Annotated in this window: 53 protein-coding genes and 1 pseudogene (2 of these 54 running past the window's edge); 27 read left to right on the top strand and 27 right to left on the bottom strand. The window is 73.2% G+C overall.

The genetic code is table 11. The annotated features are described in order from the left end of the window. On the top strand, positions 1 to 517 hold the 3' portion of the coding sequence (locus tag ABZ621_RS30525; RefSeq protein WP_360609693.1) for a DUF1295 domain-containing protein. It extends 236 nt beyond the left edge of the window; only the last 517 of its 753 coding nucleotides appear in the window; its start codon lies off the left edge, out of view; it ends in the stop codon at positions 515 to 517. A gap of 23 nt (positions 518 to 540) precedes the next feature. On the opposite strand, the gene ABZ621_RS30520 is transcribed toward ABZ621_RS30525, so the two are convergent. From ABZ621_RS30520 to ABZ621_RS30500, 5 genes are all read right to left on the bottom strand, one after another. Beyond that, complete coding sequence (locus ABZ621_RS30520; protein ID WP_360609661.1) at positions 541 to 1,605, bottom strand: MerR family transcriptional regulator; 1,065 nt, start codon at positions 1,603 to 1,605, stop codon at positions 541 to 543. Positions 1,606 to 1,694: 89 nt separating this feature from the next. After that, positions 1,695 to 2,069 carry a class I SAM-dependent methyltransferase gene (locus ABZ621_RS30515; protein WP_360609692.1) on the bottom strand — a complete coding sequence of 125 codons (375 nt, stop codon included), beginning with the start codon at positions 2,067 to 2,069 and terminating at the stop codon, positions 1,695 to 1,697. 47 nt (positions 2,070 to 2,116) lie between these two features. Further along, positions 2,117 to 2,335 carry a sulfurtransferase TusA family protein gene (locus ABZ621_RS30510; protein WP_360609660.1) on the bottom strand — a complete coding sequence of 73 codons (219 nt, stop codon included), beginning with the start codon at positions 2,333 to 2,335 and terminating at the stop codon, positions 2,117 to 2,119. Next, on the bottom strand, positions 2,332 to 2,469 hold the full coding sequence (locus tag ABZ621_RS30505; RefSeq protein WP_360609659.1) for a hypothetical protein: 138 nt from the start codon (positions 2,467 to 2,469) through the stop codon (positions 2,332 to 2,334). Before ABZ621_RS30505 ends, ABZ621_RS30510 begins: the two co-directional genes overlap by 4 nt. After that, positions 2,466 to 3,143 (bottom strand): metalloregulator ArsR/SmtB family transcription factor, encoded by a 678-nt coding sequence (locus tag ABZ621_RS30500; RefSeq protein WP_360609658.1) that lies wholly within the window; start codon positions 3,141 to 3,143, stop codon positions 2,466 to 2,468. The genes ABZ621_RS30505 and ABZ621_RS30500 overlap by 4 nt, the downstream gene beginning before the upstream one ends. Positions 3,144 to 3,230: 87 nt before the next feature. On the opposite strand from ABZ621_RS30500, the gene ABZ621_RS30495 reads away from it, so the two are divergent. Further along, positions 3,231 to 4,610 carry an MBL fold metallo-hydrolase gene (locus tag ABZ621_RS30495; RefSeq protein ID WP_360609657.1) on the top strand — a complete coding sequence of 460 codons (1,380 nt, stop codon included), beginning with the start codon at positions 3,231 to 3,233 and terminating at the stop codon, positions 4,608 to 4,610. Then, complete coding sequence (locus ABZ621_RS30490; RefSeq protein ID WP_360609656.1) at positions 4,607 to 5,992, top strand: MFS transporter; 1,386 nt, start codon at positions 4,607 to 4,609, stop codon at positions 5,990 to 5,992. Before ABZ621_RS30495 ends, ABZ621_RS30490 begins: the two co-directional genes overlap by 4 nt. A gap of 109 nt (positions 5,993 to 6,101) precedes the next feature. Here the strand turns inward: ABZ621_RS30490 and ABZ621_RS30485 are convergent, their stop codons facing one another. After that, on the bottom strand, positions 6,102 to 6,725 hold the full coding sequence (locus ABZ621_RS30485; protein ID WP_360609655.1) for a hypothetical protein: 624 nt from the start codon (positions 6,723 to 6,725) through the stop codon (positions 6,102 to 6,104). Positions 6,726 to 7,200: 475 nt separating this feature from the next. On the opposite strand from ABZ621_RS30485, the gene ABZ621_RS30480 reads away from it, so the two are divergent. Beyond that, positions 7,201 to 7,425 carry a hypothetical protein gene (locus ABZ621_RS30480; RefSeq protein ID WP_360609654.1) on the top strand — a complete coding sequence of 75 codons (225 nt, stop codon included), beginning with the start codon at positions 7,201 to 7,203 and terminating at the stop codon, positions 7,423 to 7,425. A 28-nt stretch (positions 7,426 to 7,453) separates the two neighbouring features. Then, the gene (locus ABZ621_RS30475; RefSeq protein ID WP_360609653.1) at positions 7,454 to 7,948 is read left to right on the top strand and encodes a hypothetical protein; all 495 of its coding nucleotides are present in this window, start codon (positions 7,454 to 7,456) and stop codon (positions 7,946 to 7,948) included. 303 nt (positions 7,949 to 8,251) lie between these two features. Here the strand turns inward: ABZ621_RS30475 and ABZ621_RS30470 are convergent, their stop codons facing one another. Next, the gene (locus ABZ621_RS30470; protein WP_360609652.1) at positions 8,252 to 8,680 is read right to left on the bottom strand and encodes a hypothetical protein; all 429 of its coding nucleotides are present in this window, start codon (positions 8,678 to 8,680) and stop codon (positions 8,252 to 8,254) included. 616 nt (positions 8,681 to 9,296) lie between these two features. Here ABZ621_RS30470 and ABZ621_RS30465 point away from each other — a divergent pair. After that, positions 9,297 to 9,839 carry a hypothetical protein gene (locus ABZ621_RS30465; protein ID WP_360609651.1) on the top strand — a complete coding sequence of 181 codons (543 nt, stop codon included), beginning with the start codon at positions 9,297 to 9,299 and terminating at the stop codon, positions 9,837 to 9,839. A 659-nt stretch (positions 9,840 to 10,498) separates the two neighbouring features. Here the strand turns inward: ABZ621_RS30465 and ABZ621_RS30460 are convergent. The 4 genes from ABZ621_RS30460 to ABZ621_RS30445 all read right to left on the bottom strand — a co-directional run bounded on the left by ABZ621_RS30460 (position 10,499) and on the right by ABZ621_RS30445 (position 16,554). Beyond that, the gene (locus ABZ621_RS30460) at positions 10,499 to 10,846 is read right to left on the bottom strand and encodes a DUF190 domain-containing protein (protein ID WP_360609650.1); all 348 of its coding nucleotides are present in this window, start codon (positions 10,844 to 10,846) and stop codon (positions 10,499 to 10,501) included. Positions 10,847 to 11,622: 776 nt separating this feature from the next. Further along, positions 11,623 to 14,559 carry an FtsX-like permease family protein gene (locus tag ABZ621_RS30455; protein ID WP_360609649.1) on the bottom strand — a complete coding sequence of 979 codons (2,937 nt, stop codon included), beginning with the start codon at positions 14,557 to 14,559 and terminating at the stop codon, positions 11,623 to 11,625. Positions 14,560 to 14,561: 2 nt separating this feature from the next. Beyond that, on the bottom strand, positions 14,562 to 15,299 hold the full coding sequence (locus ABZ621_RS30450; protein ID WP_360609648.1) for an ABC transporter ATP-binding protein: 738 nt from the start codon (positions 15,297 to 15,299) through the stop codon (positions 14,562 to 14,564). A gap of 88 nt (positions 15,300 to 15,387) precedes the next feature. Further along, on the bottom strand, positions 15,388 to 16,554 hold the full coding sequence (locus tag ABZ621_RS30445) for an MFS transporter (RefSeq protein ID WP_360609691.1): 1,167 nt from the start codon (positions 16,552 to 16,554) through the stop codon (positions 15,388 to 15,390). A 297-nt stretch (positions 16,555 to 16,851) separates the two neighbouring features. Between ABZ621_RS30445 and ABZ621_RS30440 the strand changes: the two genes are divergently transcribed. From ABZ621_RS30440 to fdhF, 3 genes are read left to right on the top strand one after another with little or no spacing between them, the layout of a single operon-like run. After that, complete coding sequence (locus ABZ621_RS30440) at positions 16,852 to 17,109, top strand: SHOCT domain-containing protein (protein ID WP_360609690.1); 258 nt, start codon at positions 16,852 to 16,854, stop codon at positions 17,107 to 17,109. Positions 17,110 to 17,168: 59 nt separating this feature from the next. Then, positions 17,169 to 18,866, top strand: a complete 1,698-nt coding sequence (locus ABZ621_RS30435; protein WP_360609647.1) for an NAD(P)H-dependent oxidoreductase subunit E — start codon at positions 17,169 to 17,171, stop codon at positions 18,864 to 18,866. Next, complete coding sequence (gene fdhF, locus ABZ621_RS30430) at positions 18,863 to 21,559, top strand: formate dehydrogenase subunit alpha (RefSeq protein ID WP_360609646.1); 2,697 nt, start codon at positions 18,863 to 18,865, stop codon at positions 21,557 to 21,559. Before ABZ621_RS30435 ends, fdhF begins: the two co-directional genes overlap by 4 nt. A 42-nt stretch (positions 21,560 to 21,601) precedes the next feature. Here fdhF and ABZ621_RS30425 read toward each other — a convergent pair whose 3' ends face one another. The 8 genes from ABZ621_RS30425 to ABZ621_RS30390 all read right to left on the bottom strand — a co-directional run bounded on the left by ABZ621_RS30425 (position 21,602) and on the right by ABZ621_RS30390 (position 29,348). Beyond that, entirely contained in the window at positions 21,602 to 22,456 is an 855-nt protein-coding gene (locus tag ABZ621_RS30425; protein ID WP_360609645.1) for a universal stress protein, read from the bottom strand. Next, a complete protein-coding gene (locus ABZ621_RS30420) occupies positions 22,453 to 23,139 on the bottom strand; it encodes a CBS domain-containing protein (protein WP_360609644.1) in 687 nt (228 codons plus the stop codon). Before ABZ621_RS30420 ends, ABZ621_RS30425 begins: the two co-directional genes overlap by 4 nt. Next, on the bottom strand, positions 23,139 to 23,405 hold the full coding sequence (locus ABZ621_RS30415) for a phosphopantetheine-binding protein (RefSeq protein WP_360609643.1): 267 nt from the start codon (positions 23,403 to 23,405) through the stop codon (positions 23,139 to 23,141). Before ABZ621_RS30415 ends, ABZ621_RS30420 begins: the two co-directional genes overlap by 1 nt. Next, complete coding sequence (locus ABZ621_RS30410; protein ID WP_360609642.1) at positions 23,402 to 24,802, bottom strand: dihydrolipoamide acetyltransferase family protein; 1,401 nt, start codon at positions 24,800 to 24,802, stop codon at positions 23,402 to 23,404. The genes ABZ621_RS30415 and ABZ621_RS30410 overlap by 4 nt, the downstream gene beginning before the upstream one ends. 1 nt (position 24,803) lies before the next feature. Further along, positions 24,804 to 25,811 carry an alpha-ketoacid dehydrogenase subunit beta gene (locus tag ABZ621_RS30405; protein ID WP_360609641.1) on the bottom strand — a complete coding sequence of 336 codons (1,008 nt, stop codon included), beginning with the start codon at positions 25,809 to 25,811 and terminating at the stop codon, positions 24,804 to 24,806. Further along, positions 25,808 to 26,746, bottom strand: a complete 939-nt coding sequence (gene pdhA / locus ABZ621_RS30400) for a pyruvate dehydrogenase (acetyl-transferring) E1 component subunit alpha (protein WP_360609689.1) — start codon at positions 26,744 to 26,746, stop codon at positions 25,808 to 25,810. Before pdhA ends, ABZ621_RS30405 begins: the two co-directional genes overlap by 4 nt. Positions 26,747 to 26,874: 128 nt before the next feature. Next, positions 26,875 to 28,674, bottom strand: coding sequence for an acetate--CoA ligase (gene acsA, locus ABZ621_RS30395; RefSeq protein ID WP_360609640.1), 1,800 nt, complete (start codon positions 28,672 to 28,674; stop codon positions 26,875 to 26,877). After that, positions 28,671 to 29,348, bottom strand: a complete 678-nt coding sequence (locus tag ABZ621_RS30390; RefSeq protein WP_360609639.1) for a CBS domain-containing protein — start codon at positions 29,346 to 29,348, stop codon at positions 28,671 to 28,673. The genes acsA and ABZ621_RS30390 overlap by 4 nt, the downstream gene beginning before the upstream one ends. A gap of 241 nt (positions 29,349 to 29,589) precedes the next feature. Between ABZ621_RS30390 and ABZ621_RS30385 the strand changes: the two are divergent. After that, positions 29,590 to 29,769: pseudogene (locus tag ABZ621_RS30385) on the top strand (DUF1918 domain-containing protein); the annotation flags it as partial. A 22-nt stretch (positions 29,770 to 29,791) separates the two neighbouring features. On the opposite strand, the gene ABZ621_RS30380 reads toward ABZ621_RS30385, so the two are convergent. Then, positions 29,792 to 30,397: a CBS domain-containing protein gene (locus tag ABZ621_RS30380; protein WP_360609638.1), complete on the bottom strand. Its 606-nt coding sequence runs from the start codon at positions 30,395 to 30,397 to the stop codon at positions 29,792 to 29,794. A gap of 243 nt (positions 30,398 to 30,640) precedes the next feature. On the opposite strand from ABZ621_RS30380, the gene ABZ621_RS30375 reads away from it, so the two are divergent. Further along, positions 30,641 to 31,543, top strand: a complete 903-nt coding sequence (locus ABZ621_RS30375; RefSeq protein ID WP_360609637.1) for a universal stress protein — start codon at positions 30,641 to 30,643, stop codon at positions 31,541 to 31,543. Next, positions 31,540 to 32,238 (top strand): pyridoxamine 5'-phosphate oxidase family protein, encoded by a 699-nt coding sequence (locus ABZ621_RS30370; protein ID WP_360609636.1) that lies wholly within the window; start codon positions 31,540 to 31,542, stop codon positions 32,236 to 32,238. Before ABZ621_RS30375 ends, ABZ621_RS30370 begins: the two co-directional genes overlap by 4 nt. Positions 32,239 to 32,317: 79 nt before the next feature. Here the strand turns inward: ABZ621_RS30370 and ABZ621_RS30365 are convergent, their stop codons facing one another. Next, complete coding sequence (locus tag ABZ621_RS30365) at positions 32,318 to 33,178, bottom strand: universal stress protein (RefSeq protein ID WP_360609635.1); 861 nt, start codon at positions 33,176 to 33,178, stop codon at positions 32,318 to 32,320. A gap of 188 nt (positions 33,179 to 33,366) precedes the next feature. Between ABZ621_RS30365 and ABZ621_RS30360 the strand changes: the two genes are divergently transcribed. From ABZ621_RS30360 to ABZ621_RS30315, 10 genes are all read left to right on the top strand, one after another. Continuing rightward, complete coding sequence (locus tag ABZ621_RS30360; RefSeq protein ID WP_360609634.1) at positions 33,367 to 34,275, top strand: universal stress protein; 909 nt, start codon at positions 33,367 to 33,369, stop codon at positions 34,273 to 34,275. Further along, complete coding sequence (locus ABZ621_RS30355; RefSeq protein WP_360609633.1) at positions 34,272 to 35,195, top strand: universal stress protein; 924 nt, start codon at positions 34,272 to 34,274, stop codon at positions 35,193 to 35,195. Before ABZ621_RS30360 ends, ABZ621_RS30355 begins: the two co-directional genes overlap by 4 nt. 234 nt (positions 35,196 to 35,429) lie before the next feature. Beyond that, positions 35,430 to 37,832, top strand: a complete 2,403-nt coding sequence (gene ppsA / locus ABZ621_RS30350; protein WP_360609632.1) for a phosphoenolpyruvate synthase — start codon at positions 35,430 to 35,432, stop codon at positions 37,830 to 37,832. A 211-nt stretch (positions 37,833 to 38,043) separates the two neighbouring features. Further along, the gene (locus tag ABZ621_RS30345; protein WP_360609631.1) at positions 38,044 to 38,457 is read left to right on the top strand and encodes a CBS domain-containing protein; all 414 of its coding nucleotides are present in this window, start codon (positions 38,044 to 38,046) and stop codon (positions 38,455 to 38,457) included. Positions 38,458 to 38,494: 37 nt separating this feature from the next. After that, entirely contained in the window at positions 38,495 to 39,472 is a 978-nt protein-coding gene (locus tag ABZ621_RS30340; RefSeq protein WP_360609630.1) for an ABC transporter ATP-binding protein, read from the top strand. Beyond that, positions 39,469 to 40,290 carry an ABC transporter permease subunit gene (locus tag ABZ621_RS30335; RefSeq protein ID WP_360609629.1) on the top strand — a complete coding sequence of 274 codons (822 nt, stop codon included), beginning with the start codon at positions 39,469 to 39,471 and terminating at the stop codon, positions 40,288 to 40,290. Before ABZ621_RS30340 ends, ABZ621_RS30335 begins: the two co-directional genes overlap by 4 nt. Before the next feature lie 191 nt (positions 40,291 to 40,481). After that, positions 40,482 to 40,934 carry an Hsp20/alpha crystallin family protein gene (locus tag ABZ621_RS30330; RefSeq protein WP_360609628.1) on the top strand — a complete coding sequence of 151 codons (453 nt, stop codon included), beginning with the start codon at positions 40,482 to 40,484 and terminating at the stop codon, positions 40,932 to 40,934. Then, positions 40,931 to 41,434: a flavodoxin domain-containing protein gene (locus ABZ621_RS30325; protein WP_360609627.1), complete on the top strand. Its 504-nt coding sequence runs from the start codon at positions 40,931 to 40,933 to the stop codon at positions 41,432 to 41,434. The genes ABZ621_RS30330 and ABZ621_RS30325 overlap by 4 nt, the downstream gene beginning before the upstream one ends. Positions 41,435 to 41,480: 46 nt before the next feature. Beyond that, a complete protein-coding gene (locus tag ABZ621_RS30320) occupies positions 41,481 to 42,083 on the top strand; it encodes a hypothetical protein (RefSeq protein ID WP_360609626.1) in 603 nt (200 codons plus the stop codon). Continuing rightward, positions 42,076 to 44,814, top strand: a complete 2,739-nt coding sequence (locus tag ABZ621_RS30315) for a cation-transporting P-type ATPase (protein WP_360609625.1) — start codon at positions 42,076 to 42,078, stop codon at positions 44,812 to 44,814. Before ABZ621_RS30320 ends, ABZ621_RS30315 begins: the two co-directional genes overlap by 8 nt. A 91-nt stretch (positions 44,815 to 44,905) precedes the next feature. Here the strand turns inward: ABZ621_RS30315 and ABZ621_RS30310 are convergent, their stop codons facing one another. The 4 genes from ABZ621_RS30310 to ABZ621_RS30295 form a co-directional block, all read right to left on the bottom strand. Then, a complete protein-coding gene (locus ABZ621_RS30310; RefSeq protein WP_360609624.1) occupies positions 44,906 to 45,514 on the bottom strand; it encodes a CBS domain-containing protein in 609 nt (202 codons plus the stop codon). A gap of 94 nt (positions 45,515 to 45,608) precedes the next feature. Next, entirely contained in the window at positions 45,609 to 46,262 is a 654-nt protein-coding gene (locus tag ABZ621_RS30305) for a CBS domain-containing protein (protein WP_360609623.1), read from the bottom strand. Between the two features lie 11 nt (positions 46,263 to 46,273). After that, entirely contained in the window at positions 46,274 to 46,744 is a 471-nt protein-coding gene (locus tag ABZ621_RS30300; protein ID WP_360609622.1) for a cyclic nucleotide-binding domain-containing protein, read from the bottom strand. Between the two features lie 93 nt (positions 46,745 to 46,837). Next, positions 46,838 to 48,265 carry an MBL fold metallo-hydrolase gene (locus tag ABZ621_RS30295; RefSeq protein ID WP_360609621.1) on the bottom strand — a complete coding sequence of 476 codons (1,428 nt, stop codon included), beginning with the start codon at positions 48,263 to 48,265 and terminating at the stop codon, positions 46,838 to 46,840. 197 nt (positions 48,266 to 48,462) lie between these two features. Here ABZ621_RS30295 and ABZ621_RS30290 point away from each other — a divergent pair, with 197 nt between their 5' ends. From ABZ621_RS30290 to ABZ621_RS30280, 3 genes are read left to right on the top strand one after another with little or no spacing between them, the layout of a single operon-like run. Beyond that, entirely contained in the window at positions 48,463 to 49,545 is a 1,083-nt protein-coding gene (locus ABZ621_RS30290; RefSeq protein WP_360609620.1) for a zinc-dependent alcohol dehydrogenase family protein, read from the top strand. Then, positions 49,542 to 50,315 (top strand): HAD-IA family hydrolase, encoded by a 774-nt coding sequence (locus ABZ621_RS30285; protein WP_360609619.1) that lies wholly within the window; start codon positions 49,542 to 49,544, stop codon positions 50,313 to 50,315. Before ABZ621_RS30290 ends, ABZ621_RS30285 begins: the two co-directional genes overlap by 4 nt. Next, positions 50,312 to 52,708 (top strand): glycoside hydrolase family 65 protein, encoded by a 2,397-nt coding sequence (locus ABZ621_RS30280; RefSeq protein WP_360609618.1) that lies wholly within the window; start codon positions 50,312 to 50,314, stop codon positions 52,706 to 52,708. The genes ABZ621_RS30285 and ABZ621_RS30280 overlap by 4 nt, the downstream gene beginning before the upstream one ends. 35 nt (positions 52,709 to 52,743) lie before the next feature. Here ABZ621_RS30280 and ABZ621_RS30275 read toward each other — a convergent pair whose 3' ends face one another. Both ABZ621_RS30275 and ABZ621_RS30270 read right to left on the bottom strand, forming a co-directional pair. Next, positions 52,744 to 53,733 (bottom strand): nitroreductase family protein, encoded by a 990-nt coding sequence (locus ABZ621_RS30275; protein ID WP_360609617.1) that lies wholly within the window; start codon positions 53,731 to 53,733, stop codon positions 52,744 to 52,746. A gap of 48 nt (positions 53,734 to 53,781) precedes the next feature. Next, a complete protein-coding gene (locus ABZ621_RS30270; protein WP_360609616.1) occupies positions 53,782 to 54,408 on the bottom strand; it encodes a CBS domain-containing protein in 627 nt (208 codons plus the stop codon). Positions 54,409 to 54,649: 241 nt separating this feature from the next. On the opposite strand from ABZ621_RS30270, the gene ABZ621_RS30265 reads away from it, so the two are divergent. Together ABZ621_RS30265 and ABZ621_RS30260 are read left to right on the top strand one after the other, a co-directional pair. Continuing rightward, positions 54,650 to 55,552 (top strand): universal stress protein, encoded by a 903-nt coding sequence (locus tag ABZ621_RS30265; protein ID WP_360609615.1) that lies wholly within the window; start codon positions 54,650 to 54,652, stop codon positions 55,550 to 55,552. Continuing rightward, positions 55,549 to 55,635, top strand: the beginning of a protein-coding gene (locus tag ABZ621_RS30260) for a universal stress protein (protein WP_360609614.1). The gene runs 774 nt beyond the window's last position; 87 of the gene's 861 nt are visible here — the first part of the coding sequence; its start codon is at positions 55,549 to 55,551; its stop codon lies off the right edge, out of view. Before ABZ621_RS30265 ends, ABZ621_RS30260 begins: the two co-directional genes overlap by 4 nt.

Genomic DNA, 55,635 nt, shown 5'->3' with positions numbered 1-55,635 from the left:
GCTCGCCCGTGCCCGCGGCAACCCCGTCCTCTACGCCCTGTGGAAGGTCTACCTCCTCCAGGGCGCCCTCGTCTGGCTCGTCTCCCTCCCCGTCCAGACCGCCGTCCTCCTGCCCGTGCCCCTGGAGGCGACCGCGTACCTCGGCCTCGTCGTGTGGGCGGTGGGCCTCGCCTTCGAGGCCGTGGGGGACCGCCAGCTCGCCCGGTTCAAGGAGGATCCGGCGAACCGGGGCCGTGTCATGGACCGGGGGCTGTGGAGCTGGACCCGTCACCCCAACTACTTCGGCGACTTCCTCGTCTGGTGGGGCCTGTACCTGACGGCCTGCGCCACCTGGCAGACCGCCCTGCTCACCCTGATCTCCCCGCTCGTCATGAGCGCCCTGCTCATCTGGGGCAGCGGCAAACGGCTCCTGGAGGCCCACATGGCCGACCGGCCCGGGTACGCCGCGTACCGGGCGCGCACGAGCGGCTTCGTCCCGCGGCCTCCCCGACGCCGACCGGGGACGGAGACCCCGTAGGCGACTCACGGGCGAGGGGCGGATCAGGCTCCGGTGCTTCCGGCCCGCTCCTCGCGCCCGGCCGCCTCCCCGTACAGCCGGGAGATCACGCCGAGCGCCTCGCGCAGACCGGCGGGACGCGCCGTGCCGGGGGCGGGCGTCCTGCCGAGCCAGCCGGGGCCCGCGAGGAGGACCAGCGGAGCGGTCCGTGCTCCTTGTACCCCGAACGCCGTCCCCGCCACGTGCCGGGCCAGCGCGTGGTTCGCGGTGGAGCGTGCCTGGGACCAGAGGACGACGGCGGCGGGCCCCGACCGGCGCACCGCCGCGTCGAGGGCCTCGGCGGGCACGGCCGCCCCGAACATCCTGGTCGGCAGCCCCCGTTCGGTGAGACCGGCGGCGAGCGCCTCCAGGGGCAGCGTGTGCTGCTCCGAGGGGACGCAGGCCAGCGCCACCGGCGGCGCCGCCGGTGGCGGGGAGGAGGACGGCGGCCCGGCGACGGCGGCCCGCCGCAGCGCGGTGGAGACGTGCCAGGAGAGCAGGTGCTCCACCTCGACGTAACGGTCGCCGGACGATTCCCACTTCCGGCCCACCGCGTGCAGAGTCGGGGCCATGATCTCCTCCCAGGCGGTGACCAGTCCGTGTTCCACCAGCGCCGCCTGGAGGAGCTCTTCCAAGGCCGGACCGTCGAGGCGCACGGCGGCACGGGCGAGCCCGCGGCACTCCTTCCGCACGTCGCCCAGCGGCAGACCGCTGCCGGCCGTCGCACGCCCGGCCCGCCCCGGGGACGGCTTCGCGACGGACACGACCGGCCCGGCGACGAGCCCGGACGGAGGGTCGCCGACGGACACCTCGCCTCCGTCCGCCACCACCGAGGCCCGCGCTTCCCGCGCAGCCCGCGCCGCCTCGGCCGGCGGGACGCCCGACGCCGTGAGGCGGCACATCTCCTCCAGCATCGCGACGTCCTCCGGCCCCCACCGCCGGTGCTGCCCGTCCGCGCGAACGGCGGGCCCGATCCCGTAGCGCCGGTCCCAGGACCGCACGGTGGTGGGGGACACCCCCAGCCGCCGGGCCATGGCACCCGTGGTGATCCCGTGGACGATGTCGTGCATGCCCACACCGTACGATGCGGAAGCGATGCGAGCAGGTGCGTCCGGGTGAGGGAACAAGGTCGGGAACGCCACGCCTCCGCGCCTCGGGATCACGTCCCGTGGCCGTTGCGGCAGTCGCTCATCAGGCGGGGCCAGATGGTGGCGTCGAGTACCCGCTGGACGCGCCGCACCGCAGGTGAGTGGGCCTGAACGTGCTCGAAGAACCGGAGTTGTCCGCCGGGCCGGAGCCCCCGGCGGAGTTCGGGGACTGCTGTGCCCGGGTCGGCGATGGAGCACAGGGGCAGGCACACCACGGCCGCGTCGGACGACGCGTCGGGGAAGGGGAGTCGTTCGGCTCGCGCGGGCTCGATCACCACGGGGACGGGTGTGCGGCGGGCTTCGGTTCGGGCGTGGGCGCGGAGGTTCGGTTCCGGTTCGACGGCGACGAGGCGGGTCGCCTCGCGATATGGCCGGGGGCGGGGCACCGCCAGGGCATCGCCGGACGGGCGCCTGGGGGCCACCCCTCGCAACGTCACCGGCCTCCTCGGCGCCACGTTCGCCCGGGCTTCGGCGGCGAGCTATGGCACCAGGCGGGCAGGTCGAGCGGGGCGGCGGGGTCGGTGGCGATGACGTGGATGACGGTGCCCGGCCGCGCGCCGTCGATCCGCTTGCGCAGGAGCAGCAGGAGGGTGACGCAGAGCAGGCCGGTGCCGTCGACGGTGATGCCGGGAGCGGGGTTCTCGGGGTTCATGGGCGGTAGGCGGTGGCGGCGATGGAGGGAAGGAGGGCGAGGGCGGGGTAGCTGGTGGCGGCGACCATGATGCCGGAGGCCATGCCGCCGGCGGCGCCGGCGATGGCGATGGAGACGTCGACGGGGCCGGTCACGCCGGGTCTGCGGCATCGATGGGTAGCTCCGACAGGCGCCACTCCAGCATGCCGTCGTTGAGGCGGATGGCGCGGCGCCCGCGGCCGGTCAGCAGCCGTACCGCGTCGTGGGCCAGCACGCAGTACTCGCCGCGGCAGTAGACGACGATCTCCAGGTCCTCGGGCAGCTCGCCGATCCGCTCGTCGAGCTCGTCGACGGGGATGGACAGGGCGCCCGGGATGTGTCCGGCCCGGTACTCCTCGACCGGCCGGACGTCGAGGACGACCACGTCCCCGGCGGCGATCCGGGCCTGCAGCTCCTCGCGGTCGAGCTCGGCGGTGGTGTCCTCGCCGAGGTAGGCGTCGCGGGCGGCGGGGACGGCGGCCTGGTGGTGGTCGGCGACCTTGCGCAGCAGGGCGAGCAGCCGGGCGACGTCGTCGCCGGCGAGGCGGTAGTGGATGCGCACACCCTCGCGTCGGGTGGCGACGAAGCCGGCCTGCTTGAGGGTCTGCAGATGTGCCGAGGCGGTGGTCAGGTTCAGCCCGGCCGTCTTCGCCAGCGCGTCGACGGTGCGCTCGCCCTGAGCCAGCAGATCCAGCAGCTCCAGGCGCTTTCCGCTGGCCAGCGCCTTGCCGCTGGCCGCGAACGCGTCATAGAGACGGGCCTTCGTCGCGCTCTTCGTGTTCTCCGACATGGCATCCTCCATAAATCCATGGATTATTGTAGTTGAGTCCGATGGGTGTGACCACACACCTGCGCTCCCGAGATCTTGGAGGACGCCGTGGGCTTCGCGGACGATCACCTCATCCCGCTGGTCGACGAAGGGCTGGGCAACAGCGCCTACCTGCTCGACCTCGGCGACGGACGCGCCCTGGCCATCGACGCCGGCCGCGACCTGCGCGCGCTGCGGACAGCCGCCGGGCGGCGCGGGCTCACCGTCGCGTTCGCAGCGGACACGCACCTGCACGCCGACTTCCTCTCCGGCGCCGTCCAGCTCGCCCACGAGGACGGCGCCACCGTCCTGGCCTCCGCCGCCGGACACCGGGCTTTCCCCCACCAGGCCCTGGCCGACCGCGACGAGGTCGATCTCGGCGGCCTGGTCCTGCGCGCGCTCTCCACCCCCGGCCACACCGACGAGCACCTGTCCTTCCTGCTGCTCGACGGTGCCCGGGAGCTCGGGATCTTCACCGGCGGATCGCTGATCGTGAACTCCGCCGCCCGCACCGACCTCCTCGGGCCGGAGCGCACCGGGGAACTCGCCCGCGCCCAGTACCGCTCCCTGCGCCGGCTGGCCGAGCTGCCGGACCAGACCGCGGTATGGCCCACCCACGGCGCCGGCTCGTTCTGCTCCGCCCCGCCCGGCACCGAGCGGACCTCCACCATCGGCGCCGAGAAACGGGCCAACCCGCTGCTCGCGGTCCCCGACGAGGACGCCTTCGTGGAGGCCCTGCTCGCGAGCCTGGGCACCTACCCGGCGTACTTCGACCGCCTCGGCGAACTCAACCGCCGCGGCCCGGCCCCGCTGACCGCACAGCCGCTCCTGCCCGCCCTGGCCGCGGCCGAGGTCCGGACCCTGATGGCCGACGGAGGCCGTGCCGTCGACGTGCGCCCGGCCGCCGACTACGCTGCCGGCCACGTCCCCGGCTCCCTGTCCATCCCGCTGCGCGGCCGGTTCGCCACCTGGCTCGGCTGGCTCCTGCCCGACACCGCCCCGCTCGTCTTCGTCATGGGGGAGGACCAGGACCCGAGCGAGATCGTCCGGCAGGCGTACAAGATCGGCTACGAGCGTCTCGCCGGTCGCCTCACCGGCGGCATGAACGCCTGGCTCGCCGACGGCAACCCCCAGGCCACCACGGCGTTCGTCACCGCCGACCGCGCCGCCGGCCGTCCCTACCTCGACGTCCGGCAGGAAGCCGAGTTCGCCGCCGGGCACGTCCCCGGCTCCGTGCACATCGAGCTCGGCGTCCTCGAGGCCGCCGCCGCCGACGTCCCGGCCGGCCCGGTCGTGGCCTGCGGCCATGGCGAGCGGGCCATGACCGCCGCCAGCCTTCTGGAGCGCGCGGGCCGCACCGACATCGCCGTCCTCGACGGCGGACCGGCCGACTACGCCGCAGCCCACGGCCGGCGGCTCGTCCAGGGCGCGGGGGGCCGCCGCCCGTGAACACCGCACCCACCACCACGACCCCGGCAGACGCCGTCGGGCGGCCCGTGCGACTCGGGCTGCGCGAGAACGGGCCGCAGTTCACCCTGCTGGTCATCGTCAACATCTGCGTCGGCGGCCTGGTCGGCCTGGAACGCACGACCGTTCCGCTGATCGGCTCCGAGACCTTCGGCCTCACCAGCGATCTGGCGGTCTTCTCCTTCATCATCGCCTTCGGCCTCACCAAGGCGTTCACCAACCTCGCCGCCGGCGCGCTCACCGCCCGCTTCCGCCGCAAGCAACTGCTGGTGACCGGCTGGCTGATCGGCATACCCGTCCCCTTCGTCCTCGCCTGGGCGCCCTCCTGGGGATGGATCGTCGCCGCCAACGTCCTGCTCGGCCTCAACCAGGGCCTGACCTGGTCGATGACCGTCAACATGAAGATCGACCTCGTCGGCCCCGCCCGCCGCGGGCTGGCCACCGGCCTCAACGAGGCCGCCGGCTACACCGCCGTCGGCGTCACCGCCCTGCTCACCGGCTACCTCGCCACCAGCCACGGCCTGCGCCCCGTCCCCGAGCTCATCGGCGTCGTCTTCGTCATCGCGGGCCTCGCCCTGGCCCTCGTCGTCCGCGACACCGCCGCCCACGTCGCCCTGGAACTGGCCCACCACACCGAGCCGCTGCCGACCGACGAGGACACCGGCCTGAAGGCCACCTTCACCCGTACCTCCTGGCACAACCGCTCCCTGCGCGGCGCGAGCCAGGCAGGGCTGATCAACAACCTCAACGACGGCCTGACCTGGGGCGTCTTCCCGCTCCTGTTCACCGACCACGGCCTCGGACTCGCCGCCGTCGGCCTGATCAAGGGCCTGTACCCCATCCTGTGGGGCCTCGGCCAGATCCCCGCCGGCCACCTCGCCGACCGCATCGGCCGCAAACCCCTCATCGTCACCGGCATGCTCGTCCAGGCCGGCGGCTTCGTCCTTGCCCTCGCCCTGTTGGACACCCCGTTCCTCGCCGGCGTCCTGTCCGCCGTCGCCCTCGGCCTCGGCACGGCCATGGTCTACCCCGCGCTCATCGCGTCCATCTCCGACCACGCCCACCCCGCCTGGCGCGCCAACGCCCTGGGCACCTACCGCTTCTGGCGCGACATCGGCTACGCGGCGGGAGCTCTCCTCGCCGGTGTGCTCGCCGACTGGCTCGGCCTGAACGCCACCGTCATCGCCGCCGCAGTCCTCACCGCGGCCTCCGGCCTCCTCGCCGCTCGCTGGATCACCGAGCACAGGACGGGGAGACCGGGGACACGAACGTCGCGGTGCGACGGGTCCTCGACCACTACCTGCACGCCGCCACCGGTGCCGACCGGCACCCGGCCCGGCTCGCGGCGAAGCGGCGGATCGTGACGCGCACGTCGCTGTGGAGAGCGGCGGAGAGCCCAACCCGCTTCTGCCGGTTCGAGGGCGAACGAGAACCGCTGGATGCCATGGGGGCCGTAGAGTCCCGTCACGCCTTTCAGCACGTCGGCGACACCACTCCTATGAGGAAGTGACCCTCTTCCGGGCCGGCCGGGGCCCCGCGCAGGCCCGGCGCCCGGGCCGCGAGCGCAGGTGGGCCGGTGATCGGGGGCACTGCCGCGTCACCACCGCGGCTGACCGGGCCATACGGCCCCTCAGCGGCGGGACGGAACAGGGTCGGTGAGGTCGTCCTTGACGCGCGCCGGGGACGACGTGTCGTTCTGGTCGGGCGTACTCGCGGCGCTGTAGCCGTGTCGGAGCACGGCGGCTCCACGAATTGCTTGCCGATCTCCGTCCTCCAGTGCGCGGCGAGGGCGTCGGTCGTTTTTTCGGCCGGGACCGGGCGGGTGAAGCGGGCGATCCACGTACCGTCTTCGGGCCCGAGGACGGACACCTCGTAGCGGCCGCCGGGCCGCAGCTTGGCAGCCGATGCCTCCGGGAGACCGACCTCCGCCTCGGCGGGCAGGGTGCCCTTGTAGACGGCGAGAGTGCGGACCTTGAAGGTCTGCATGCCGGCGTCGGTGCCCATGGAGACGAGCCGGCCGCGCTCGACGACGTCGACCAGGGCGAGGTTCTGCGCGCGGGCGGCCTCGGCCGCGTCTGTCCGCGTCGGATTGCACAACGCCTCGACGCGTACCTCCTCGTCCTGCTGGACTTAGGCGTATCCGCCGATGCCCACCTCGGCCACCAAGGCGAGGCCGGTGGCCCCGATGACGATCTTGTTCGCGGTCAGCCCCACAGTTGTCGACGCCGGGGATCCACGTGATCTCGTAGCCGGGCGACGGCGTGTTCTTCCGCATCAGGGAGACGACGTTGTCGGCCTTGTGGCACAGGCCGAGCGCGTGCCCGAGCTCGTGGAGGGCGACGTACCGGATCCGTTCCTTCGACGCGCCACGGAGCATCTGCTTGTTGAAGACGATGCGGGTGGAAGTCGCTCTCCGGTCAAGGCAATGTCCCGGAAGGCAACCCCGGGGCCGCGATGTACGACATCCGGTGGGTCGCTCTGCGAGCCGCTGGGCCCCGACCATCCTCCGGCCCGGCGGGCCGCTCGACTGCTTCCGCCTCCGTATGTGTAGCGTCGGTGCCAGGGGGGTGAGATGAACTTCGACGAGAACGAACCGCCATCTGTCCGCGAGGAGCGTTTCGTCGCCGAACGAGTCGCAAGGAGAGCGGCACGCAAATCCGCGCCGCTCGACTCGCGGGGAGCCCACCTCGGCGCGGTCATCGTGACCGTCGCCCTGGTCCTCCTCGGCGGGCACGGGGGCCGGCACGCGGTCCGGCGCGCGTGCAACGTCACCTTCGGATGGGGCGACGGGTTCTGATCATCAAGGCCATGGCAGAGGGGGCGGTTTGACGGGCGAAACAGACCCGGTGGGGCCAGGTCCGCAGTACGCCGACGAGCTGACGACCGACGTCGTGTGGGAGATCGGCGACTTCCTGCTTCCTCGACTGGAGCGAGCGGCCCATGCTCACCCGTCGGACAGTGAGGAGGGCATCACGGCCTCGGCACTCGCGGAGGCAGTGGCCACGTTGGTTCTCACCTTGGAGTGGACCATTACCGGCGGAACGCCAGGCCGCGTCCGAATTCCCGTCGGGATTCCGCTGCCCCCGCTGCCCACCGAGGAGGAACGCCGCGTACGGACGGAGATGCGCCTGGATCGTCTCCGGGACGATTGGAACACTCTCTGTCTCCTCGCCGGCTACTGGCGCTCCGCACCCGGCTATCAGGACTCCCGCTGGCGCAAGCTGGAGTTCCGCGACGCAGAGCATGAGCGTTGGTATCAGCAGCAGTTGTCCGACCGTCATGTGGAGAGCCGCGTGATCCGAGCGCCGAGACAGGACTGACGCCGGGTTTCCTGGACGACCCGGAAGATGTGGTTGGCGCGGCCTCTTGCCGATGACGGTCGTTCGGGCTGACGGTGCGGCGAAGCCCCTGGTAGAGGGTTCTCGACCGAGGGAACCATCTCCATCCGAGGCTTCGCAAGCTCGTGCATCCCTCCGGAATCGACGTGCCCAGCTCGGGCCCGGCTCGTTGTCGGCACCACCACCGCCTACCGGTACGTGGGCAAGGCCGTCGACGTTCCGGCCGCGCTCGCCCGGACCTGACGCAGAGGGGGCAGGGCCCGGGAGCTGAGCTGCGGCCTGCCGTCATGCGTCGGGTCCCAGGGGGGGCGGGGCTGAACGCCGGTCTTCGTCGACCACCCCCAGGCCGTGTGGATCTGGGGAACGCTGCGGACTCCTCTCAGATCGCGGAGGGAATCCGATGCGGTGGACGGCCAGGTACCGCTCCACCCGGGCCCTGAGTCCCTGTCGGTGCCTGATCTCCGCCGCCATGACGTACGCCGACTTCCCGAAGGCTCCGGTCGTCAGCAGGTCGAGATCGCCTCGTGCGAACAGCACGTCGTAGAACGGCGCGAGCGTCTCGTCCGTGTACGCGAACGGGCTCATGAGCAGCTGCAACGGCGTACCGGAGTCCTCCGCCACGGCGCCGTCTTCGAGCAGACGGTTCGCGATCGCGCTGCGCGCACCAGGACCCACGTTCGTCAGCGCGCCCATCAGGACGCTGCGACCGCTCACCTCGGCGTTCGCCTGTGAAGGGTCGTACGCGTCGAGGAACTCGCCGAAGGAGGCTCCGTCTGTGCGGCGTACACGATGTCCACTCCACTCCTTCTCGGTCCGGGGCAGATCTGCAAGCCCCTGTACACCAGTCTCACTTGCTGAGGGATTCCGTGTTTCCGTTGCCCACCTACGACGTGATCGAGGCCAAGGCCGAACCCCGCGAGCCTCGCCGGTGGAGGGTGGGGCGGAGCCAGCCGGACAGGTGCTCGCCTTGACGGCCGGACGGGAGACACGGTCGTCGAAGCACGCGAGCGCGGTGGTCTGCGGAGAGGGCCTCAGACCGAAACGACACCGCCAAGCCGTTCGTCGCGGCTGGCACTTCCCTCGGACACCTCTGGTCACCGCCGGCTCACACAACTAGCCTCGGCCTCTCATCCACATCTGTCCGGGGGGACTCGTGCAACCGCGCACCACAAGGCTGGGAAGAACAGCCGCAGTAGCGACCATCGGACTGATCCTCGCCCCGGGGTGCGCCCCGGCGAAGGAGCCGGCAACCACACCGGGAGCATCGTCTACGACTCCTTCGGCCGCGAGCCCGGTGGCGCCCCTGACGACGGCCCAGCTCAAGGAGCTCGTGTTCAAGGACGGAGAAGTCCCGCAGGCGCACGAGCCCATGGGGGTACAGGAACCCGCACCGAGAGGAAGCGGGCGCTCCTTCCCTCCCATATCGGTACCTGCCTGCCAGCCACTGCGTGATGCCCGTAACGGCGCAGGATCGATCGCTCATGTCTTCCAGATCTTCAACTGGAAGAAGAACATCATGGGCGGAAGCTCGATACTCACCTCCTACGAGGAGGGCGAGGCCACACGGCGCTTCGCGGAGCTCAAGCAGGCCCTCACCACTTGCCGGGCGTACGAAGGCGAGGGCTACGTCGGTCGATTCGAGGTGACGGTGAGAACGGAGGCAGCACCACAGGTCGGCGACGAAGCGGTGGCCTTCCGCGAGATCATCCCCATGAAACCGGAGTGGGTCGACCGTAACGAGCAGTTCGTCGTCGTCCGTACCGGGAACACCATCGCCACGTTCACCGAGCTCAGCACGGGCAAGGGCCTCTCGTTCCCCACCGAGCTGATCCGCAGGCAGGTCGAACGGCTGCGAGACGCCCAGCGGCCCTGATCGCAGGTGCGGGGCGTGTGACCGTGTCGGGTGGCGGGGTCGGTGGCGAGGAGGCTACTGGGCGTGCCGGAGGGCGTCGAGTGCTTGGCGGGCGGTGCCGAGGCGTGGGTCGTTCTCGTGAGGGTGTGTTGTGTGCGGGTGTCCTGGGGTTCGCCGGCGCGACGTCGCACGGGTGTGCTCGGACGCGCAACCGGTCGAGCTCGCCCTCGCCGGCTTCCTGGTGCGCCACCGATTCGGTCACGCCCGACGAGTTCGGCGACCCGTACCGGCTCCGGAGGGGCGCCCGCGTCAACGGCGAGGTCGTGCAGTCCGCCCGGATCTCCGAACTGCTCTTCCCTCAGGCGGTACGCGGCGATGACGAGGAAACCGTGACGGATTGCGGCGTCGCATGGGCATGGGCGTAGTCGCCCCATCCGGTGAACACGGCGTGCACGCCGCCGAAGCCGAGGCCGGAGGGCTCGGTGACCAGAGCGTCTCGGCCGGTGCCTCGACGCCGGCGGTCACGTCGAGGGCGGCGTAGGACTTCGTGCCGTTCTCGGCCGGTCGCGGCATTGAGCAGGAGAACGTCTGGTGCGTCGTCAGCGCCCCGCCCGGTTCCGACCGGCAACTGTCCCTGGGTGAGGCGCCGATCGCTCCACCGTGGATCACCAGCGGCCGGTTCACTCGGTCTTCCCGCGTCCGGCGTACCGGATGACCTCGCAGTCGTCGAGGATCACCAGCCCTTCCTTCACCAGGACATCGAGCTCCGGAAGGAAGGCACGGATCTTGTCCTCGACGTCCACGATGACGACGGCCACCGGCAGGTCCTCGCTCAGCGACAGCAGCCGGTGGGTGTGGATCAGGGAGGAGGCGCCGAAGCCCTCGATCCCGCGGAACACACTCGCCCCGGCCAGTCCCGCCTTGTGGGCCCGGTGGACGATCTCGGTGTAGACGGGTCTGTGGTGCCAGAGGTCGGTCTCGCCGATGAAGATCGTCACCCGCAGGGCCCTGCCCGTCAGCCTGGTCACCGCTGCCTCCACGCCGGTAAGCGGTGGGTCGCCCACACCGCACTCCACACTCCACATCGCCGCCAGGGCGGCCGCCACCGTCACTGCCGGGTGGGCGGGCCCCGTCCGGGCCCGTCCGCGGGCCAGGAGTTCCCGGATGTCCACCACAACGCCGAGAAGGCGATGAACCCGCACGGCACGCCGCTGCCGAGGAATGGCCGCACCGGTCGGGCGCAAACAGGCCAGCGTCGGGGTGGGGGGCTTGGCCACCCGGGACGAGAGGGCTTCCCCGGACACACGTCTCCTACCAGCAAGGCACCCCGGACCTGGGCACACGCCGATCGAAAGCAGGGACCGCCGACGGCGCTGACGCCGCGGTTCGGGTACGGCGGGCCCGACGGTCGCACGGCAGTCACCAAGGGCACCCGCAGCAGTGAGCCTACCGACCACCACCAGCGGGTCACGGTCAGGCGCGCCGCCGTGTCCGGGGACCTGGGCAGGGTGATCGACCGGACGCAGGCGCGCTGGGGCGGACGCTCTCTGGGAAGGGTGCGGGGGCTTGACGCCGTCGAACGGGATGGCGTCGTGGAGGCTGAGCCGGGGACGTCCCGCAGAATCACCTTGAGTTCGCTGGCCTCCGGGAGGCGAGTGATCAGGTGGTCGCCGTCGTCGCTGAGAGGCGTGGATCGCCGCCGCGGGCGTATGCGCCCGCACCCGTCCGGCCGGCGGGGAAGGGGCCGGCAGGTCGGTGAACGGGTTTCCGTGGAGACCACGGTTCCGCCTGCCCGTCCACAGGCTCAGTCCGTCACGCGGACCGCGCGCGCCGGGCGGATGGCGGCTGCTCGGCGGGCCGGGCCCCAGGTGGCCAGGAGGGAGGCGGCGAAGGTGGCCGCGGCCAGGGTGCCGATGCTCGTCCACTCGACGGGGAAGCCTCCTTCGAGGCCTTCGAAAGCGGCGCTGTTCCGGTACATCAGCCACGTCGTCAGCACGCCCAGCAGGCAGCCCAGGGTGATTCCCTCCACCGTGACGAAGGCGCTCTCCCAGAGGAAGGACCGCTGGACGGTGCGGGCCCGGAAGCCGAGGGCGCGCAGGATGCCGATGGTGCGCCGTCGTTCGCGTACCGCGCGGACCATGACGACGCCGAGCCCGGTGATGCCCACGCCCAGCCCCAGGGCGAGGAAGCCCTGCATGAGGCGGAAGAAGGCCGTGCTGGAGTCGAACTGCTCGCGGATCTCCGACTCGATGGGCGTGGCGACCAGGCTGGACGAGAGCTGCTCGCCCTGCAGCCGGGTCGCCAGGGCGTCGGGGGAGGTTCCGGGAGCGGTCCTCACCAGTGCGGAGGCGTTCTGTGCCTGCGCGCCGAAGAGCTCGCGCGCCGCGCCCTCGTTCATCACCACGGGGTACGTGGTGGAGCTCGCGCCGGTGCCGGGGTAGAAGACCATGCCGTTGCTGAGCACGCCGGCGATGACCTTCTGTTCGCTGCGCCCGGTGCGCGGGTCGGTGACGACGAGGGTGTCGCCGGGGTCGTAGTAGTCGCCGGCCGGGCCGCCCGTGCTGCCGAAGAACCCGTCGAGGACGACGTAGCGGGGATCGGTGGCGAGTGCCTGCCAGACCGCGGGGTCGGTCGCGAGCCCGGGCAGCCGTTCCCGGAAGGTGATGCCCGTGATCGCGCCGTCGGGCACGCCGACGACCGCGACGTCCAGAGGCCGGGGATCGCGGTGCCCGGGGTCGGTGGCCCGGCCGGCGGCGTTCAGCAGGGGAGTGACGGCCGAGATCCCGTACGGGGGAGGACTGTTCCGCAGCTCGTCGACCAGGTCGTCGCCCGCCACCTGGGGGTTGTAGTCGAGCCGGAGCGAGTATCCGGACGTGGCGTCGTCGACGACTCCGTCGACACCCGCGCGCAGGATCCCGGAGATCTCCGTCAGCAGGACGAGCACGAACACGATCAGGGTGTACATCACGAGCGTCGCCCCCGTCCGGAACCGTTTCGCCAGTGGGTAGGCGACGGCGAGCCGTGCGGCCAGGCCCGACTCGGACGGCCGCTCAAGGAGCCGCCGTACGGGGCGGAGCACCCATTTCTGGTTGTCGCTGACGAGGATCACCGCGGAGAAGGCCGCGAGCGCGCCCTGGATGACGTAGACGGACATGGAAGGCGTGTCGAAGATCCGGGGGCGTACGACGGGAGCCAGGAGAGTCCAGGCCAGAACCGCGCCCGCGACGAGGGTGGTGACGGCGTGCCGAGGCAGGACGAGCAGGAGGACCGGGGCGGACAAGGCGAGGGCGAGCGCCGGCAGGAGGTAGGTCGCGTCCGGTTGGCTGCGCGCCACCGCCGGGACGGCCGCGACCGCGCACAGGACGGCCAGGGAGGCCGCGACCGCCACCCGCCCGCGCCGCCGTCCCCGGCCGGGGGAGGCGGGGAGGTCGCGGATGGCGGCGATGATGTTGAACCTGCTGATGCGGACGCTGGTCGCCAGGATCGCGGCGAAGGCGATGAGCAGTCCCATCGCGAGCCCGTTGAGGACGCTCGTGGGAGTGACGTCGAAGGTGATGCGGAGGCTGCTGCCGCCGACCGACCAGCCCTGGAAGATCTCCGCGGCCACCACGGCGACGCCCCAGCCGACGGCGATCCCGATGCCGACGCCGGGAAGTGCGGACATCAGGGCGTAGGCGGCCCCTTCGAGGGTGAAGGACCCGACGAGCCGCGAGCGTTTCATGCCGATCGCCCGCACCATGCCCATCTGGGCCTTCCGCTCCTCGCCGAGCATCACGAAGATGTTCACAAGCAGCAGGGCGCCCGCGATGATGCTGAAGCTCCCGATCATCAGGAACAGCGCACCGAGCGAGTCCCCTGCCTGCTTCGCGTCCCGCAGCACCGTCTGTTTCGGCGTGTCGATCGCCGCCTGCTCGGCCAGAGGCCCCAGGGCGCCACGGATGTCGTCCGTGACCTGCGGAGTCAGGGCGTTTCCGCCTTCGACACCGCCCCGATTGGACACGAACGTGATCGAGCGTGCTTCCGTGCCCGCCGCGCGGGCTGCGGCGTCCAGGGTTCCCGGAGCCAGGAACGCGTTGCGGTTCAGGCGCCCTCCGATTCCCACACCGGCGAGGCCCTGCTCCGGCAGCACGCGCTCGACCCGGTAGGTCCCGGGCGTCCCGAACAGGTACAGCGTCAGCGAGTCCCCGGTGCGCACGTTCAGGGAGCGGGCCAGCGGTTCGTTGACCACGACCTGTCCGGGCTCGGGGTTCGGCCCGTCGAGACCGGAGTCGCCGCCCGCCGCACCGAAGCGGGAGGCGTCGGCGAAGTCCATCTGCCAGGCCAGGACCCGCGGTTCTGCGACCGGATGGCCCGCGGTGGAGCCGAGGGCGGACGCCTGCGCGGCCCGGACGGTCAGCACTCCGTCGACGTCGGGATCACCGGTCAGGGCCGCCAGCCGTTCCGCGACGGCGCGTCCGGCCGGGCCGGGCGGGGCGACGACGCGTTCGTCCACCGGGCCCAGGGTCCGGTACGCCTCCTGCCGCACGGAGAAGTTCAGGGTGTCGCCGACGACCAGGGCTCCGATCACGATGGCCGTGCCGAGCATCGATCCGCCGATCACCAGAGCGGCCTCGGTACGTCGACGGGCGACCTGCCGGAAGGCCAGCCGGCGTGACACCGGCTGTCGGACGGCGATCAGGACGAGGGCCGCGAAGGCGAGCGCCAGCGCCACGAGCAGGGGGACGAGCAGGTTCGGGTACATGATCAGCCCGGAGTGACGTCGTGTTCCACGGCCCGGCCGGCCACGGCCTGACGGACGTCGTCGACCAACCGCCCGTCACGCATCCGGATCAGGCGGGGGACACGCGCCCCGATGGCGCTGTCATGGGTGACCAGGACGATCGTCTGACCCTCGTCGCGGTTGAGGTCGCACAGCAGGTCCATCACCTGGCCGGCCATCGCGCTGTCGAGGTTGCCGGTCGGTTCGTCCGCCCACACGATCGCCGGCCGTCCGACGAGGGCACGTGCGATGGTCACGCGCTGCTGTTCGCCGCCGGACAGTTCGCTGGGCCGGTGCCCGACCCGATGGGCGAGGCCGACGCGGTCGAGTGTGGCCAGCGCCCGTCGCCGCGCCTCGCGCGGTCGGGTGCCCACGAGGAGCAGGGGCAGTTCGACGTTCTCCGCCGCGGAGAAGACCGGGATGAGGTTGAACGACTGGAAGACGAAGCCCATGGTGCGGGCCCGGTGCTCCGTGCGCGCGGCGTCCGGCATCGCGAAGAGGTCGTGACCGTCGATCTCGACCCGGCCGCCGTCGATGTCGTCGAGTCCGGAGAGACAGTTCAGCAGGGTGGTCTTGCCGGAGCCGGACGGACCCATGACCGCCACGAGTTCCCCGTGCCCCACGACGAGGTCCAGATCGTCCAGGGCGGTGACCGCCACCGAGCCCGTCCGGTAGATCTTGCGGACTCCTGTGGCGACCAGGAGGGGTCGGTCGCTGTTCATACCTTCCATACGAGACCCCGGAGGCGATCGGCCGCCACGGCCATCCGGTCCCGTACCGGGGCCAACCGGCCCCGTGAGGAGCGGCTGGTCAGGGCCGTGCCTCATCGGCCGCGTGGGCACGTCGGCGGACGACCGTGGAGGTCACCGCGCCGGCGGCCGCCGCGGTGACGGCGAGGAGGACGAACCCCCGCGTGTAGTCGTGCGTGACGCTCTCGATCGCGCCCATCACCAGCGGGGGGAAGAACCCGCCGAGGCCGCCCGCCGCTCCGACCACGCCCGTCACCGAGCCGACGCGTTCCGCCGGCACGAGACGTGCGACGAGGGCGAAGACGGCCCCCGAACCCGCGCCCAGGCCGGCGGCCGTGCCGAGGAAGGCCGCGGTCCCCACCGGGACCAGCTCCGTCTCGAAGGAGGCGAGGAACGCGCACGCGGCGACGAGCCCGTAGGACGCCGTCAGGACGGGCACGGGACGGACACGGTCGGAGAGCCAGCCGCCCAGGGGGCGCATGGCGACCGCGAGGACGACGAACCCGGCGGTCCGCAGCGCCGCGTCGGAGCGGGTGAGGTCGTAGGCCCGGGTCAGATACGTCGGCAGGTAGACGCTGAAGGCGACGAAGCCGCCGAACGACACGGCGTACAGGAAGGCGAGGTGCCAGGTCGCAGGCGTGCGCAGGGCCAGAGAGGTGCGTGACCACAGCGACCCGGTCGCCGTCGTGCGTCCCGGGCGGTCCCGCAGGAGGAACCAGGCCGTGACGGCGTAGACGGCGAGGCAGCCGGCCACGAGATCGAACGGGAAGGCCCGCCCGACGGCATCGGCCAGTTGCACGGTGGTGAACGACGACAGCGCGGTGCCTCCGGTTCCCAGGCCGAAGACGCCGAGGGCGAACCCCCTGCGTACCGGCGGATACCAGGCGTTGACGAACGGGACGCCGACGGCGAAGGCCGTCCCCCCGAGCCCGAGCAGGAAGCCGCCCGCGAGGAACTGCGTCAGTGTCTCGGCGAGGTGGCCCAGGTAGAGCACGGGGAGGACGGTCAGGGCGGCGACGAGAGGGAAGACCCGGCGGGCTCCCCAGCGGTCCGTGAGTGCCCCGGCCGGGATCCTGCCGAGCGCGCCGACCACGACCGGAACGGCGACCACCAGGGACTGCTCGAACGACGTGAGGCCGAGGTCGTCCCGCAGGCGGGGGCCGAGCGGCGCGAGGAGGGCCCAGGCCCAGAAGCAGAGGGTGAACCCGGTCGTGGCCAGGAACAGCATCGTCCGTGGGCGGGCGGCGCCTTCCGTGCGGGGAGCCTTCCCGATGCTTCGGATCACGGCACCTCCCGGGGTCGCTCGCGTCGTCGGCGCGGAGCCCTGCCGCTTCTCACTGTCGGCGGGCCGGCAGGCGGGCTCCAGGGGCCACCTGTCCCTTTCGGCGTCCGGTCGGTCCCCCGCGGGGGACCGACCGGCCCTGTGCGCGGAGCGCCGGGCGGCGCACCGTGAGGACAAGGTGGTCGCGACGGCCGGGGCTCCGCTCGGCCAGGACCGACCCGGCCGTCGGGAGCGTGAGTGGCCATGATGTTCTGGAACGGCGACGGCATGAACGGATGGGGCTGGTTCGCCATGTCGGCAGGAATGATCCTTTTCTGGGGACTCCTGATCACCGCCGTCGTGTTGATCTTCCGACTGCTGGACCGGGCCGCGGAACGCCCCACGCGTCAGGGCGGCCCCACGGGTCCGGAGCGGATCCTCGGCGAGCGGTTGGCCCGCGGTGAGATCGACGAGGAGGAATACCGAAGGCGGCTGAGCGCTCTGCGGAGCGGAGAGTCGTAGGTCGCGCCGTGGGAGGCCGTCGGGATGCGGGAAGGTGTCCGCCCGGCCAGGCTGGGAACATGGCCCGCCGGACGCCCGCGGAGTCGCGTGGGCGGCACGACGCGCTCCGTGAGCTGATCGCCCGGCACGCAGAGCGGGGCGAGCCGCTGCCCGCCGCGCTGGAGCGGGCCAGAGCGGCCGACGCCGGGGAGCCCGCCGCATGGGCGCCTCGGGTCGCGACGGCGTCCCGGCTGCCGGCGGCCGCGGGTCTGGGGCCCGCCACGTACTTCGCCGACCTCGCCGCTCCGCGAGGCGAGCGGCACGTACGCGTGTGCACCGCGACGGCCTGCTTCGCCGCTCGGGGAGGCCGGCACGTCAGAGAGGCGGAGGAGGCACTGGGCGTGACCGCCGGACACGTCGGCGAGGAGGGCCGGACCTCGCTCCAGGCCGTGCACTGCCTCGGCTACTGCTACGCGGCTCCCGCGGCCCTCGACGGCACCCGCCCCCGCGCGGGTGCCGACCTGGCCGACCAGCTCGCCGGACGTACGGAGCCCCGCGCGCCCGCCGTCCCCGCCTCCGACACCACCGGATCCCCCGTCCTCCTCGTGGGAGTGGAGAACGAGGAATCCGCCTGGGACGTATGGCGCGACGCCGTCGCCGACCTGGGCCCCGATGTCATCCGGGACGAGGTCGCCGCCTCCGGACTGCGTGGACGGGGCGGAGCCGGATTCCCCGTGGCGGCCAAATGGGCAGCGGTGGCGGACAGGACCGGAGCGGTCGTCGTCGGGAACGGTGACGAGGGCGACCCCGGTTCGTACGCCGACCGGCTGCTGATGGAGAAGGACCCGGGGCGCGTCCTCGCGGGGCTCGCCCTCGCCTGCTACGCCTGCGGCGCACTGCGCGGAACCGTCCTGGTGCGGTCCGAGTACCCCGAGGCGACGGCCCGGCTGCGGCGGGCGGTGAGGCAAGCGGTGGCGGACGGCGATCTGGCCCCCGAGGCCGGGGAGGCCGGCCCACGGCCCTTCGTCGAGATCGCCGAAGGCGCCGGCTCCTATGTGGCCGGGGAGGAGACCGCGCTCATCGCCCGCCTGGAGGGCGGCCGTGGCGTGGCCCGCCCCCGGCCGCCGTACCCGACGGACCACGGCCTGTGGGACGCCCCGACGGTCGTCAACAACGTCGAGACGCTGGCCGCCGTTCCGTGGATCGTCCGCCACGGCGGCGCGGCCTACGCCCGGCGCGGCCCGGCGGACGAGACCGGGACGAAACTGGTCTGCCTCTCCGAGCGGTTCGCCCGGCCCGGAGCCTACGAGGTCGAACTCGGCACCCCGGTCGGGGAGATCGTCACCCGGTACGGTGGCGGCCTCCGGGACGGGCGCGAACTCGTCGCCCTCCAGATCGGCGGGCCCCTCGGCGGTTTCCTGCCCGGGGACGCCCTCGACGTCCCCCTCACCTCCCGGGCGCTGGCCGAGCAGGGCGCGGCGCTGGGGCACGCCGGAATGGTCGCCTTCGACGCCGACACTGATCCACGCGAACTGCTGCGACACGTATGGGAGTTCGCGGAAGACGAGAGCTGCGGGGCCTGTTCGCCCTGCCGCGTCGGGACCCGTCGAGGTCTCGGGCTCGCCCAGGAGACGGGCCCCGCACCCGGTGAGGCCTACGGGCGCCTGGCGCGGCTCATGGGCGAGGCGAGCCTCTGCGCCTTCGGCCGCCGCGTACCCCTCGCCGTCCGCAGCCTCGCCCGCGCCTACGGGGACGCCCTGGCGGGGTGGGACCGGTGACCCGCCTCCGGGTCGACGGCGTCCCGGTCGAACTGCCCGTCGGAGCGACCCTGCTCGACGCGGCGCGGGCCGCGGGCGCCGAACTGCCCTCCCTCTGCCACGACGACCGCCTCCGGTCCGCCGGCTCGTGCCGGACCTGCCTCGTACGGACCGGCGGACGGACCGTCGCCGCCTGCGTCACCCCCGCCGGGCCGGGCATGGAGGTCGACACGGCCGGCCCGGAGATCCGGAACCTGCGGCGGGACGCCGTGGCCCTCATCGCCTCCGAGCTTCCGCCGCGGGCACTCGCCCAGGACCCGCCGAGCGAACTGGCCGAAGCCTGCCGGGCCTCGGGCATCACCCCGGACGTGGCCACCGGGACCGCGACGCGAGGGCGCGACGACACCCACCCGTACGTCCACCTCGACCGGGACCTCTGCATCGCCTGCGGCCGCTGCGTCCGCATGTGCTCCGACGTCCAGGGCACCTTCGCCCTCACCCTCACGGGACGCGGAGCCGAGACGGTCGTCGCGCCCGGGACGGGCGGAGCCTGGGCCGGATCCGACTGCGTCGCCTGCGGGGGCTGCGTCGACACGTGCCCCACCGGCGCGATCACCCAGCCCGGCCCCGCCCGGGGCCTCACCTCACGACCACCGGTCCCCGGCCGCGTGCGCACCACCTGCGGGTACTGCGGAGTCGGCTGCGCGCTGGACGTCGTCGTCCGGGACGAGCGCGTCGCCGCCGTCCTGCCGGCCCGCGACGGTCCGGTCAACCGGGGGCACGCCTGCGTGAAGGGCCGCTTCTCGTACGGCTACCTCACCTCGGCCGAACGACTCACCGAACCCCTGGTCCGACGCGGCGGCGCCCTGACCCCGGCGAGCTGGGACGAGGCGATCGGCGTCGTCGCGGACGGACTGCGCGCCGCCGTCGAGCGCGGCGGCGCCCGGTCGGTCGCCGCCATCTCGTCCGCCCGTGCCACCAACGAGGAGAACTACCTCGTCCAGAAGTTCCTGCGGACCGCCATCGGCACGAACAACGTCGACAACTGCTCCCGCCTCTGTCACGCCCCTTCCGCGGCGGGACTCACCGCTGCCTTCGGACGCGCCGGCGGCACCGACTCCTTCGACGACGTCGCGACGGCCGACTGCCTCCTCGTCGTCGGGGCCAATCCGGTGGAGGCCCACCCCGTCGTCGGAGCCCGCCTCCTCCAGCGCGCCCTGGACGGCGCCGCCCTCGTCGTCGCCGACCCGCGGGCCGTGGGCCTCGCCCGCCACGCCGACGTCCACCTGCGCCCCCGCCCCGGCACCAATGTCGCCCTCTTCCACGGCCTCGCGCACGTCCTCGTGGAGGAGGACCTGATCGACTCCGTGTTCCTCCATGACCGAGCGGCCGGGCTGGCCGAGCTCACCGCGCTCCTGGCGGACTACCCACCCGGGCGGGTCGAAGGGATCACGGGCGTCCCGGCCGAGGACATCCGCAGGGCCGCTCTGCTCTACGGCCGCGCCGAGCGGCCCGCCGTCGTGTACGGGCTCGGAGTCACCGAGCACCTCCACGGCACCGACGGCGTGCGCACCCTGGCCAACCTGCCCATCCTCCGGGGCGCCGTGGGAGGCACCGGCCGGGGCTTCGGGATCAGCCCGCTGCGCGGCCAGAACAACGTCCAGGGCGCCTCCGACATGGGTGCCCTGCCCGATCTGCTCCCCGGCTACGGGCGCGTCACCGACCCCGCGGCCCGCGCCCGGGCCGAGGCGGTGTGGGGCCGGCCGGTGCCGCCCGCGCCGGGCCTCAGGATTCCCGAGATGTTCGAGGCCGCCCGCGACGGCAGGCTCCAGGCCCTGTGGATCATCGGCGAGGACGTGTGCGCCACCGACCCCGACAGCCGGCGCGTCGCGCAGGCGCTCGACGCCTGCCCGCTGGTCGTGGTCGACGAGTTGTTCCTCGGCGAGACCGCCCGGCACGCCGACGTCGTCCTGCCCGCCGCCTCCTGGCTGGAGAAGGACGGCACCTTCGTCAACTTCGACCGCCGGTTCCAGCGGGTGCGCGCCGCGGTCGCGCCCCCGGGAGCGGCCCGCAGCGACTTCGAGATCGTCCACGCGCTGAGCGCGGCGATGGGCTTTGACCTCGGCTGCCGTACGCCCGAGGAGGCCCTCGCCGAGTGCGGACGAGTGGCACCGGTCTTCGCCGGCGTCTCGCACGCCCGCATCGACCGGGAGAAGGCGGTTCCGTGGCCCTGCCCCTCGCCCGACCTGCCCGGCGAATCCACCCTGTACACCGAACGGTTCGCCACGCCCGACGGCCGCGCCCGGCTCTCCGACGCGCCCTACCTGCCGCCGGGAGAGGAACCGGACGCAGACCACCCGCTCCTGCTGGTCACAGGCCGCCGCTGGGCCCACTACAACTCCGGCAGCATGACCCGGCGCGGCGCCAACCTCGTGCTCGACCCTCAGGGCCGTCTCGACCTGCACCCCGAGGACGCCGCGAGGTACGGAGTCGAGGACGGTGTCCCCGTCGTGGTGGACAGCCGCCACGGTCAGGCGAGGCTGATCGCCCGAGTGGGGAGCGACGTCGCCCCCGGACAGGTGTTCTGTGCCTTCCACTTCCCGTCCGACGGGGTCAACTCACTGACCTCGGACCACGCCGACACCGTGACCTCCTGTCCGGAGTACAAGGTCACGGCGGTGCGGCTGCGCCCGGCGGTGCGGCCGGGGGGCTGAACCCCATCCGAACCGGCCCCGGGTCCCGGGGTGCCGCCGAGTTCAGTCGTGCGGCACGAGGGCGACGGGGGCCCGGCTGTGGTGCAGCACGGCATGGGCGACGCTGCCGATGTGCGCTCCCATCGCCGAACGGCGCGTACGCCGGCCCACGACCACCAGGCCGCCGCCGGAGCCGGCCCGCACGAGTTCGAGGCCGGCCGATCCGATCACCACGGAGGCGGCGGTGGCCACCTCGGGATACTTGGCGCGCCAGGGATCCAAAGTGTCCTCCAGGGCGCGCTCGATCTCCGGCTGCACGCTGAGGCGCAGGTCGGGCACCATGGCAGGTCCCCAGGCGTAGAACGGCAGCTGCTGGGCGTAGACGGCGGTCAGGCCGACACGTCGGCGGGCCGCCTCCTCGAAGGAGAACGCGAGCGCCGCGTCCGCGGGCTGCCGCGCGTCGATCCCGACCACGACGGGGCCCTCCGGAGTGACGCCGCCGGCCGCCCGGACCAGGACGACGGGACGCTCGACGACACCGGCCACGGCCAGCCCCACCGAGCCGACCAGATAGCCGGCCGTGCCGCTCAGCGCACGTGAACCCAGGACCAGCAGGGCACCCGCCTCCGCCGCTTCGACCAGCGCCGGGACGGGGCCGGTGGTCGCGATCCGGGTGGTCACGGAGAGGCCCGGATGCCGCTCGCGCAGTCCCGCCGCGGTGCTTGTCAGCAGCTCCTCGGCCCACGAGTCCTCCGGCTCCCGGGCCGTGACCCGGGAGACGGAGTCCGGCCAGGGCTGCCGCGCGTGGAGCAGACGGACACCCGTGCCGCGCAGGGCGGCTTCGTCCGCCGCCCACAGGGCGGCGGCCTCCGCCTCGTCCGAGCCGTCGATTCCGACCACGATGCCTTCGCCGTTCATGACCATCCACCTCCAGACGACGCGGTGACGTCGTCGAACTCGTGGGCGAGGCGGGTGGACGAGACCGAGACCACTCCGTCCACCGTCGCGCACATGCGCTCGATCGCCGGCACCATGCCCCGGTACGGCACGGTGCCGCCGAGCTCGACCCGGCCTTCCTTCACCTCGACGCTCACGACGTCCGGCGCGAGGCCGAGCGTGCCGGCGAGGACGTCCTCGGTGATCTCGCGGCGGATGCCGTCGTCGTCGCGGAGGAAGATCCCCAGCAGGTCCCGGCGGCTCACGATGCCGACGAGCCGGTCCTGCTCGTCGACGACGGGCAGGCGCTTGACCCCCTGCACCTCCATCAGACGCGCGGCCTCCACGACCGTCCAGCCGGGGCGGGCGCACACCGGGGGAGCGGACATCAGTTCCTCCGCGCGTGTTCCCTCCGCCTTCGCCCGCTCCCACGCCTCCAGTCCCGGCACGGGGGGCGTGTCCCCGGGGACGGCGGCCTGATCGGCCGTCTTGCGCAGGAGGTCGCCCTCCGAGACGATGCCGAGCACCCGGTTCGTCCCGTCCACCACCGGCACGGCGGTGATGCGGTGGTGCGCCAGCACACGCACGATCTCCTTGAACGGCGCGTCCCCGCGGAGGCTCACCACCTCACGGGTCATCAGCTCTTCGATCCGGCGGTGTCGCATCACCCGCTCCTCTCGTGTGCGGTCCTCGCCCCGGCCACCAGGCGGTCGGCGCAGCCGTCCCAGGTGACCAGGACCGGGTAGTCGTCTTCGCTCAGTTCTCTGCCGCTGAGTTCGGCGAGCGCCTCGACGAACTCGAGGAAGTCCAGGGAATCCATGTCGAACGTGTCACGCAGGGACGCGTCGGGGTCGAGACCGGTGAAGTCCGCGTCGGGAACGACGCGTCGTACGGCCCGGCGGACGAACGTCCTCGCCTCGTCGTGGTTCACAGTTCCTCCGGTTGCTGCAGGATTCGGTCGAAGGCGGTGAGAAGGCGGGCACCGGTGGCTCCGTCGGCCGCCCTGTGGTCGGCGGAGAGCGTCGCCGTCACGGTGGGCCGTACCCCCAGGAGGCCGTCGACGGCCACGGGCCGTTCCGTGATCCGGCCGAGCCCGACGAGGGCGACCTGCGGCGGATAGACGACCCCGAAGACGGCTTCGACGCCCTGGTCGCCGAGATTGGTGACGGTGATGCTGGGCTCGGCGGTCTCGGACGACCGCAGACGGCCCCGGGCGTCACGGGCCCGTGTCACCACGTCCTTGAGCCTGGCCATCACCTCGGTCACGGCAAGGGTGTCGGCGTGAGCGAGTGCCGGGACGACGAGGCCGCCGCCCCGGAGGGAGACCACGACCCCGAGGCGCACGTCGGGCGCCGGGGCGAAGGCGCCGTCGACCCAGTGCCCGTTCAGCTCGGGCACCTCGCCCGCGGCGCGTGCGACCGCCGTGAGCATGAGAGCGGCGGGCACCAGGCGGGCCGACAGCGGCAGGTCGCGGTTCCGTGCGTGCATCCAGTCCAGGGCGGCCGTCATGTCCACGGTCGTGGACAGGTAGAAGTGGGGGATCTCCCGCTTGGAGCGGGACATCAGCCGTGCCGTCGCCTCCCGCGCCGTGCCCGCGGCGTGCTGTGAGGCACCCGGTGCGGCGGCGGTGCGGACGTCCTCCGCGCGCACGGTGCCGTCGCGGCCCGTGCCGGCCACGCTCGCGAGATCCACCCCGAGCTCGCCGGCCAGCCTCCTGGCGAGCGGCGAGGCGTGGACCCGCTTCGCTCCGCCCGTGCCCCGCCGGGACTTCGTCGCAGCTGCCGGGGGTTCGGCATGGCCGGATCCGGTCGTCCGTCGAGGCGCGGGGCCGTCCGGGTGCCGGGGGACTCCGACCGCCGCGGGCGGGCTGCCGGGGCGTCCGCCGGCCTGTCGCCGGTCAGGGTTCGCGTCGGCTTGTCCGAGGCGGGCAGCCGGCTTGCCGGCGGCCGGGGGAGAAGGCCGAGGTCCCGCGTTCTCCACGTCCGTCCGTGTGATCCTGCCTCCCGGCCCCGAACCACGGACGTCGGCGAGGTCGATGTGCCGGTCCTCGGCGAGCCGGCGGACCAGCGGGGTCGTGGGCCGAGGTTCTTCGGCCGGCGCGGTGATGCGAGCCAGCGGAGTGCCCACCGGCACCGTCGCGCCCTCGTCGACGAGCAAGCTGTCCACCGTCCCGCTCTCGAAGCACTCCACCTCGATGGCCGACTTGGCGGTCTCGACCACCGCGACGACGTCGCCCCGTGTGACGTGATCGCCCGGGTGCACCAGCCATTGGGAGAGCGTGCCCTCGTCCATGTCGGCGCCGAGCGACGGCATCGTGAACTCCGCCATCTCAGCCCACCGCCCGGTGCGCCGCCGCGACGATGCCGGCGGGTTGGGGGAGTGCTGCTTCTTCCAGCCGGCGGGCGTACGGGACGGGGACTTCCGCGCTGCAGACCCGCTCCACGGGTGCGTCGAGGTCGAAGAAGGCCTGTTCGCAGATCCGGGCCTCGATCTCGGCCGCCAGGCTGCCGCTGCGCCAGCCCTCGTCGACGAGGACGGCCCGGTGGGTACGGCGCACCGAGGTGAGGATCGTGGCGTCGTCCAGGGGGCGCAGGGTGCGCAGGTCGATGACCTCGGCACTGATCCCCTCGTCGGAGAGGCGCCCGGCCGCCTCCAGAGCCTTGGGCACGCAGCCTCCGTAGGCGACGACCGTGACGTCGGTGCCTTCCCGTCGCACCGCCGCGTGGTCCAGCCCGAGGTCCTCGGCCGTGGGGTCGAGCGCGCCGGCCACGTTGTAGAGGCTCCCGTGCTCGAAGAGGAGTACCGGATCCGGATCGGCCAGCGCGGCCGGCAGGAGGTGGCGGGCGTCGTCGAGGGTGGCGGGTGCCAGGACCCGCAGCCCGGGGATGTGGGCGTACCAGCCTTCGAGGCTGTGGGAGTGCTGGGCCGCCAGTTGTCTGCCGGCCCCCGTCGTCATCCGGATGACGAGGGGGACGCCCAGCTGTCCACCGGACATGTGGCGCAGGGTGGCCGCGTTGTTGAGGATCTGGTCGAGCGCCAGCAGGCTGAAGTTGACGGTCATGATCTCGACGATCGGACGCATGCCGGCCAGGGCGGCGCCGATTCCCGCACCGACGAACGCCGATTCCGACAGGGGGGTGTCGCGGACCCGGTCGGGGCCGAACTCCTCCAGGAGGCCCAGGCTGACTCCGAAACAGCCGCCGTAACGTCCCACGTCCTCGCCCATGAGGAAGACCCGGTCGTCCGTGGAGAGGGCCTCGCGCAGCGCCTCGCGCAGAGCCTCCCGGTAGGTGGTTTCGGTGCCGGTCCGTGTGCCGGACCGCGAACGCGGAGTCATGACGGCGCCTCCTCGCGGTCGCCCGTGACGTGGAGCAGCAGTGTCTCGACGGGCTCCTCGGGTGCCTGCTCCGCGGCCCGGACCGCGTCGTCGACGGTGGTGGCGACCTCGTGCTCCACGGCCTCCAAGGAGGCGGAGTCGATCGTTCCCGACTCCCGGAGGGCGCGTTCGAGGACGGCGACGGGATCGCGTCGCTTCCATTCCTCGACCTCGGCCTTGGGCCGGTACCGGTCGGGGTCGTACATCGAATGCGCGCGGAACCGGTACGTCCTGGCCTCCAGGAAGTGGGGCCCGTGGCCGGCACGGATCGACTCGACCGCCCCGCGTGCCGCCTTCTCCACGGCGCGCACGTCCATACCGTCGACGGCCCAGGCCGCCATCCCGTAGGACGCGGCGCGCATCGCCAGATCCGTCTGCGCGTGTTCACGGGCGAGAGCCGTCCCCATCGCGTACTGGTTGTTCTCGCACACGAAGAGCACGGGCAGCGCCCAGAGGGCGGCGAGATTCGCCGTCTCGTGGAACTCGCCTTCGGCGAAGGCGCCGTCGCCGAAGAAGCAGCAGGTCACGCGGGGATCGCCGCGCATCCGGTCGGCGAGGGCCAGGCCGACGGCGAGCGGCAGTCCGCCGCCGACGATCGCGTTGCCGCCGTAGAAGCGGCGTTCGGCGTCGAAGAGGTGCATCGACCCCCCGCGGCCGTGGCTGCATCCGGTGGTCTTCCCGTACATCTCGGCCATGACGGCCTCGGGCGGGATCCCGCGGGCCAGCGCGTGACCGTGCTCGCGGTACGTGGAGACCACCGCGTCACCGTCCGTGAGGGCCTGGTGGACGCCTACGGCCACCGCCTCCTCGCCGATGTAGAGGTGGACGAAGCCGCGGATCACCGCCGAGCTGTAGAGCTCGACGCACCGTTCCTCGAAGCGGCGGATCAGCAGCATCTGCCGCAGCAGGTCCAGGTCGTGCACCTGTTCCGCGGCGGGCGGAGCGGCGGACGCGGTGCGCTTGCGCGTACGGCGGTCCTTGGTCTTCGACGTGCCGGCGGCCGCGCCGCCGTGTGCGATGGCCATCACGAACCCTTCGCCGTCGTGTCGGGTGTTCCGCTCGGCTCCCGGGTCTCCAACGTGGAGACGTCACCCTCCGGCAGGCCCAGTTCGCGGGCCCGCAGCAGGCGTCGCATCACCTTGCCGCTGCGGGTGTGCGGCAGGTCCTCGACGAACTCGATCTCCCGGGGAGCGACCGCGGGTCCGAGCCTCCGGCGGCCGAACGCGTGCAGTTCGCGCCGTAGTTCGGCGCCGGCGTGGACGTCGGGGCGCAGCAGGACGAACGCCTTGACGATCGCGCCCGCCAGCGGGTCGGGTCGCCCGATGACTCCCGCTTCGGCGACCGCGGGGTGTTCCATGAGCGCGCTCTCCACCTCGAACGGGCCGATCAGATGTCCTGCGGACTTGATGACGTCGTCGGCGCGTCCCACGAACCAGAACCAGCCGTCGGCGTCGCGGCTGACCAGGTCACCCGTCAGATACCAGCCGTCGGCGAAGCAGGACTCGTAGCGGCGCGGCTCGTGCAGATAGCCGCGGAACATCGACGGCCAGCCCGCCCGCAGGGCGAGTTCGCCCTGCGCACCCGGTTGCCGGAGGAGGCGCACGTGCCCCTCGTCGATCGCGGCCCGGCCGTCCTCGCCGCAGGCGAGGACGGCCGCCTCCACGCCGGGCACCGGACGTCCCATCGAACCGGGACGCACCGGATCGGCCGCGAAGTTCGCGATCATGATGGCGCCCGTCTCGGTCTGCCACCACGTGTCGTGGACCGGCAGGCCGAGCGCCCTCCGGCCCCAGTGCACCACCTCGGGGTTGAGGGGCTCGCCGACACTCGCCGCGAATCGGAGCGACGAGAGGTCGTACCGCTCCGTGGGCAGGGCGCCGTCCCTCGGCGCGGCCCGCATGAGCATGCGGAGCGCCGTGGGTGCCGTGTACCAGACGGTGACGTGCTGGTCGGACAGGATGCCGTACCAGCGGGCGGGGCCGAAGTCGCCCTCGTCGACGACGGTGGTCACCCCGAGGGCGAGGGGTGCGACGACCCCGTACGACATGCCGGTGACCCAGCCCGGGTCGGCGGTGCACCAGAAGACGTCCCCTTCGCGCAGGTCCAGCGCGCAGGCCGCCGTCACGCGGTGCGCGAGGACTGCCTCGTGCACGTGCATCGCGCCCTTGGGGGTGCCCGTGGTGCCACTCGTGAAGTGCAGCAGTGCCAGGTCGGCGGAGGCGGTGGGGCCCACGTCGTAGGTCTTCGGCGCGGAGGCCGTCAGCGCGGGGAGAGCGAGGGTGTCCGCGGGCGGGTCACCGTCGAGGTCGAGGAGCAGCACGTGGCGCAGGCGCGGGAGCCTCGACCGTATCGGCGCCACTTTGCGCTCGTACGACTCCCGGGTCGTCACCAGGACGGTGGCGTCGCCGAGTTCCATCCGCAGGGCGATGGGTTCGGGGCCGAATGCGGTGAAGAGGGGACACACGACACGTCCGGCACGCAGGGTGCCGAGCACGGTCGTGAAGAGTTCGTAGCGGCGGCCCAGCAGGGTGAAGACGCGTTCGCCGGGGCCGACGCCGAGCGCGTCGAGCAGATGGGCGAAGCGGGAGCTGTCCTGTGCCAGCCGCGCGTAGGTGACCGGCCGCACGGATCCGTCACGGGCGACGCAGCGCAGTGCGACGTGCTCCCCGTGTCCCTCCCGCAGATGCCGGTCGACGCACTCGTACCCCATGTTGACGCCGCCGTCTGGCAGTTCCGCCAGCCGGGAGCGTTCGCGCCGCCAGTCGAACACGGCGCGCGTACGCTCGTAGTCGGCCATCACCGGATCTGCCGGGAGGACGTTCATCGCGGTGGCTCCACGTCGAGGGCCAGGTTGTCGTACGCGTAGTCGATCGATTCGTGCAGGGCGACGACCCCGTCCACGGAGCGGCACAGCCTGACGATCACGGGGATGTCCGCGCGCTCGTCGACCCGGCCGGTCAGGGTGACGACTCCGTCGTCGACGGTGACACGGAGCGTGCCGGGGGCCATCCGCAGGGTCTCGGTCAGGACGTCGTGCTCGATCTCGTCCTGGATCGCGGTGTCGCCGCGGAGGAACGGCCGCAGCAGATCGGTGCGGCTGACGATCCCGACCAGCCGGCCGGTCTCGTCGATCACGGGGAGCCGCTTCACGCCCTTGCGATCCATCGTCCGGGCCGTCTCCACGAGGTTCCAGCCGGGCTGCGCCGAGACGGCCGGCGACGTCATCAGATCGGCCGCCGTCTCCGCCTCGGGGAGCCCCCGTTCCCGTGACAGCAGTCGGACGCCCGCCCAGCGGCCCTCCAGATCGGGCAGCTCGGAGGTGTCCCGCAGCAGGTCGGCCTCCGAGACCACGCCCAGGAGGCGCCGGTCCTCGTCGACGACCGGCACAGCCGAGATGTCGTGCTCCACGAGGAGACGCGCGATCTCCTTGAACGGTGCGCCGGGGGAGACGGTGACCACGCGATGCGTCATCACCTCGAAGACGGTGCGGTGCTGCATGACGCTCCTCCTCGGCCGAGCGGACATCCCCCGCCGATCCCACCCTGCGGTGCCGATGTCCTCCGCAGGAGTGCCGAATGGGACCCTTCCGGGACCATTGGCCCCTATGGGGCGCGTCGGGCATGACCCCAGGGTGGAGGGGAGGCGGCGCGGTCGCGAGGACACCGTCCTGCGGCCGTTCTGCCGGGAGGAGGCAGTCATGAACGGCACCGGAACTCGGCACAGCCCTCCCCGCGCCGGCCTGTGGGCCCGCGTCGGCGACCGGTTGATCATCGGTGGCGCCACCGTCGGGGACGAGGGACGCGATGGCGAGATCGTGGCACTGCACCACGAGGACGGCACTCCGCCCTTCGACGTCCGCTGGTCGGACACCGGGCGGGTCACTCTCGTCTTCCCCGGCCCGGACGCGCGAGTCCAGCATTTCTCCCACTCCGGCCGGACGGCTACGACCCCACGGAGGTGAAGGCCGCTGTGGCGCCCACGACACCGGGCACCGCCCTGGCCAGGCGCACCGCCAGCTCGGCGGGCACGGACCTGGGCAACCGGCCGGTGAGCGTCACCTCGCCGTCCGCGACCCGGACGCCGAGCGTGGCTTCGCCCGCCGGCACCAGGAACTTGAGCAGTTCGCGGCGTACCTCCTCGGCGAGCTCGGCGTCGGAGCGGAGATGGACCTTCAGCAGGTCCCCCCTGCTCACGACGCCGACCGGCCGGCCCTCCTCGTCCACCACGGGCAGCCGCTTCAGGCGGCCCCGTCCCATCAGACGGGCGGCCCCGGCGATCGTGGCGCCCCGGAGGACCGTGACGGCCGGTGCCGTCATCAGGCGGGCGGCCGTCGGAGCCCTTCCGTCGTCGTGCGCGTCACCGGGAACCTTGCGGAGCACGTCCGCCTCCGACACCACGCCGACGACCCGCCCCTCGGCCGACAGCACCGGAACCGCGCTCACCTCCCAACGCCGCAGGACGCGGACGATCTCCCGGACCGTGGCGTCGAGTCCCACGGAGACGACCGAGTGGTTCATCACGTCGTCGACCGTTCGCACGCGCTTCATGACAACCTCCACGGCGGTGTCCTCACGGAGCCTTCTCCGACCCGCTTCCTCACGAATCTCCGTGCTCCGGCCCGGCCGCGCCCAGGGCCGAACGGGGCCCGCTCCGGCCCGGTCGGCCCTGGCCCGGGCCGACGGATCCGGGCGGGCAGGCCCCGGAGGGGGACCGGTCGGCCCTGTCCCTCGCCCCCCGACGGGTGCGAGCGTGACCACAGGCCCCCCTACGACGGGAAGGCGGTGGGCAGGATGGAATCCCCCCTGGTAGTCGGCGTCGACGGTTCCGATCCCGGTCTGACGGCCCTGGACTGGGCCGTCGACGAGGCGGTACGGCAGGGGCGCCCCCTGCGGATCGTGTACGCCTCGCTGTGGGAGCGGTACGAGGGGGCGGTACCCCCCTGGAGCACCGACCGGCCGTGGGGCCAGGTCCTCGCCGACAACATCGTGGGCCAGGCCGCGGAACGCGCCCTGCGGCGGGCTCCCGGACTCTCCGTCACCAGCGACGTCGCCGCCGAGGACGCGGCGGGCGCCCTGCTCAGGGAGGGGAGGGAGGCGTGGGGCGTCGTCGTCGGCGCGCGCGGGCGCAGCGAGCTCGGTGACCTCCTGCTGGGGTCGGTGGGCCTCGTCGCCGCCGCCCGCGCGTCCTGTCCCGTCGTCGTCGTACGGGGGGACCGGACGGCCCTCGAAGCGCGCCACGGGCGGATCCTCCTGGGCGTCGGCGACCATGACGTCGACTCCCCGGCCGTCGCGTTCGCCTTCCGCGAGGCGGCGGTCCGCGACGCGGAACTGGACGCGGTGCGGACCTGGCGCCGCCCGCTCCACGACCCGCTCGACCACCCGCTCCTGCGCGGGGAGGCGGGGGTGTACCTCGCGGAGGAGGCAGCGGAGTACCTGGAGAAGGCGCTCGCCGTGCGCGCGCGGGAACACCCCGGGGTACGGGTGCGCCGGAGCAGCGTCGAGGGGACCGCGCACCGGTTGCTGACCGAGCGCTCCGCGGCCGCCGACCTCCTCGTGCTCGGCGCACGCCGCAGGGACGGGCTCATCGGTCTTCAGCTCGGCCGGGTGGCCCACCGGGCCCTGCACCACGCCATGTGCCCGGTCGCCGTCGTACCGCAGCCGTCACCCGCCACCACGGAAGGAGACGAGCGATGAACAGCACCGGCGACCGGCGGCACCGGAGCGACCTCGGCCGCCGCGTCGCGACGCGACGGCGGCAGCTCGGTCTGTCCCGCGAGGAGGTGGCGGAGCGGGCCGGATCCACCCCCGGATACATCGCCTACGTGGAGGAGCAGCTGCCGACGCCCGGCATCGAGTTCCTGGTCCGCCTCGCGCATGCCCTGGACACGACCATCCAGGACCTGACCGGTCTCGCGGCCGACCTCGCTCCCGGCGGGGCGCCGCCGGGGAACCGGCCGGAGCTGGTGGAGCTCGACGAGAAGGAGTGCTGGGCGCTGCTCGGCGACGGGGGCGTGGGCCGGATCGGTGTCGACGGAGCCGACGGCCTCGCCGTGTTCCCCGTCAACTACCAGGTGCTCGACCGGAGCCTCGTCATCTCGACCGGGGCGGAGTCCGCTCTCGGCCGGGCCGCGGCAGCCGGCGCCGAGGCCGCCTTCGAGGAAGACAGCCTGGACGAGGCGTTCCGAAGAGGCTGGAGCGTCCTCCTCGTCGGTCCGGTGCACGTTCTCGCCGATCCGGCCGAGGCCATGGGCATGAGCCGGGCCGTGACCGTGCGCCCCTGGTCCGGAGACGGGAGGGACACCGTCGTGAGGCTCGTCCCCCGACGCGTCACGGGACGGCGGATACGCGTGCCCGGCGCGCCCGGCGAGCCCGCCGCGCCGGCGGCCTGACCCAGCCAGGGCAGGGCGAACGCAGGGCAGGGCACACGGGTGAGGGGTGGACCGGCCGGTCCACCCCTCACCCGTGTGCTCATCCCAGAGGGACCACCGCCACCGGCGCCGGACTGTGGTGGACGACCGCGTGCGCCACGTGGCCGACGTGCGGGCCGACCGGCAGCCGACGGGCGCGGCGCCCCACGACGACGAGTTCCGCCTCCCTCGACGCCTCGGTCATCTGGTACGCGGCGGAGCCCACGACGGCCTTCGCCGTCACGTCGGCGCCCGGATACCGCGTCCGCCAGGGCGACAGCAGCTCGTCGAGGCCGACGCGTACGCCGGCGCCCAGCTCCTCGCCGATTCCCGGGTCCACCATGGCCGCGTAGCCGTAGGAGGCGGGCACCGTCCAGGTGCTGAGGAACCGCAGAGGCACGCGCCGCCTGGCCGCTTCCCCGAAGGCGAAGGCCAGCAGGGGTTCGCACGGGTGGTGGAGATCGACCCCGACCACGATCCCGCGGGCGGAGGACGCCGGGTCCGGGCGTTCCGCGCGCACCAGGACGACCGGCCGTCGGGCCGTGCCCACGACCGCGAGGGAGACGGAGCCCACGACGAACCCGAGGACGCCGCCGAGCCCACGGGACCCGAGCACCAGCAGGTCGGACTCGTTCGCCGCCGCGACCAGCTCGTCCGCCGCGCGCCCGCGAGCCCGCTCCGTCGTGACCTCCAGATCGGGGTGCTCCTCGCGGGCCCGCCCCGCTTCGTCGTGCAGAAGGGCCTCGGCCCGCTCGTACAGCGTCCGGGCGTAGGGAATCGGGATCTCCGGGGTGTTCGGCCATTCCTCCACGTGCACCAGGCGGAGCGGAACCTCACGCAGGACCGCTTCTCCAGCGGCCCAGCGTGCCGCGGCGATGCTTTCCTCCGAGCCGTCCAGTCCCACGGTGACCTGTGCCGTCATCACTGCCTCCTCGGCCGTCGCCGGTGATGACACCAGGCTCGTCCGGCGTCCGACCGCCCGGTGAGGGCCAGGCAGGTCTGCATCGGGGCCGAACGGCCCCTCGCGGCCGGTGCCCCGGGGTGCCAGCGTGAGGAGTGTCGTCCTTCCGGGCGCCGTACGAGCCCCGGGCGTACAGCCGAGGAGGAGCCATGAGCAGCGAGACCCCCGTCCGGCCGGAGCCGGCCGACGTCGTCGTGGGGATCGACGGATCCCCCTCTGCCCGGACGGCCGCCCTCTGGGCCGCCGCGGAGGCGGACCGCCGTTCCCGCCCCCTGCATCTCGTCCACGCGGCCGGTACCGGCCGGCGCGCCTACTGGAGCGACACCGCGACCCTCCAGGCCGTACGGGAAGCCGGACGCGACCTGCTGGCCGAGACCGAGGCCGCCGTCAGGGAACGCTTCCCGGACCTCGTCGTTACCCGGCTGCTCGGCCGGCAGGAACCGGTCGAAGGGCTCCAGGAGGCCGCCGGCGACGAGCAGACGATCGTCGTCGGCAGCAGAGGACTCGGAGGCTTCTCCGCCCTCCTGCTCGGTTCCGTGGGACTCGGCGTGGCCGCCCGCGCGGCCGTCCCGGTGATCGTCGTGCGCGGCGAGGCGGACCGTCCCGAGGGCGGTTCCGTGACCGCGGCCGTCCGTGACTCCGACGACCTGGGGTGGCTGTTCCTCGCCGCCGCCGAGGCGGACGTCCGCAAGGCCCCGCTCCGCCTCCTGAGCGTATGGAACATCCTCACCCACGTCGGTGACGTGGCGACCATGCTCGACGACCTCGACGCAGCCGCGCACCGGCGGGTGGACGAGGTGAAGGCCCTCGCCGACCGCGTCCGCGCGTGGTACCCCGATCTGACCGTCACCCACCACGTCGAGACCGGGACCTCCACCCCCGGGATCCTCGTCGAGGCGAGCGCCCACACCGACCTGGTCGTGATGGGCCGGGGACACCGGCCCCTCGGCGTGGGCCCGTCCCTCGGACGCGTCGCCCACGCCCTCATCCACCATGCCCACTGCCCCGTGGAGATCGTCCCCGTGGACTTCGGGACGCGGGGCGGCGACACCCCGTGAACGACCTCCTGCTCGGCGTGGACCCCGCGGAGGTCTCCGTCCCCGCCCTGGTGTGGGCCGCGGACGAGGCCGACCGCAGACACCTGCGGCTGCGCCTCGTCGTCGCCGTACCCCCCGTCCACGACCGGCTGAGGTACGACGCCCTGGGCCACCGCACCGCCCTGCGCATCCGGGCGGAGTCCGCCCTCGCGGACGTCGAGGAACTCGTCCGGAGGCTTCACGGCCCCCTGCCGACGAGCTCGGAACTCGTGGACGGGGCACCGGCCACGGTGCTGATGGCCCGGGCGGCCGAGGCCGACCTCGTGGTCGTCGGGTCACGTCGGCTCGGCAGGGCCGCCGAACTGCTCAGCGAGAGCTCGGTGGTCGTCCCGCTCACCGCCCGCGCCCCCTGCCCCGTCGTCGTGGTCCGCGCGCCGGAACACACCGAGGTCCATCCGCCGACGCTCGTGGTCGGCGTGGACGGCAGCGAACGGAGCCGGGAGGCCGTGGCGTTCGCCGTCCGGGAGGCCGGCCTGCGCGAGGCACGACTGAGAGCGGTCTGGGTCTGGCCCCGTCCGGTCCTCGCGCGCGAGGACACCGGGGCGGGCCTCTCCGAGCGTCGTCGTCTCCTCGCGGAGTCCGTGGCCGGCTGGACGGAGCAGTACCCCGACACGGACATCACCCAGGACGTCGTCCGCGGGCATCCGGTCGAGCAACTCGTCCTGGCCGCACGGGACTCCCTGGCTCTCGTCGTGGGCAGGACCGGACGCGGCGGCTACACGGGCATGCGCCTCGGGTCGACGGTCCACGGCCTCCTGCACCACGCCGACTGCCCCGTGATCGTCGTCCCCTCCGGCACCCCGGGCGAACGCGACGACCATGCCCGGGGCCGGGCCGAACGGCCCCCTCCGGTGGAGCCCGACCGGCCCGCAGCGGGTTGACCCGCTCGGCACTGGGAGTCGCGCGCGCCGCGCCCCAGGGTGGTGGAAGAGGACCTACCGCAAGGCCGTTCCAGTCCCGTGACGAGGTGAGTGCCATGCAGCGCATCCGGATCAGCGCCAAGCCCCGCCGGTCCCGTGAGCAGCCCCCGCTCGACCTGCGCACCCCGTCCGGCCGCACCCTGCCCTACTGACCCGGCTCCCCGGCCGAGCCGTCCGAGAACCCTGGAGGACGCCATGGGATCCGTGCGACGCGTTGTTCCCTTCACCGACCTGGGCCGCCAGGACGTCAGCCGCGTGGGAGGGAAGAACGCCTCGCTCGGCGAGCTGACCAACCGGCTCGGGGCGGCGGGAATCCGGGTTCCTCCCGGATTCGCCACCACCGCGGACGCCTACGGTGAACTGCTCGACACCCACCACCTGCGCTCCGCCGTCGCCGCGCAGATCGACCGCCTGCACGAGGGCGTCCCGCTGGACGAGGTCGGGGCGGCGATCCGCTCGCTCTTCCTCGCGCAACCCCTTCCCCTTCCGCTCCGCGACGACCTGCTGGCCGCGTACGGCCGGCTGGCCGAGGACACCGGACGCGAGACCCCGGAGGTCGCCGTCCGCAGCAGCGCGACCGCCGAGGACCTGCCGGAGGCGAGCTTCGCCGGGCAGCAGGAGACGTTCCTCAACGTCCGGGGACCACAGGCCCTCCTCGAAGCCTGTGCCCGCTGCTACGCCTCCCTGTTCACCGACCGGGCGATCGACTACCGAGAGAGGATGGGCTACGACCACCTCGCCGTCGCCCTCTCCGTCGGGGTCCAGCTCATGGTCCGCTCCGACCTCGCGGGGGCGGGGGTCGTGTTCACCCTCGATCCGGAAAGCGGCTTTCCGGAGGTGATCGTGGTGAGCGCGGCCTGGGGGCTGGGGGAGACCGTCGTCAGCGGCCGGGTCGACCCCGACGAGTACACGGTCTTCAAACCGAGCATGAAGGACCCGGCACTCGACCCCGTGATCGACGTGCGGACCGGGACCAAGCGGGTGAAGACCGTCTACGCCGAAGCCGGTCTGACCCGCACGGTCGACACCCCGGACCACGACCGCGCCCGGAGGGTGCTGGACGACACGGAGGTCCGCGTCCTCGCCCACTGGGCCGCCGCGGTCGAGGCGCACTACGGCTGTCCCATGGACCTGGAGTGGGCCAAGGACGGACGCACCGGCGAACTGTGGATCGTGCAGGCGCGCCCCGAGACCGTGCAGTCCCGGCGCCGGGCCGGCGTCCTGAGCAGCTCCCGCCTGACCGGCACGCACGGAGCGCCCCTGGTCACCGGCATCGCCGTCGGCGAGGCGATCGGCCGGGGACGCGTGGTCGCGCTCGACGCCCCCACCGACCTCGACCGCTTCCCCCGCGGCGGGGTCCTCGTCACGGGCGTCACCGACCCCGACTGGGAACCGGTGATGAAGCGCGCGGCCGCCATCGTCACCGACCACGGGGGCCGCACCTCCCACGCCGCCATCGTCAGCCGCGAACTCGGCGTCCCCGCCGTGGTCGGCACCGGGGACGGCACCCGCGTCCTCCACGACGGCCGACGGATCACGGTCTCCTGCGCGGAGGGCCTCACGGGCCGCGTCTACGACGGCCTGATCCCGTACGAGGAGTCCGTCACCGACCTCGACGACCTGCCGGCCACCCGGACGCGGGTGATGCTGAACCTGGCCGACCCCTCGGCGGCCTTCCGCTGGTGGCGTCTGCCCGCGGACGGGGTGGGTCTGGCCCGGCTGGAGTTCATCGTCGCCCACCAGGTGAAGGCCCATCCCATGGCCCTGCTCCACCCGGAGCGGCTCGACCCCCCGGACCGGCACCTCATCGAGCGGATCACCGAGGGACACCTCGACCGGGGAGAATACTTCGTGGAACGGCTCTCGCACGGCATCGCGCGCATCGCGGCCTCCCGCTGGCCCGCCCCGGTGATCGTCCGCACCAGTGACTTCAAGACCAACGAGTACGCCAAGCTCCTCGGCGGCCGCCCCTTCGAACCCGTCGAGGCCAACCCGATGATCGGCTGGCGCGGGGCGAGCCGGTACTACAGCGAGGGGTACCGCGAGGGCTTCGCCCTCGAATGCCGGGCGCTCCGCCGGGTCCGGGACACGATGGGGCTGACGAACGTCGTCGTCATGATCCCCTTCTGCCGTACCCTCGACGAGGCCGACCGGGTCCTCGCGGCGATGGCGGAACAAGGGCTCGTCCGCGGAGAGAACGGGCTGCGGGTGTACGTCATGGCGGAGATCCCCGCCAACATCATCCTCGCCGAGGACTTCGCCCGGCGCTTCGACGGCTTCTCCATCGGCAGCAACGACCTCACCCAGCTCACCCTCGGCGTCGACCGCGACTCCGAGGCGCTGGCGCACGTCTTCGACGAGACCGACCCCGCCGTCATCCGCAGCATCCGGCAACTGGCCGCCCGCGCCCATGCCGTGGGCCGGCCCGTCGGCCTGTGCGGTCAACGCCCCAGCGACGATCCGTCGTTCGCGGCCGTCCTGGTCGACGCCGGCCTCGACTCCGTCTCCGTGGCACCCGACAGCTTCGCGACGGTCAAGGGCCACATCGCGGTGGCGGAGGCGGAAGTCTCCGGCACCGGCCAGGCGGAAGGAGAGTGAGCATGCCCCGGAGGAACCACCGTCGTCACGACCGTGCCCGCACGTCGTTCCGGCCCGGGGGCCAGGAGCACCGGGCACACTCCGCGCAGCGCGCGGCACGTGCGCTTCCCGCGTCGGCGAGCACCCCGCACCGGCGCCTCGTACACACCATCCGGGTGCCAGCGGCACTTCTCTGACCGATGCACCGACCACTGACGAGGAGGAGACGGCCATGACGACCGCGAGAGAGATCATGCACACCGGCGCGACCTGCGTACGGGAGGACGAGACGCTGATGGACGCGGCGCGCCGCATGAGCGAACTGGGCGTCGGAGCGCTGCCGATCTGCGGTCCGGACGACCGGCTCCACGGCATCGTCACGGACCGGGACATCGTGGTGAAGTGCCTGGCCAAGGGCAAGGACCCCCGGCACATGAGGGCCGGCTACCTCGCCCAGGGCAAGCCGGTCACGGTGGACGCGGACACGGACAGCGAGGAGGTGCTCCGCACGATGCAGGACCACCGCATCCGCCGCGTGCCCGTCATCGACGACCACCGGCTCGTCGGCATGATCAGCGAGGCGGACCTGGCCCTGCACCTCCCGGAGGAGCGGGTGGGGCACTTCGTCGAGCAGGTCTGCCGCTGATCTCGGCCGAGCGGCCGAAGGCGGAAGGGCCGACCACATGGACGCGCCGAACACCATCGAACTCGACGGACTGACCAAGCGTTACGGTCCCGTCGTCGGCATCACCGCGCTGTCCCTGGCCGTGCGGGCCGGGGAGGTGTTCGGCCTCCTCGGCCCCAACGGCGCGGGGAAGACGACGACGCTCCGCTGTCTCGTCGGGCTCCTCAGGTCCACCGGCGGCCGGATCCGGGTGCTCGGACTCGATCCCGTCGCCGACCACCCACGGCTGGCGCCCCACCTCGGCTATCTGCCGGGAGAGCTGCGCTTCTACCCCGAACTCACCGGTGAGGAGACCCTGGACCTGCTCACCGCGCTCCAGGGGTCTCCCGCGAACCGGCGGAGGGAACTGTGCGCTCGGCTCGACCTCTCCGAGCGTGACCTGCGCCGCCCCGTCCTCGGCTACTCGCGGGGCATGAAACAGAAGCTCGGGCTCGTGCAGGCCCTGCAGCACGAACCCCGGCTCGTCGTCATGGACGAGCCGACCGAAGGACTCGACCCGCTCGTGCAGGAGACGTTCTACGAACTGGTCGCGGAGGCCGCCGAGGCCGGCCGCACCGTCCTGCTGTCCAGCCACGTCCTCCCCGAGGTGCAGCGGGCCTGCGGCAGGGTCGCCCTCGTGCGCGAAGGGCGGCTGGTCACCGTGGAGCGCGTTGCGGCGCTGCGCGAGGCCAGGGCCCGCAGGATCCGCGTCACCCTCGACCCCGACCCGTCCGGCGCCCCGCGCGGCCTCGGCCCCGCGGACCACTGGCACCCGCGGTGGCAGGGAGACCGGGCCGAACTGCTCGTCCCGCCGAAGGACATCACCACCACCCTGCGACAGCTGCTCACCCTGCCCGTCCGGGACATCACGGTGGAGGAGGCGGGTCTCACCGAGGCGTTCCTGGACCTGTACCGGGATCCGGCCCGAGACCAGGCCCGAGATCCGGCACGGGATCCGGCCCGAAGCGACGGCCCCCCGACCGGGGAGCCGTCATGAGGACCCGCCTGCCCCTGCTGTGGCTCGCCCTGCACCGCCGCCGCCGCATGCTCACGGCCGTCCTGCTCGGCATGGTGGCCTTCGAGGCGCTGATCGTCGTCGTCACGAACACGATCCCGCCCGAGCAGCTCTTCTCCTCGGGTACGAAGGGACCCCCCTCCGCCTACCGGGCCTTCAGCGGCTCCAGCGGCGAGGTCTCCCTCGCCAGCTACCCGGGTCTGCTCGGCGCCGGACTCGTCCACCCCTTCTGGATCGCCCTCCAGCTGACCGCCGTCGGCTCGCTCACCGCGGCGGCCGTCGCCGCCGATGTGGAATCAGGGACGATCGAACTCGTCATGGTCCGTCCCGTCACCCGCGCCCGGCTCCTCGCGGAGCGCACCGGGGCGTGCCTGCTGGCCTCCGCCGGGGTCACCGCGGCCGCCACCCTCACGGTCGCCGTCGGAGTCGCGCTGTCCCCGGAGATCCACGCCGAGGTCGGGCTCGGCGGGGTCTTCGCGGCCGGTCTCATGGGCTACGGCTTCACGCTCTGCATGATCGGGCCCGCCCTCGCCGTGTCGGCGGCCGGACGCACCAGGTCCCGGGTCCTCGGCGCGGTCGTCACCTTCGGGGCGGTCGGGTTCGCCGTCAACTTCATCGCCCTCGCCTGGGAGCCCGCCGCGCCCCTGCGCTACGCCAGTCCGTTCCACTACTACACGCCCGGCGACGCGCTCGCGCGCGGCGCCGTCCTGTGGCCACAGCTCGCCGTCCTGGTGGGCGTCGGCACGGCGGGCCTCCTCGCCGCCCACGTCCTGCTGCGCCGCCGTGACCTCGCCCGGTGACCGGCCCACCAGGACGCCGGAGCCACAAGGGCCGGTCGGGCCCCCGGGAAACGGGACCGTTCGGCCCTCTCCGACCGCCCCTTTCGACACTGCGCCGCGCGACGGACAGGCGGCAGCCTGGAACTGCGGAGGCGGACCCTCCGCCACCCGCCGGGACGGCAGACCCGGCACCGCGGAAGAGGAGCAGGACCATGACCGGAGCCAAGCCGGAACGCAGGCACAGCTTCTTCCCCGACTTCGACACGTGGTTCGGCAGGGAGTTCCCCGGGCTCCCCGGATGGCGTCCGGCCACGGCCGCCCACGCCATCCCGGTCGAGGTCACCAGCGGCGACGGCGTCTACACGCTGCGGGCCGAACTCCCCGGCATGGACCCGGACGACATCTCCCTCACGGCCGACGACAACCTCCTCACCGTGAGCGCCGAGCACCGGGAGAACACCGAGGACAAGGATCACTCCGAATTCCGCTACGGCGCGTTCCGCAGGACCGTACGCCTCCCCGACAGCATTCCCGTGGACGACGTCGACGCCTCCTACACGGACGGCATCCTCACCGTCCGCATCCCGATGCCCGCCCAGGACACCCGCGCGACACGGACCATCCGCGTCAAGCGGGCCACCGACGGCGAGGAGGACCGATCATGACGCCGAAGCGCGTCCTCGTCGCCTACGGCAGCAGACACGGCGCCACCGCCGGCATCGCCGACGAGATCGGCCGGACCCTCCAGGACGACGGATTCGACACCGACGTCCGGCCGGCGGACACCGTCACCGACGTCAGCGACTACGACGGCGTCGTCCTCGGCGGGGCGCTCTACGCCGGACGCTGGAACGGCAAGGCCCGCAAATGCGCCCGTCGCAACGCCGAACAGCTCCGGCACCGCCCCGTCTGGCTCTTCAGCAGCGGCCCCGTCGACAGCTCCGCCGAACAGCACGACATCCCGCCCGTACCCGGGGTCGCCCGCCGCATGAAGCAGCTCGGCGCGAGGGAGCACGTCACGTTCGGGGGCGCGCTGACCGCCGACAACCCGGACTTCATCGCCCGGGCCATGGTCCGCAAGGGCAAGGGCGGGGACTTCCGGGACCCGGCCCGCATCCGCGCCTGGGCCCACCGCATCGGAGCCGCACTCGACGAGGCCGGCTGAGTCCCGGCCTTCCCGCCGGCGGGGGACAAGCGCCCGGAGGCGTGCCATGACCGACCGTGAACCGCCCCGTACGGGGCCGCGACCGCCGCGCGGGCCGGGCCGCCGGACGGCCGTGATCGTCGTCCTGACCCTCGCCCTGGTCTGCGGCGCTATCGCCGCCGGTTACCTGTGGAGCTTCGGCGCCCGGGCGGAACGCATCCGCGCCGCCCACCTGCACCAGGTCACGGCGACCACCACGGGCCCGGCCCAGGAGCCGTCCGCGCTGGCCCGGAGCGGGGCGGCGAACCGGGCCGTCGCGCCCGCCGTGTGGGAGTACCCGGACGGCGTGCGCCGCTCCGGCACCGTCGACGTCCCGACCCGGACGGCCGAGGGGCGGACCGTGACCGTCTCCGTGGACGACTCCGGAGCCGCCGTCCGGCGGGCCGACAGTTCGTCGGACGTCCTGTTGACCTCCGTCGCCGGCGGAACCGCGACGGCGGGGGCCGTCGCCGCGACCGGAGCCGGCGTCCTCGCCCTCCTGCGGCGGAGGGTCGACGGCCGCACGCTCGCGGCGCTGGAGCACGAGTGGGAGCAGGTCGAGCCCGTCTGGTCCGGCCGGCTCCGGAGGGAGAACGGCCCGGACAGCGGCCCCGGGACGGACGATGCCTGACGACGGCGCCGACCGGACGGTGACCGGTCGCGCCGACCGACGTGCGAACACCGTCCGGCCGACAGCCGAGGCGCTCCCCTTCGATCCGAGCGAGCCCCTTCCCCGCCTCCGCCGTGAGCTGGCCACCGGCCCGGACGGGCTGTCGTCCCGCGAGGCGGCCCGCCGCCTCGCCGTGCACGGCCCGAACGAGGTGCGCCGCAAGGCGGGCGTCCCCTTCTGGCGGGAGGTGGCCGCACAGCTGGCACACCCCCTGGCCCTGCTGTTGTGGACCGCCGCGGCGCTGGCCTTCGTGGCGGACCTGGCCGTGCTCGGCTGGGCCGTCCTCGCGGTCATCGTCGTCAACGCGGGTTTCGCGCTGCTCCAGGAACGACAGGCGGAGCGCGCGGTGGAGACCCTCGCCCGCTATCTGCCCGAGCACGCCCTCGTCGTGCGCGACGGGCACCCGCTCGCCGTGGAGGCCCGCGACCTCGTGCCGGGCGACGTCATCGTCCTGGAGGAGGGGGACAAGGTTCCGGCGGACGGCAGGATCACCGAGGGCGGTGTGGAGGTGGACCTGTCGATGCTGACGGGGGAGTCGGTGCCGGCGGAACGGGTGGCGGCCGCCGGGCTGCTCGGCGCGCCCCTCCTGGAAGAGCCCAACCTCGTCTTCAGCGGGACGACCTGTGTCGAAGGCCAGGCCCGGGCCGTCGTCTTCGCCACCGGGGACCGCACCGAGCTGGGACGGATCGCCGCCCTCAGCCAGCGGACCATACGAGAGCCGAGCCCCCTGGAGAGGCAGGTCAAGAAGGTGGCCTGGCTCATTGCCGGCGTCGCCACGGGCATGGGCGTCGTCTTCCTCGTCCTCGGCGTGGCGGTCGGCCTGCCGGTGACCGACTCGCTGATGTTCGCCATCGGGCTCCTCGTCGCCAACGTCCCCGAAGGGCTGCTGCCGACCATCACCCTCGCCCTCGCCGTCGGCGTCCGCGCCCTGGCCCGGCAGGGCGCCCTGGTCAAGCGGCTCAGCGCGGTCGAAACCCTCGGTTCCACCAGCGTCATCTGCACGGACAAGACCGGCACCCTCACCCGGAACCGCATGCACCTGCGGACGCACTGGACGCCGGGCCACGGAACGGAAGCGGGACCCTGGGCCCAGGCGCTGGTGCGGGCGGCCGCAGAGTGCACCACGGTGACCCGGGACACGGACGGTGAGCTGCACGGCGACCCCACCGAGTCCGCACTCGTCGACGGAGCCGCCGCGCTGGACGTCCCGACGGACCTCGACCGGCGCGACGCGCGGCGCCGGGCACTCTTCCGGTTCGACCCACGGCTTCGGACGATGTCCGTCGTGCAGGACACAGGGCAGTCCGGGGCCGCCAGGGTGGTGGTCAAGGGAGCGCCCGAAGCCGTTCTGGAACGCGTGCTGCCCGGTCCCGACCGAGAGGCGGCCCGAGCAGCGGCCCAGCGGTTCGCCGAAGCCGGCACGCGCGTCCTGGCCGTCGCCGTGCGCGACCTCGCGGTGGACGAGGGGACACCCGCCCGGAGGCAGGACGCCGAAGCCGGCCTGACCCTGCTGGGCCTGGTGGGTCTGTACGACCCGCCACGGGCGGAGGTGGCCGCTGCCGTCCGCCGCTGCCACGAGGCCGGGGTGCGCGTGCACGTGGTGACGGGGGACAACGGCGCCACGGCGGCCGCGATCGCACGGGAGGCCGGCATCGGGGTGCCTCGCCTGGAGGTCGTGGCCGCCTCCGAATCCCTGGGCGATGACGAACTGGACCGGCTCCTCGTCGAGGACGACGCCGAGATCGTCTTCGCGCGCTCCTCGCCCGAGACGAAGCTCAAGGTCGCCGACACGCTCCGTGCCCATGGCCGGATCGTCGCCATGACGGGCGACGGAGTCAACGACGCCCCCGCCCTGCACCGCGCGCACATCGGCGTGGCCATGGGCCGCTCCGGCACGGACGTGGCCCGCGAAGCGGCGGCCATGGTGCTGACCGACGACGACTTCGCCACCATCGTGACCGCGATCGAATCGGGACGTCGCGTCTACGACAACGTCCGGAAGTTCATCGTCTACATCTTCGCCCACGCCACCCCGGAGATCGTGCCCTTCCTCGTCTTCGCCCTCTCGGCGGGCGCCGTGCCCCTTCCCCTCACGGTGCTCCAGATCCTCGCCATCGACCTCGGCACGGAGACCCTCCCGGCCCTCGCGCTGGGCAGGGAACGCTCCGAACCCGGCGTCATGCGACGGCCGCCCCGCCCCGAACACCAGGGCGTCATCTCCCGCGACATGCTCGTCCGTGCCTGGGGATACCTCGGCCTGGTCTCGGCCGTCCTCGTGATGGCCGGATTCTTCTACGTCCTGTGGCGCGCCGGCTGGCAGCCCGGCGACCCCACCGGCGAGGGGACCCCCCTGCACGGCGCGTACGTGACGGCGACGACGGCCACGTTCGCCGGCATCGTCTCCTGCCAGGTCGGCACCGCCTTCGCTGCCCGCACCGACCGGGCCGCGCTCCGCGAGATCGGGGTCCTGTCCAACCCCCTGCTGCTCGCGGGCATCGCCTTCGAACTGTGCTTCACCGCCGCCCTCGTCTACGCCCCTCCGCTGCGACAGGTCTTCGGCACGGCCCCGCTCCCCTGGGACGTCGTCCTGCTCATCGGCACCTTCCCGCTGCTGGTCTGGGGCGTCGACGAGGTGCGGCGCGCCCGGCGGCGCCGTCAGGGGGACTTCTCCCGGGGCGCCGGTCCGTCATGAGGCTCGCGTGGCGGCGACGCGGAGCACCCGGCGGTCGAGGCCGACGATCAGGTCGAACAGGTCCCTGGGACAGCGCGAGGTGTTCGCGTCGTCACGTCCCCGTATCGGAGGTCTCGTCGTCGCGTCGGAGCCGGTCCACGACGCCCACGACTCCGTCGACGCTGTTGCAGAGCCTGAGGAGGACGGGCACGAGTCCGGGGCGCCGGACCGTGCCGCTGAGAGTGACCCGGCCGTCCTCGACCTCCACCGCGATGTCCGAGGGGTGCAGACCGAGCGTCCGGGTCATGACGTCCTCGACGATCTCCTCCTGGATCGCCCGGTCCCTGCGGAGGAACAGCCGGACCAGGTCGCTGCGGCTCAGGACCCCCACGAGCCGGCCGTCGTCGCCGGTCACCGGCAGCCGCTTCACGCCGGCCCGGTCCATGACCCGGGCCGCCCGCACCACACTCCAATCGGGACGGGCGACCACGGCAGGACTCGACATGAGCGCGCCGGCCGTGTCGGGACCGGAGCCGACCACGCGGTGACGGACGAGATCGGCCTCGGAGACGACGCCCAGCGGGCGGTTCTCCTCGTCGACCACGCAGACGGCGGTGATGTCGAACTCGTCCAGGAGGCGGGCGATCTCCTTGAACGTCGTCTGCCGCCCGACGCTGACGGCCGTGGGAGTCATCAGCTCGGCCACGCTTCGGTGCCTCATCGCCGTTCACCTTCCCTGTACGGAACCAGCGCCCCCACCTGTCGGGATCGTCCGTCACCACGGGGCGGGGCGGGCCGGGGACGGGCCACCGGGTTCACGCCCCGGTGGCGAGGGTGAGGGCGCACCGGACGTCCACCACACCTTCGACGGCCCGGGTCAGACGCTCCGCGAGCGGGACGAGGGTGCTGTCGCGCACGTCGCCGGTCAGGGTCACGACACCGGCCTCGACGCTGATCTCGATCCGGTCCCGTGAGAGCGGGAACAGGTGGCCGACGACGTCGCGGCGGACCTCGTCGGCGAGCTCCTCGTCGGACCGGAGGAAGACCTTGAGCAGGTCGGACCGGCTGACCACGCCCTGGATCATCCCGTCGGCGTCGACGACCGGCAGCCGCTTGACCCGGCGGGTGGCCATGACCCGGGCCGCCCGGGGCAGGGAGGCCTCGGGGCGGACCGTGACGGCGGGTGTGGTCATCAGCTCCGCGGCCCGGTCGGAACCGGCCTTGGCGGTGGCGTCCCGTCGTCGCAGCTGCTCCACCATCCCGATGTGGCGGTCGTGGAACTCCTCCTTGAGGAGCAGGTCCGCCTCGGACACCACACCGACGACCCGCCCCTCTCCCTCCAGGACGGGCAGGGCGGTCACCTTCCAGCGCTCCATGGCGGCGGCGATCTCCTTGAACGCGGTGTCGGGCCGGACGGCCACCACCTTCGTGGTCATCACGTCGGCGACGGTGAACGGTCGTGTGGTCATGGCTCTCTCCTTCAGCGGGCGTAGGCCGGGAATTCGGTGCCGTGCCGGGGAACGAGGCCGTCGAGCAGGCGACCGCGGAGCGTCAGCAGCCGGCGGGCCATCGTCGCGGCGACGCACGCGAACACCGCCTCGCCGATGGCCGGGTCCCGGTCGCACAGCTCCCGGACCGCCCGGGCGTCGAACTCCAGCGCACGCACCTCCGTCACCGCCGTGGCGCCGAGGTGCCAGACGTACGGCGGCATGATCCACGAGCAGCCGAGGAGCGCGCCGCCGACGAGGGTGTCGACGGTGGCGTCACGGCGGCCCGGTACATGGGTGTCGAGCTCCATCCGGCCGGTCCGGAGGATCCAGAAGCGGTCGGCACGCTGCCGCTCGCGGAAGATCCGTACGCCGGCGTCGAAACGGACCGGGCGGGAGTGCTCCAGGAGCCGTGTCCGGGCTTCCGGGGAGAGTTCGTCCAGCAGGGTCCGCGTGGTGGTCATGGTGTCCTCCAGCCCTTCCCCTGCAGGATCCCGTGGAGCGTGCCGCGGGCGGCAGGGCCGCGAGGGTCCCGTCGAGGGGCCGATGGGCCCGTCTCAGCGGACCAGGACGGCCTCGCCGGAGCGGGGCACGACGGCCGTCCAGCCCAGTTCGCGGTCGACGCGGTCGCGCAGCGCCTCGGACGCGGCCGGTTCGCCGTGCACGAGGTAGGTGGTGTGCGGGGCGGGCGCGTCCCGGAGCCAGTCGACGATCTGAGCGGCGTCGGCGTGGGCGGAGAAGTGGGGGACGTCGGCGACCTCGGCCCGTACGGGCACGTACTCGCCGAACATCTTCAGCGCCCGCGCCCCGTCGACGAGGTCGCGGGCGCGGGTGCCGGCGGCGGCGAAGCCGACCACGACGACGGCGTTGCGCGGGTCGGGCAGGAGACGGTGCAGGTGGTGCAGGACACGGCCGCCGGTGGCCATGCCGGCCGAGGAGACGATGACGGCGGAGCCGCGCGTGCTGTTGATGTCGATCGACTCCTGGACCGTACGGGCGGCGAGGAACGGTGCCGGACTCAGCGCGGCCTCGCCCCGTGCCAGGATCTCGGGCCGCAGCTCGGAGGAGCGCTCGCGTACGGCGTCCCGGTAGACGTCCAACGCGGCCAGGGCCATGGGGCTGTCCACGTACACCGGTACCGAGCGGGGCAGGACGCCCGCCTCGCGCAGCCGGGTCAGCTCGTGGAGGACGACCTCGGTGCGGTCGATCGCGAAGGCCGGGATCACCACGGTGCCGCCTCGCGCGAGGGTCCGCTCGATGACCGCGGCGAACTCCGAGCGGGCGGATTCCTGGTCGTGGCGGCGGTCGCCGTACGTCGACTCCATCAGCAGCACGTCGGCGCCGGAGAACGGCTCCGGGGGCAGCAGCAGCGGATGACCGGGGCGTCCCAGGTCACCGGAGACGGCCAGGGTGTGCCCGTCCTCCAGGGTGAGGCGGGCCCAGGCCGAGCCGAGGATGTGTCCGCCGTGGTGGAGCGTCAGCCGCGTGTGGGACATGATCTCCACGTCCGCCCCGACGGGGACGGGGTCGAAGAAGGACATCGTCTTCTCGACGTCGGTGTCGTCGTAGAGCGGCTTCGCCGGACGGTGCTTGGACCAGCCGTGCTCGTTGGCGTGGCGGGCCGCCTCCATCTGGAGGCGGGCGCTGTCCCGCAGCACGATCCCGGCGAGCCGGGCCGTGTGCGGGGTCGCGAGGATCGGGCCGCGGAAGCCCTGCCTGACCAGGCGCGGCAGATAGCCGCAGTGGTCCAGGTGGGCATGGGTGACGATCACGGCGCGGACGTCGGCCGCGTCCCGGGCGAAGCGGTCCCGGTTGCGCCGCCGCAGCTTCGCGAAACCCTGGAAGAGACCGCAGTCGAGGAGGATCCGGGCATGGTCGCTCTCGACCAGGAACTTGCTTCCGGTGACCGTCCCCACGCCGCCCAGGAAACTGAGCAGGGCGGGGCGCGGAACCGACGGGGCGGTGTGCGCTGCTGCCTCGGACATGGAAGGGCCCTCCTTCGCGCCACGGGCCGGTCGCACCGGTCCAGCTCCACCCTCACGCCGTTCGGCGCCGGGTGCCAGGGGCCCGAGGGTCCCCGGCGGGGGACCGACCGGCCCATGCGCGCGGGGGTGCCGTGGGGCGAGCCTGACGACGGGATCCGCGGGGGCGGGACCCTCGGACTTCAGGGAAGGCGGTCGTCATGAAGGCTCTCGTGTTCCGGGGAACGGGCCGCGTCGCATGGCAGGACGTGCCCGATCCCGCGGTGAAGGACGCGGCGGACGCGATCGTCCGCGTCGACGCCGTCACCCTCTGCGGCACCGACCTGCACATCGTCAAGGGGGACGTGCCCGAGGTGGAACCCGGACGCGTGCTCGGCCACGAGGCGGTCGGCACGGTGATGGAGACGGGTGACGACGTGCGGACGGTGCGGCCCGGCGACCGGGTCCTGATCTCCTGCATCTCGTCCTGCGGGCGCTGCCGCTTCTGCCGCGAGCAGCGCTACGGGCAGTGCCGGGGCGGTGGCGGCTGGGTCCTCGGCCACCTCATCGACGGCACCCAGGCGGAGTACGTCCGCGTGCCCTTCGCCGACCTCTCCGTCCACCCGGTTCCCAGCACGGTCGACAGCTTCGACGCCGTGCTCCTCGCCGACATCTTCCCCACCGCCTACGAGGTGGGCGTCCTCAACGGCGGCGTGCGGCCGGGCGACACGGTCGTCGTGGTCGGCGCGGGACCCATCGGCCTCGCCGCGATCATCACCGCCCGCCTCTACAGCCCCGGCCGGATCGTCGCCGTCGACCTGGCCGACTCCCGCCTCGCCGCCGCCCGGCGCCTCGGCGCCGACGCCACCGCGACGGCCGGCGAGGAACCGGAACAGCTCGTCGCCGACCTGACCGAAGGCCTCGGCGCCGACGTCGTCATGGAGGCCGTGGGCGTACCGGAGACCTTCGAGATGTGCACCCGGATGGTCCGCCCCGGAGGCAGCGTCGCCAACATAGGCGTCCACGGCAAGCCCGCCGCCCTCCACCTCGAAGACCTGTGGATCAAGGACGTCACCCTGACCACCGGGCTCGTCGACACCTCCTCGACGCCGATGCTGCTGCGCATGACGGCCGCGGGCCGGCTCCCCACCGCCGAGCTGGTCACCCACCGCTTCGCACTCGGGCAGATGGAGGAGGCGTACGACGTCTTCGGGCACGCCGCCCGGACCGGCGCGATCAAGGTCGCGCTCGGCGGACCGCAGCACACGGCCGTCGACCCCGCGCCCGCCACGGGAGCCGCATGAACGAGCACAGGACCCGTCCCTCGCCCCCACGTGCCGTCGTCCTCGACACCGACGGCGTGCTGATCGACTCCGCCGCCGTCCACGCCGCCGCCTGGAAGACCGCCTTCGACGGCTGCCTTCCCCGATGGGCGGCCGGGGCGGGGAGCGGGGAACCCTTCGACGAGGACGCCGAGTACCGGCGGTACGTCGACGGCAGATCCAGATACGACGGGGCCGCCGCCTTCCTGTCCGCCCGGGGCATCCGCCTCCCCGCCGGCTCGGCCGGCGACCGGCCGGGCTGCGACACGGTCCGGGCGGTGGCCGCCCGCAAGGAGCAAGCCTTCCGCGACGCCCTGGACGCCCGGCCGGTCACCGCCTTCCAGGACGCCTCGCGGGCCCTCACGGCCTGGGCAGCCCTCCGTGTGCCCCGCGCGGCGGTCTCCGCCTCCCGCCACGCCCGCGCGCTCCTCGCCTCCGCCGGGACGGACCGGCTCCTCACCACCGTCGTGGACGGCGCGGACGCCGCCCGGCTCGGCCTCGAAGGAAAGCCGGACCCCGCGCTCTTCCTCCACGCGGCGCACGCCCTCGGCGTCCGTCCCCAGGAATGCGCGGTCGTCGAGGACGCCCTCGCCGGCGTTCTGGCGGGCCGCCGCGGACGCTTCGGCCTCGTCGTCGGTGTCGACCGCACCTCCGACCGGCACGCCGCCGGCGCGATGCGCGAACAGGGTGCCCATCTCGTCGTCACCGACCTCATGGAGCTCGTGGAGGCGGTGTGGGGAGCCGGGCCGTGACCTCGGGCCGCGGCTGGACCTGGCGGTACGACGCCTACGCGCCGGAGCGGGAGCGGCTGGTGGAGGCCCTCTGCACGCTCGGCAACGGCCGGTTCGCCACCCGGGGCTCCGCGCCCGAATGCGTCGCCGGCACCACGCACTACCCGGGGACCTACCTCGCGGGCTGCTACGACCGCCGCACCTCGCTCGTCGACGGCCGCGCGGTGGAGAACGAGGACCTGGTCAACCTCCCGAACTGGACCCTGCTGCGGTACCGCCGCCTGCCGGAGGGCGAACCGGCGGGACCATGGCTCACCCCCGACTCCGACGAACTGCGCCACTGTGACGTCCGGCTCGACCTGCGGCGCGGGATCCTCCACCGCGACCTCCTGTTCCGGGACGCGCGGGGACGCGGACTGCGCGTCGGACACACCCGGTTCGTCCACATGGGAGACCCGGAGCTCGCCGCCCAGCGCACCACCTTCCACGCCTACGGCTGGAGGGGCGAGATCGAGGTCGAGTCCGTGCTCGACGGCGACGTCGCCAACACCGGCGTCGAGCGCTACCACCACCTGGAGCGCCGGCATCTCACCGGCCACCGGACGCTCTTCGCGCCCGGCGGGGTCGCCGGACTCTCCTGCCGCACGAGCGACCCCGGACACCTGATCGCCCTGGCCGTCCGGACGGAAACCCGCCCCGAGCGCCCCGCCCGGTCGATCCGCACCTCCACCGGCACCGTGCAGACGTACCGCCTGCCGATCGCCAGGGGGCGGCCGGCGTGGTGCGCCAAGACGCTGGCCCTGCTCACCTCCTCGGACCGACGGCCGGGCGAACTCCTCGCGGTGGCCGTCCGGACCGCCACCCACGCCCCCGCCTTCCCCGTCCTTCGGGCCGCCCACGAGGCGGCCTGGCAGGGGCTCTGGGAGAAGGGCGAGCTGCACGTGCCGGGAGAGGCGGGCCACATCCTGCGCCTGCACGCGTTCCACCTGCTGCAGACGCTCTCCCCGCACACGGCCGGCCTCGACGTGGGCGTCCCGGCCAGGGGTCTGCACGGCGAGGCGTACCGGGGCCACGTCTTCTGGGACGAGCTCTTCGTCCTGCCCTACCTCGGCCTCCACTTCCCCGACGTGGCGAGAGCGCTGCTGATGTACCGCCACCGACGTCTGCCCGCCGCCCGTGCGTCGGCCCTGCGCGCAGGACACCAGGGCGCCATGTATCCCTGGCAGAGCGGTGGTTCAGGTGACGAGGAGACCCAGGAGGTGCACCTCAACCCGCGCTCGGGCCGCTGGCTGCCCGACCACTCCCGGCTCCAGCGGCACGTCGGCTCGGCCGTCGCGTACAACGTGTGGAAGTACGCGCGGGCCACCGGCGACCGCCGTTTCCTGTACGGCGAGGGGGCGGAGATCCTGCTGGAGGTCGCCCGGTTCTGGGCGGGCGCCGCCGTGTTCGATCCCGCTCTGGAGCGCTACCGCGTCCGCGGGGTGATGGGGCCGGACGAGTACCACGACGCCTACCCCGACGCGGAGACCCCGGGCATCGACGACAACGCGTACACCAACGTGACGGCGGCCTGGGTGCTCGCTCGCGGCATCGACCTGCTGGGTGAACTGCCCGCCGGGCGCAGTGCGGAGCTGCGGAGCAGGCTCGCCCTGGGAGAGGAGGACATCGCCCGCTGGGACGACGTGTCGCGCCGCCTGCACGTGCCGTTCCACCACGGCGTCGTGAGCCAGTTCGACGGGTTCGGGGAGCTGGCGGAGCTCGACTGGGAGGCCTACCGGGAGCGCTACGGGGACATCCGCCGACTGGACCGGATCCTGGAGGCCGAGGACGACACCGTCAACCGCTACCAGGCGTCGAAGCAGGCGGACACCCTCATGCTCGGCTACCTCTTCCGTCCCGACGAACTCGTCGAACTGTTCGCGCGGCTCGGACACCGGATGGACGATGCGACCTGGCGCGCCACGGTGGACTACCACCTGCGCCGCACCAGCCACGGCTCGACCCTCAGCAGCCTGGTCCACGGCTGGGTGCTCGCACGGCTCAAGGGCCCCGGCGCCTGGCGGTACTGCGAGGAGGCCCTGCTCGCCGACGTGGCCGACGTGCAGGGCGGTACGACGGGGGAGGGCATCCACCTCGGTGCGATGGCGGGCACGATCGATCTGGTCGAGCGAGGGATCACCGGCCTGGAGGCCGGGCCGGAGGGACTGCGGGTGGCGCCGGTGGCCCTCCGCGAGCTGCCCCGGTTCGCCTTCACCCTGTGCTCCGGCGGGCACCGGGGCGTCCGCCTGCGCGTGCTGCCCGGCCGGATCGGGATACACGTCCCCGCCGGCCCGGGAGGTTCCGTTTCCCTCGTCCTGCCGGGAGAACGGAAGTTCACCGTCCTGCCCGGCGAGGAACGCTGGTTCACGCTGTGAGAGGGGCGAGAGGGGGCGGGCGGGCCCACCCGCGCTCAGGCGAAGGCGAGCACGTCGGCGACGGCGCGTCGGGGCGTCGCCCGGCCGGCCGGCCCGTAGCCGAGGCGTATGACCATGTGGACGTATCCGACGGCCGAGAGGGGGTCCCGCGCGTCGAAGCGGAGTTCCGGCCATTCGAGGGGCTGTGACATGAGGGAGGTGGCGAGCCCGTCGAGGGTGGCCTGGAGCAGGACCCGATGCAGGGCCTGCCCCGCCGCCAGCCACGACTCCGGCGTGTCCGCGGCGCTTCCGAGCAGGGTGATCTGCGGCGTCTTCTCGAAGCGGGCCGACGCGCGGACGGGCGTCCGGCCCGCGGCGCCGAAGTCCCGGACGGGCGCGGTCACGTCGTACTGACGGGGGCCGAAGGCATAGGCGGGGACACCGTCGGCACTGGTCCCTTCGCCGGCCGCTCCCGTACGCGTCCAGGCCGCGATCTCGGCGCGGACGGCCTCGTCGGCGGCCTCGAAAAGCTCGGAGGCGTGGACGAGGCCCATGACGGTGTCGGTGTGCCAGTCACCGGGGACGACCAGGCGGCAGCCCTCCAGCCGCGCGGCGGCGCACAGACCGTCGAGCAGTTCGACCGGGATCGGCTCCTCGGAGAAAGGGAAACGGCTGGTGTGCCGCCTGGCCAGAGCGGGATGCAGCGCGCCCAGATCGCCACCGGCGGCCGAGGGAACGCCGAACCGGACGTCGGCCAGGTGCCAGGGGTCCTCGGGGTCGGGCAGGAGACGGACCTCGGGACGCAGGCCCCGGTGCTCGGCGGCCACCCGCAGGCCGAACAGGGCGGCGCCGCAGCCGATGTGCAGGGCCCGGTGGGCGGGGTCCTGACGGGGCATGCCGCGGGCCGGGTCGCCGTGCAGTTCGAGAGTGCCGGACGCCTCCCGGTGCACGAACCTCCATGGCTGGGCGTTGTGCATCGACGGCGCCAGGACGGCTTCCTCCACCAGTGAGGTGACGAGGGGACGGAGAAGCGCGGTGGGGGACACGGTACGTCCTGTCTGTGCGGGCGGGCATTCTGTCTGTGCGCCGGGCGGTCATTCGGAGAAGTCGTAGGCCGACCGCGTGGACGGGGCGTCGAGGCGTCCGTCGCCGTCGCGTGCCGACAGCCGGTCCACGACGGCGACCACGCCTTCCACGCGGTCGGCGAGATGCCGGAGCATCACGGCCTGGCTCCGCAGCCGGACGCGGCCGGAGAGGGTCACCACACCGTCCAGGACGTGCACGTCGACCGCGTCGGGCGGCAGGTCCATGGCGTCCGCGAGAACCTCCTCGCGGATGCGCCGTCGGATCTCGTGGTCCGGGCGGAGGAAGACGCGGAGCAGGTCGCGGCGGGTGACGATGCCGACCAGCCGCTCCTCCTCGTCCACCACGGGAAGGCGTTCCACCCCGCGACGCACCATGAGCCGGGCCGCGTCCGCCGCCGCCTCCTCGGCGTGCACGGTGACGGCCGGAGCGCTCATCACGCCCCGGGCCGTCAGGGCCCTGCGGGCGAGGAGGTCGCTCTCGGAGACGACGCCGACGACGCGCTCGTCGGCGTCCACGACGGGCAGACCGCTGATGTCGTGCTCGGCGAGGAGCTTCGCCACCTCCCGGAACGACGTGTCGGGGAGGGCGGAGACCACGTCGTCGGTCATCAGGCCACCGACCTTCAGGTGCTTCATCGCGGCCTCCCGATCGGGTAGTCGACTGGTGGATCCCTACGCCACCACCGTCCACCCCCGCCGGCGGCATCGGCGAGGGGCCGAACGGTCCACCCACGGGCCCGACCGGGCCCCGCGGGTCCCGCGCTCCACCACGAGCGGGACCTTTGGCCCCACCTCTGCCCCCAGCGGCCCTCCGGTCCTCCGGGCGCGGGGTGCGAGGGTCGAAAGGCAGTCCCCCCGCACCCGGCAAGGAGGAGCCATGGCCGCAGCCCCGCGACCCCGGCGCCCCGGAAGCGTCGTCGTCGGCGTCGACGGATCCGACGGTGCGCTGTCCGCCGCCCTGTGGGCCGCAGAGGAAGCACACCTGCGAGGATCGGCCGTCTTCCTCGTCCACGCGACGGACACGGACTCCGTCGCCCGGTACCTCTTCCAGGCCGAGATCGACGAGAGCCGCAGGACCGGGCGAGAGATCCTCGACCGCACGGCGCAGACCGTCTCCGCACGCCACCCGGACGTGTCCGTCGTCAAGGAACTCAGCGACCTTCCGCCCTCCGAGGCGTTGCGGCACGCCGCCGCCCTGAGCGGCACGATCGTCGTCGGGCACCGGGGCCGCGGCGGATTCGCCTCGCTCCTCCTCGGATCGGTCGGCCTGCGGACCGCGGCCACCGCGAGCACACCGGTGGTCGTGGTCCGCGGACACGACCGGACCGGGCCCCCGGGCGCCGTGCTGGCGGGGATCCGGGACGACCACGACCTCGGCTGCGCGCGAGCGGCCGCCCGCGAGGCCCTGCTGCGCGGGCGACCGCTCCGGCTGCTGCACGTGTGGAGGAGGGCCTGGCCGCAGGGGGAGTGGACGGTCTCCCGTGATCGCCTCTGCGACCAGGCGGCCGAGCACGTGTCCGTCCAGTCCAGGACGGCCGTCCGCCTGCGTGACGAGTTCCCGGACCTGAAGATCGAGACCGAGGGCGAGAAGAACCCCAGCGTCGCCGGATCCCTCGTCGAAGCCGGCCGTGGCGCCGACCTCCTGGTCGTCGGCGGCCGCCGCGCCCCCGACTACCTGGGGCCGACCCTGGGCCGGACCACGCTCGCCCTGCTGCAACACGCCCACTGCCCGGTGGAACTCGTCCCCCGGCACGGACCCGGACACGGGAGCACCTCATGACCACCACCCCGGAACACCGCGAGATCGTCGTCGGCATCGACCCCGCCCGCGCAGGACGCCTCGCCCTGGCCTGGGCCGCCGAC

This window comes from Streptomyces sp. NPDC007863 (assembly GCF_040633895.1).
Taxonomy (GTDB): Bacteria; Actinomycetota; Actinomycetes; order Streptomycetales; family Streptomycetaceae; genus Streptomyces.
Note: the sequence above shows the minus strand (reverse complement) of the source record. Positions and strands in the feature narration are given on the sequence as shown.

Bases quoted from the DNA above. Each gene is read 5' to 3' on its own strand.
- ABZ621_RS30520 (WP_360609661.1), bottom strand. From the start codon at position 1,605: ATGCACGACATCGTCCACGGGATCACCACGGGTGCCATGGCCCGGCGG.
- ABZ621_RS30510 (WP_360609660.1), bottom strand. From the start codon at position 2,335: ATGAACCCCGAGAACCCCGCTCCCGGCATCACCGTCGACGGCACCGGC.
- ABZ621_RS30500 (WP_360609658.1), bottom strand. From the start codon at position 3,143: ATGTCGGAGAACACGAAGAGCGCGACGAAGGCCCGTCTCTATGACGCG.
- ABZ621_RS30480 (WP_360609654.1), top strand. From the start codon at position 7,201: ATGAACTTCGACGAGAACGAACCGCCATCTGTCCGCGAGGAGCGTTTC.
- ABZ621_RS30455 (WP_360609649.1), bottom strand. From the start codon at position 14,559: ATGTACCCGAACCTGCTCGTCCCCCTGCTCGTGGCGCTGGCGCTCGCC.
- ABZ621_RS30450 (WP_360609648.1), bottom strand. From the start codon at position 15,299: ATGAACAGCGACCGACCCCTCCTGGTCGCCACAGGAGTCCGCAAGATC.
- ABZ621_RS30445 (WP_360609691.1), bottom strand. From the start codon at position 16,554: ATGCTGTTCCTGGCCACGACCGGGTTCACCCTCTGCTTCTGGGCCTGG.
- ABZ621_RS30440 (WP_360609690.1), top strand. From the start codon at position 16,852: ATGATGTTCTGGAACGGCGACGGCATGAACGGATGGGGCTGGTTCGCC.
- ABZ621_RS30435 (WP_360609647.1), top strand. From the start codon at position 17,169: ATGGCCCGCCGGACGCCCGCGGAGTCGCGTGGGCGGCACGACGCGCTC.
- ABZ621_RS30425 (WP_360609645.1), bottom strand. From the start codon at position 22,456: ATGAACGGCGAAGGCATCGTGGTCGGAATCGACGGCTCGGACGAGGCG.
- ABZ621_RS30420 (WP_360609644.1), bottom strand. From the start codon at position 23,139: ATGCGACACCGCCGGATCGAAGAGCTGATGACCCGTGAGGTGGTGAGC.
- ABZ621_RS30410 (WP_360609642.1), bottom strand. From the start codon at position 24,802: ATGGCGGAGTTCACGATGCCGTCGCTCGGCGCCGACATGGACGAGGGC.
- ABZ621_RS30405 (WP_360609641.1), bottom strand. From the start codon at position 25,811: ATGACTCCGCGTTCGCGGTCCGGCACACGGACCGGCACCGAAACCACC.
- pdhA (WP_360609689.1), bottom strand. From the start codon at position 26,746: ATGCTGCTGATCCGCCGCTTCGAGGAACGGTGCGTCGAGCTCTACAGC.
- acsA (WP_360609640.1), bottom strand. From the start codon at position 28,674: ATGAACGTCCTCCCGGCAGATCCGGTGATGGCCGACTACGAGCGTACG.
- ABZ621_RS30390 (WP_360609639.1), bottom strand. From the start codon at position 29,348: ATGCAGCACCGCACCGTCTTCGAGGTGATGACGCATCGCGTGGTCACC.
- ABZ621_RS30380 (WP_360609638.1), bottom strand. From the start codon at position 30,397: ATGAAGCGCGTGCGAACGGTCGACGACGTGATGAACCACTCGGTCGTC.
- ABZ621_RS30375 (WP_360609637.1), top strand. From the start codon at position 30,641: ATGGAATCCCCCCTGGTAGTCGGCGTCGACGGTTCCGATCCCGGTCTG.
- ABZ621_RS30370 (WP_360609636.1), top strand. From the start codon at position 31,540: ATGAACAGCACCGGCGACCGGCGGCACCGGAGCGACCTCGGCCGCCGC.
- ABZ621_RS30365 (WP_360609635.1), bottom strand. From the start codon at position 33,178: ATGACGGCACAGGTCACCGTGGGACTGGACGGCTCGGAGGAAAGCATC.
- ABZ621_RS30360 (WP_360609634.1), top strand. From the start codon at position 33,367: ATGAGCAGCGAGACCCCCGTCCGGCCGGAGCCGGCCGACGTCGTCGTG.
- ppsA (WP_360609632.1), top strand. From the start codon at position 35,430: ATGGGATCCGTGCGACGCGTTGTTCCCTTCACCGACCTGGGCCGCCAG.
- ABZ621_RS30345 (WP_360609631.1), top strand. From the start codon at position 38,044: ATGACGACCGCGAGAGAGATCATGCACACCGGCGCGACCTGCGTACGG.
- ABZ621_RS30340 (WP_360609630.1), top strand. From the start codon at position 38,495: ATGGACGCGCCGAACACCATCGAACTCGACGGACTGACCAAGCGTTAC.
- ABZ621_RS30335 (WP_360609629.1), top strand. From the start codon at position 39,469: ATGAGGACCCGCCTGCCCCTGCTGTGGCTCGCCCTGCACCGCCGCCGC.
- ABZ621_RS30330 (WP_360609628.1), top strand. From the start codon at position 40,482: ATGACCGGAGCCAAGCCGGAACGCAGGCACAGCTTCTTCCCCGACTTC.
- ABZ621_RS30325 (WP_360609627.1), top strand. From the start codon at position 40,931: ATGACGCCGAAGCGCGTCCTCGTCGCCTACGGCAGCAGACACGGCGCC.
- ABZ621_RS30320 (WP_360609626.1), top strand. From the start codon at position 41,481: ATGACCGACCGTGAACCGCCCCGTACGGGGCCGCGACCGCCGCGCGGG.
- ABZ621_RS30315 (WP_360609625.1), top strand. From the start codon at position 42,076: ATGCCTGACGACGGCGCCGACCGGACGGTGACCGGTCGCGCCGACCGA.
- ABZ621_RS30310 (WP_360609624.1), bottom strand. From the start codon at position 45,514: ATGAGGCACCGAAGCGTGGCCGAGCTGATGACTCCCACGGCCGTCAGC.
- ABZ621_RS30305 (WP_360609623.1), bottom strand. From the start codon at position 46,262: ATGACCACACGACCGTTCACCGTCGCCGACGTGATGACCACGAAGGTG.
- ABZ621_RS30300 (WP_360609622.1), bottom strand. From the start codon at position 46,744: ATGACCACCACGCGGACCCTGCTGGACGAACTCTCCCCGGAAGCCCGG.
- ABZ621_RS30295 (WP_360609621.1), bottom strand. From the start codon at position 48,265: ATGTCCGAGGCAGCAGCGCACACCGCCCCGTCGGTTCCGCGCCCCGCC.
- ABZ621_RS30290 (WP_360609620.1), top strand. From the start codon at position 48,463: ATGAAGGCTCTCGTGTTCCGGGGAACGGGCCGCGTCGCATGGCAGGAC.
- ABZ621_RS30285 (WP_360609619.1), top strand. From the start codon at position 49,542: ATGAACGAGCACAGGACCCGTCCCTCGCCCCCACGTGCCGTCGTCCTC.
- ABZ621_RS30270 (WP_360609616.1), bottom strand. From the start codon at position 54,408: ATGAAGCACCTGAAGGTCGGTGGCCTGATGACCGACGACGTGGTCTCC.
- ABZ621_RS30265 (WP_360609615.1), top strand. From the start codon at position 54,650: ATGGCCGCAGCCCCGCGACCCCGGCGCCCCGGAAGCGTCGTCGTCGGC.